The sequence below is a fragment of the Cupriavidus sp. 21MJTG02-4 genome (genome assembly GCF_057798975.1).
This window is the reverse complement of sequence record NZ_JBYOJP010000027.1, coordinates 1-57671: the sequence shown is the minus strand read 5'-3', so window position 1 is coordinate 57671 and position 57671 is coordinate 1. Positions and strand designations below refer to the sequence as shown.

At 66.3% G+C, this 57671-nt stretch carries 48 protein-coding genes; 29 read left to right on the top strand and 19 right to left on the bottom strand.

Annotated features, from left to right (window positions below; translation table 11 throughout):
* Window positions 1–375: 375 nt before the first annotated feature.
* Window positions 376–957 carry a superoxide dismutase [Fe] gene (gene sodB, locus AC3FKH_RS32355; RefSeq protein ID WP_483710568.1) on the bottom strand — a complete coding sequence of 194 codons (582 nt, stop codon included), beginning with the start codon at window positions 955–957 and terminating at the stop codon, window positions 376–378.
* A 143-nt stretch (window positions 958–1100) separates the two neighbouring features.
* A complete protein-coding gene (xseA, locus tag AC3FKH_RS32350; protein ID WP_488679686.1) occupies window positions 1101–2486 on the bottom strand; it encodes an exodeoxyribonuclease VII large subunit in 1386 nt (461 codons plus the stop codon).
* A gap of 1055 nt (window positions 2487–3541) precedes the next feature.
* Between xseA and AC3FKH_RS32345 the strand changes: the two genes are divergently transcribed.
* The 7 genes from AC3FKH_RS32345 (at window position 3542) to AC3FKH_RS32315 (ending at window position 8768) form a co-directional block, all read left to right on the top strand.
* Window positions 3542–4162, top strand: a complete 621-nt coding sequence (locus AC3FKH_RS32345; RefSeq protein WP_488679685.1) for a MotA/TolQ/ExbB proton channel family protein — start codon at window positions 3542–3544, stop codon at window positions 4160–4162.
* Window positions 4163–4178: 16 nt separating this feature from the next.
* Entirely contained in the window at window positions 4179–4610 is a 432-nt protein-coding gene (locus AC3FKH_RS32340; protein WP_488679684.1) for an ExbD/TolR family protein, read from the top strand.
* Window positions 4611–4735: 125 nt separating this feature from the next.
* Window positions 4736–5833 (top strand): tetraacyldisaccharide 4'-kinase, encoded by a 1098-nt coding sequence (gene lpxK, locus AC3FKH_RS32335; protein ID WP_488679683.1) that lies wholly within the window; start codon window positions 4736–4738, stop codon window positions 5831–5833.
* Window positions 5814–6017: a Trm112 family protein gene (locus AC3FKH_RS32330; protein ID WP_483710563.1), complete on the top strand. Its 204-nt coding sequence runs from the start codon at window positions 5814–5816 to the stop codon at window positions 6015–6017. The genes lpxK and AC3FKH_RS32330 overlap by 20 nt, the downstream gene beginning before the upstream one ends.
* 10 nt (window positions 6018–6027) lie before the next feature.
* A complete protein-coding gene (gene kdsB / locus AC3FKH_RS32325) occupies window positions 6028–6837 on the top strand; it encodes a 3-deoxy-manno-octulosonate cytidylyltransferase (RefSeq protein ID WP_488679682.1) in 810 nt (269 codons plus the stop codon).
* A gap of 335 nt (window positions 6838–7172) precedes the next feature.
* Entirely contained in the window at window positions 7173–7838 is a 666-nt protein-coding gene (adk, locus tag AC3FKH_RS32320; protein ID WP_488679681.1) for an adenylate kinase, read from the top strand.
* Between the two features lie 171 nt (window positions 7839–8009).
* On the top strand, window positions 8010–8768 hold the full coding sequence (locus AC3FKH_RS32315) for a 3-hydroxyacyl-CoA dehydrogenase (RefSeq protein WP_483710560.1): 759 nt from the start codon (window positions 8010–8012) through the stop codon (window positions 8766–8768).
* Between the two features lie 27 nt (window positions 8769–8795).
* Here AC3FKH_RS32315 and AC3FKH_RS32310 read toward each other — a convergent pair whose 3' ends face one another.
* Window positions 8796–9566: a helix-turn-helix transcriptional regulator gene (locus AC3FKH_RS32310; RefSeq protein WP_488679689.1), complete on the bottom strand. Its 771-nt coding sequence runs from the start codon at window positions 9564–9566 to the stop codon at window positions 8796–8798.
* 204 nt (window positions 9567–9770) lie between these two features.
* Between AC3FKH_RS32310 and AC3FKH_RS32305 the strand changes: the two genes are divergently transcribed.
* Window positions 9771–10556, top strand: coding sequence for a class I SAM-dependent methyltransferase (locus AC3FKH_RS32305; protein ID WP_488679680.1), 786 nt, complete (start codon window positions 9771–9773; stop codon window positions 10554–10556).
* Window positions 10557–10571: 15 nt separating this feature from the next.
* Here the strand turns inward: AC3FKH_RS32305 and AC3FKH_RS32300 are convergent, their stop codons facing one another.
* Window positions 10572–11486, bottom strand: a complete 915-nt coding sequence (locus AC3FKH_RS32300) for a LysR family transcriptional regulator (protein WP_488679679.1) — start codon at window positions 11484–11486, stop codon at window positions 10572–10574.
* A gap of 99 nt (window positions 11487–11585) precedes the next feature.
* Between AC3FKH_RS32300 and AC3FKH_RS32295 the strand changes: the two genes are divergently transcribed.
* Window positions 11586–12602: a bile acid:sodium symporter family protein gene (locus AC3FKH_RS32295; RefSeq protein WP_488679678.1), complete on the top strand. Its 1017-nt coding sequence runs from the start codon at window positions 11586–11588 to the stop codon at window positions 12600–12602.
* Between the two features lie 605 nt (window positions 12603–13207).
* On the opposite strand, the gene AC3FKH_RS32290 is transcribed toward AC3FKH_RS32295, so the two are convergent.
* Window positions 13208–14707 carry an N-acetylmuramoyl-L-alanine amidase gene (locus AC3FKH_RS32290; protein WP_488679677.1) on the bottom strand — a complete coding sequence of 500 codons (1500 nt, stop codon included), beginning with the start codon at window positions 14705–14707 and terminating at the stop codon, window positions 13208–13210.
* On the bottom strand, window positions 14701–15222 hold the full coding sequence (tsaE, locus tag AC3FKH_RS32285; RefSeq protein WP_488679676.1) for a tRNA (adenosine(37)-N6)-threonylcarbamoyltransferase complex ATPase subunit type 1 TsaE: 522 nt from the start codon (window positions 15220–15222) through the stop codon (window positions 14701–14703). Before tsaE ends, AC3FKH_RS32290 begins: the two co-directional genes overlap by 7 nt.
* Window positions 15223–15238: 16 nt before the next feature.
* Between tsaE and queG the strand changes: the two genes are divergently transcribed.
* Window positions 15239–16420 carry a tRNA epoxyqueuosine(34) reductase QueG gene (gene queG / locus AC3FKH_RS32280; RefSeq protein ID WP_488679675.1) on the top strand — a complete coding sequence of 394 codons (1182 nt, stop codon included), beginning with the start codon at window positions 15239–15241 and terminating at the stop codon, window positions 16418–16420.
* Here the strand turns inward: queG and AC3FKH_RS32275 are convergent.
* Window positions 16413–17306 carry an AEC family transporter gene (locus AC3FKH_RS32275; protein WP_488679674.1) on the bottom strand — a complete coding sequence of 298 codons (894 nt, stop codon included), beginning with the start codon at window positions 17304–17306 and terminating at the stop codon, window positions 16413–16415. The two genes, queG and AC3FKH_RS32275, sit on opposite strands and share 8 nt — an antisense overlap.
* 145 nt (window positions 17307–17451) lie before the next feature.
* On the opposite strand from AC3FKH_RS32275, the gene AC3FKH_RS32270 reads away from it, so the two are divergent.
* From AC3FKH_RS32270 to plsY, 6 genes are all read left to right on the top strand, one after another.
* On the top strand, window positions 17452–18105 hold the full coding sequence (locus tag AC3FKH_RS32270) for a chalcone isomerase family protein (protein WP_488679673.1): 654 nt from the start codon (window positions 17452–17454) through the stop codon (window positions 18103–18105).
* Window positions 18106–18217: 112 nt separating this feature from the next.
* A complete protein-coding gene (locus AC3FKH_RS32265) occupies window positions 18218–19186 on the top strand; it encodes a tripartite tricarboxylate transporter substrate binding protein BugE (protein WP_488679672.1) in 969 nt (322 codons plus the stop codon).
* A 317-nt stretch (window positions 19187–19503) separates the two neighbouring features.
* Complete coding sequence (locus AC3FKH_RS32260) at window positions 19504–19983, top strand: methylated-DNA--[protein]-cysteine S-methyltransferase (protein WP_488679671.1); 480 nt, start codon at window positions 19504–19506, stop codon at window positions 19981–19983.
* 83 nt (window positions 19984–20066) lie between these two features.
* Entirely contained in the window at window positions 20067–20963 is an 897-nt protein-coding gene (gene xerD, locus AC3FKH_RS32255) for a site-specific tyrosine recombinase XerD (protein WP_488679688.1), read from the top strand.
* 33 nt (window positions 20964–20996) lie between these two features.
* Window positions 20997–21488 (top strand): aminoacyl-tRNA deacylase, encoded by a 492-nt coding sequence (locus tag AC3FKH_RS32250; protein ID WP_488679670.1) that lies wholly within the window; start codon window positions 20997–20999, stop codon window positions 21486–21488.
* A gap of 111 nt (window positions 21489–21599) precedes the next feature.
* Complete coding sequence (gene plsY / locus AC3FKH_RS32245; RefSeq protein ID WP_488679669.1) at window positions 21600–22208, top strand: glycerol-3-phosphate 1-O-acyltransferase PlsY; 609 nt, start codon at window positions 21600–21602, stop codon at window positions 22206–22208.
* A gap of 21 nt (window positions 22209–22229) precedes the next feature.
* Here plsY and AC3FKH_RS32240 read toward each other — a convergent pair whose 3' ends face one another.
* The 9 genes from AC3FKH_RS32240 to AC3FKH_RS32200 all read right to left on the bottom strand — a co-directional run bounded on the left by AC3FKH_RS32240 (window position 22230) and on the right by AC3FKH_RS32200 (window position 33432).
* Window positions 22230–23192 (bottom strand): CobW family GTP-binding protein, encoded by a 963-nt coding sequence (locus AC3FKH_RS32240; RefSeq protein ID WP_488679668.1) that lies wholly within the window; start codon window positions 23190–23192, stop codon window positions 22230–22232.
* On the bottom strand, window positions 23192–24841 hold the full coding sequence (locus AC3FKH_RS32235; RefSeq protein WP_488679667.1) for an amidohydrolase: 1650 nt from the start codon (window positions 24839–24841) through the stop codon (window positions 23192–23194). The genes AC3FKH_RS32240 and AC3FKH_RS32235 overlap by 1 nt, the downstream gene beginning before the upstream one ends.
* Window positions 24842–24889: 48 nt before the next feature.
* Complete coding sequence (locus tag AC3FKH_RS32230; protein ID WP_488679666.1) at window positions 24890–25951, bottom strand: ABC transporter ATP-binding protein; 1062 nt, start codon at window positions 25949–25951, stop codon at window positions 24890–24892.
* Window positions 25952–25954: 3 nt separating this feature from the next.
* Window positions 25955–26983, bottom strand: a complete 1029-nt coding sequence (locus AC3FKH_RS32225; protein WP_488679665.1) for an ABC transporter ATP-binding protein — start codon at window positions 26981–26983, stop codon at window positions 25955–25957.
* Window positions 26984–26993: 10 nt separating this feature from the next.
* A complete protein-coding gene (locus AC3FKH_RS32220) occupies window positions 26994–27821 on the bottom strand; it encodes an ABC transporter permease (protein WP_483710542.1) in 828 nt (275 codons plus the stop codon).
* 1 nt (window position 27822) lies between these two features.
* Window positions 27823–28800 (bottom strand): ABC transporter permease, encoded by a 978-nt coding sequence (locus tag AC3FKH_RS32215; RefSeq protein ID WP_488679664.1) that lies wholly within the window; start codon window positions 28798–28800, stop codon window positions 27823–27825.
* Window positions 28801–28889: 89 nt separating this feature from the next.
* Window positions 28890–30494, bottom strand: a complete 1605-nt coding sequence (locus tag AC3FKH_RS32210) for an ABC transporter substrate-binding protein (RefSeq protein ID WP_488679663.1) — start codon at window positions 30492–30494, stop codon at window positions 28890–28892.
* Window positions 30495–31378: 884 nt separating this feature from the next.
* Window positions 31379–32644 (bottom strand): ATP-binding protein, encoded by a 1266-nt coding sequence (locus tag AC3FKH_RS32205; protein ID WP_488679662.1) that lies wholly within the window; start codon window positions 32642–32644, stop codon window positions 31379–31381.
* A 56-nt stretch (window positions 32645–32700) separates the two neighbouring features.
* On the bottom strand, window positions 32701–33432 hold the full coding sequence (locus AC3FKH_RS32200) for a response regulator (RefSeq protein ID WP_224077820.1): 732 nt from the start codon (window positions 33430–33432) through the stop codon (window positions 32701–32703).
* 325 nt (window positions 33433–33757) lie between these two features.
* Here AC3FKH_RS32200 and AC3FKH_RS32195 point away from each other — a divergent pair, with 325 nt between their 5' ends.
* From AC3FKH_RS32195 to AC3FKH_RS32175, 5 genes are all read left to right on the top strand, one after another.
* Window positions 33758–35224, top strand: a complete 1467-nt coding sequence (locus AC3FKH_RS32195; protein WP_488679661.1) for an MdtA/MuxA family multidrug efflux RND transporter periplasmic adaptor subunit — start codon at window positions 33758–33760, stop codon at window positions 35222–35224.
* Window positions 35225–35233: 9 nt separating this feature from the next.
* Window positions 35234–38374 carry an MdtB/MuxB family multidrug efflux RND transporter permease subunit gene (locus AC3FKH_RS32190; protein WP_488679660.1) on the top strand — a complete coding sequence of 1047 codons (3141 nt, stop codon included), beginning with the start codon at window positions 35234–35236 and terminating at the stop codon, window positions 38372–38374.
* Window positions 38371–41682 (top strand): efflux RND transporter permease subunit, encoded by a 3312-nt coding sequence (locus tag AC3FKH_RS32185; protein ID WP_488679659.1) that lies wholly within the window; start codon window positions 38371–38373, stop codon window positions 41680–41682. The genes AC3FKH_RS32190 and AC3FKH_RS32185 overlap by 4 nt, the downstream gene beginning before the upstream one ends.
* Before the next feature lie 8 nt (window positions 41683–41690).
* Window positions 41691–43151 (top strand): efflux transporter outer membrane subunit, encoded by a 1461-nt coding sequence (locus tag AC3FKH_RS32180; RefSeq protein WP_488679658.1) that lies wholly within the window; start codon window positions 41691–41693, stop codon window positions 43149–43151.
* A gap of 345 nt (window positions 43152–43496) precedes the next feature.
* Window positions 43497–45791, top strand: coding sequence for a hypothetical protein (locus AC3FKH_RS32175; protein WP_488679657.1), 2295 nt, complete (start codon window positions 43497–43499; stop codon window positions 45789–45791).
* Between the two features lie 827 nt (window positions 45792–46618).
* On the opposite strand, the gene AC3FKH_RS32170 is transcribed toward AC3FKH_RS32175, so the two are convergent.
* A complete protein-coding gene (locus AC3FKH_RS32170; protein ID WP_488679656.1) occupies window positions 46619–47521 on the bottom strand; it encodes a LysR family transcriptional regulator in 903 nt (300 codons plus the stop codon).
* A gap of 106 nt (window positions 47522–47627) precedes the next feature.
* Between AC3FKH_RS32170 and AC3FKH_RS32165 the strand changes: the two genes are divergently transcribed.
* The 7 genes from AC3FKH_RS32165 (at window position 47628) to AC3FKH_RS32135 (ending at window position 54255) form a co-directional block, all read left to right on the top strand.
* Window positions 47628–48080, top strand: a complete 453-nt coding sequence (locus AC3FKH_RS32165) for a PACE efflux transporter (RefSeq protein ID WP_483731339.1) — start codon at window positions 47628–47630, stop codon at window positions 48078–48080.
* Window positions 48081–48251: 171 nt separating this feature from the next.
* A complete protein-coding gene (locus AC3FKH_RS32160) occupies window positions 48252–49514 on the top strand; it encodes a flavin-dependent oxidoreductase (RefSeq protein WP_488679655.1) in 1263 nt (420 codons plus the stop codon).
* Between the two features lie 57 nt (window positions 49515–49571).
* Window positions 49572–50732: an ABC transporter substrate-binding protein gene (locus AC3FKH_RS32155; protein ID WP_488679654.1), complete on the top strand. Its 1161-nt coding sequence runs from the start codon at window positions 49572–49574 to the stop codon at window positions 50730–50732.
* Between the two features lie 29 nt (window positions 50733–50761).
* Window positions 50762–51352 carry a MarR family winged helix-turn-helix transcriptional regulator gene (locus tag AC3FKH_RS32150; RefSeq protein ID WP_488679687.1) on the top strand — a complete coding sequence of 197 codons (591 nt, stop codon included), beginning with the start codon at window positions 50762–50764 and terminating at the stop codon, window positions 51350–51352.
* 71 nt (window positions 51353–51423) lie between these two features.
* Window positions 51424–52941 carry a D-alanyl-D-alanine carboxypeptidase/D-alanyl-D-alanine endopeptidase gene (gene dacB / locus AC3FKH_RS32145; protein WP_488679653.1) on the top strand — a complete coding sequence of 506 codons (1518 nt, stop codon included), beginning with the start codon at window positions 51424–51426 and terminating at the stop codon, window positions 52939–52941.
* Window positions 52942–53107: 166 nt separating this feature from the next.
* Window positions 53108–53935: an AzlC family ABC transporter permease gene (locus AC3FKH_RS32140; RefSeq protein WP_488679652.1), complete on the top strand. Its 828-nt coding sequence runs from the start codon at window positions 53108–53110 to the stop codon at window positions 53933–53935.
* Complete coding sequence (locus tag AC3FKH_RS32135; RefSeq protein WP_488679651.1) at window positions 53932–54255, top strand: AzlD domain-containing protein; 324 nt, start codon at window positions 53932–53934, stop codon at window positions 54253–54255. Before AC3FKH_RS32140 ends, AC3FKH_RS32135 begins: the two co-directional genes overlap by 4 nt.
* On the opposite strand, the gene AC3FKH_RS32130 is transcribed toward AC3FKH_RS32135, so the two are convergent.
* Both AC3FKH_RS32130 and AC3FKH_RS32125 read right to left on the bottom strand, forming a co-directional pair.
* Complete coding sequence (locus AC3FKH_RS32130) at window positions 54238–55401, bottom strand: helix-turn-helix transcriptional regulator (protein ID WP_488679650.1); 1164 nt, start codon at window positions 55399–55401, stop codon at window positions 54238–54240. The genes AC3FKH_RS32135 and AC3FKH_RS32130 overlap by 18 nt on opposite strands.
* Before the next feature lie 49 nt (window positions 55402–55450).
* Complete coding sequence (locus tag AC3FKH_RS32125) at window positions 55451–56557, bottom strand: helix-turn-helix transcriptional regulator (protein WP_488679649.1); 1107 nt, start codon at window positions 56555–56557, stop codon at window positions 55451–55453.
* Window positions 56558–56898: 341 nt separating this feature from the next.
* On the opposite strand from AC3FKH_RS32125, the gene pgk reads away from it, so the two are divergent.
* A partial coding sequence (gene pgk, locus AC3FKH_RS32120; protein ID WP_488679648.1) for a phosphoglycerate kinase occupies window positions 56899–57671 on the top strand: 773 nt, incomplete at its 3' end.

The window sequence follows — 57671 nt, the reverse complement described above, 5'->3', positions numbered from 1 at the left end:
ACAGGTCGGACCGCGGCAGCGTAAGCCCAACGACTTACAGGTGCCCTTAAGCACGACAAAGAGATAGGGGACGCTCCCGGCGGATATCCATGAAGGCCCGCAGGTTCGCCTGCAACGCAAGGCCGGATATAAGTCTGCAACCAGTCCTGCTCTAGCCAACAATGATCAGCCTTACCTTGCAAACCGGGGCGCGTTCATATAAGTAAGTCGCCGGCTACGCCGGCGAAACAGCCGCGCTTGCCAAGAACGACGCCCCCCAATTCACCTAAGGACAAAAAAAACAAGCCCTCGCTGTCGAGGGCTTGTTTTCAATGCCGAGGCCCGCACTGAACGGTCGGAGCCTCATGTGCTCATCGCGTCAGCACGCAGCCGATCTCAGCCGGCGAAGTTCTTGCTGGCGAAGTCCCAGTTCACGACGTTCCAGAATGCCTCGACGTACTTCGGACGGGCATTGCGATAGTCGATGTAGTAGGCGTGTTCCCACACGTCGCACGTCAGCAGCGGCTTGGCGTCGGTGGTCAGCGGGGTGGCGGCGTTCGAGGTCGACACCAGGTCCAGCGAACCATCGGCCTTCTTGACCAGCCAGGCCCAGCCCGAGCCGAACGTGCCGACGGCGGTCTTGGTGAACTCTTCCTTGAACTTGTCGAACGAGCCCCACTTGGCATTGATGGCGTCAGCCAGCGCACCAGTCGGCTGGCCACCGCCGTTGGGCTTCATCGATTCCCAGTAGAAGGTGTGGTTCCACACCTGCGCGGCGTTGTTGAAGATGCCGCCGGACGACTTCTTGGTGATCTCTTCCAGGGTCGCGTTCTCGAACTCGGTGCCCTTGATGAGGTTGTTCAGGTTGGTGACGTAGGTCTGGTGATGCTTGTCATGGTGGAACTCCAGCGTCTCCTTGGAGATGTGCGGAGCCAGGGCATCATGCGCGTACGGCAGCGGGGGGAGCTTGTGTTCCATTGTTCTGTCTCTGTGGGTTGGGGTTGTGGTCGGGTGTTGCGGCCGGGAATTGCCGATTGTAGGAGACTTGCAAGACCCACGCAAACCGCGGCGCAAAGCCCCCTGAGGTCATGTTAGTTTGTCCGCGCCGGGTCGGTCAGGGTTCAGATTCCGCCCAGCTTGGCTTGTACGGCGGCAATCGCGACGTCGGCCACACCATCGGCCAGGTGGGCCTCCACCACGCTGCCGGGACGCAGTTCCGCCGGCGACCGCAGGGCGTGTCCGCGCTGGTCGAGCAGCACGGCGTAGCCGCGCTCCAGCGTGCGTTGCGGGGCCAGCAATTCCAGCGCGCCAGCGACACGTGCCAGGCGCTGCGCCTGCCGCTCCTGCTGGCGGGCCGCCGCAGCCCGCATGCGCTGCGCCAGCCGCGCGACGTCGACGCTGGCCGCCGCCGTGTCGGGCCGGCAAGCCGTCCAGCGCATGGCGAGCAGCTGCTGGCGGTGGCGCTGCGCCACCACGGTCTCCCGCAATGCCGCACGCAAGTGTCGCGCCAGATTGTCGACACGCGCGCGCCGCTCCTGCAGTTGCGCCTGCGGGCTGCGCAGCCGGCGCGCGAGCCAGTCCAGATGCTGCGCGCGCCGGTCCAGTTCGCGTCGCATCGACTGCACCAGGCCATCGCCGGCGCGGCGCGTCAGCGCCAGCAGATGCCCGCGGTCCGGACTGACCAGTTCGGCCGCGCCGGTGGGCGTGGGCGCGCGCACGTCGGCGACGAAATCGGCAATGGTGAAATCGGTTTCATGGCCCACGCCGGAGATCACCGGCACCGCGCAGTGTGCAATGGCATGCGCAACCACTTCTTCGTTGAAGGACCACAGGTCTTCGATGCTGCCGCCGCCGCGGCACAGGATGATCACATCGCATTCGCGCCGCGCGCTGGCCACGTCAAGCATGTCGGCAATCTTCTGCGCGGCGCCGGCGCCCTGCACCGGCACCGGATAGACCATCACCGGCACATGCGGCGCGCGCCGGCGCAGCGTGGTCAGCACATCGCGCAAGGCGGCCGCCTGCAACGAAGTCACGATGCCGATCGCACGCGGATGCGTCGGCACGGGCCGCTTGCGCTCGGGCGCGAACAACCCGGCCTGGGCGAGCTTCTCCTTCAGGCGCAGGAACGCCTCGTAAAGATTGCCAAGGCCCGCGCGGCGCATGGCCTCGACCCCGAGCTGCAGGTCGCCGCGCGCTTCATACAGCGTGACCACGGCGCGCACTTCCACCGCCTCGCCTTCACGGGGCGTGAAATCGACATGCTGGTTGCGCCCGCGAAACATCACGCAGCGAATCTGCGCACGCGCGTCCTTGAGCGAAAAATACCAGTGGCCGCTGGAGGCCCGGGTGAAGTTGGAGATTTCGCCGCGCACCCACGTAAGCGGAAATCCGCGCTCGAGCATGGTCGCGATCGCGTGGTTCAACTCGCCGACGGGAATCGCTTCGCGCGGATTGCGGGCGGGCATAGAGGACGATTCGCGCGAGAAGTTCTGCGGCTCTGGCATGGGGCGTCGCCGTGCGTGCGGCGTGGGTTGGACATGTCCACAGCATAACGGCTATGTCAAGAGGGCAGTTATGTTGTCGCAGACCACTGCCGAAGTCCGCATGAATAGGTACAACTCTTTGATTCTTATGAATTTTCAGACCGCAACAAAAATTAGGCAATGTAACCAATTTCCTTACGCGTCAACCACTTACAGGGGTGCGTCCGGGGCTTGTTCACAAAGTTATCCACAGGATCTCTGGATAAAAGAGAGTTATCCGGCGCAAGTGACGAAAAGGTGTAGCGTTCGCCGCCTGTTCCGGTCCAATGCCTCCCACCCCGTCGACAGGATGGATCGCGGGGGCCACTCGCCGGTTTTGAGCGTGTGGGCGCGTGTCACTGCCTATTTTTTTGGCAACGACAGCGAAGGCCCGACAAATCAATGAGTTAAGGCCGATCTCCAGAGGTTGTCCACAACCCGTCCACAATGCTCTCCTTGCGGCGTGTGGAAAAAGACCGACATGGATCGCGGCAACGGCAGCGGAGGTCGCGAGCCTGTTGCGCGCCACATTGCCTATTTTTTAGGCGACAGGATGGCTCTTCATTAAAATCAATGACTTAGGCGTCTTCTCAGAACAATTTCCACAGGCCGTCCACAATCCTGTCCTGCAACCGTGTGGAAAGCAGCGGGTAAACCCCTCCCAAGGCTCAGAAAGCGCTATCCACAGCCAAATAAAGGCCGTGAGACCCCATCTGCACAAAAAACAGGCAGCACCTCCTTTGCCCTTAAGGATCAACGGCTTAGCGTGCTTGTCCGGCGGGTTTCCACAATCCATCCACAATCCTGTCCCGCCTGGCTGTGGAAAGTGTGCGCCACCGCACCGATGCGCGGCCGAGACACCCTTTGACAGCGTCTTGCCGCGCGCCATGGCGCGGGTTAGAGTGCTGCCTGATTTTCGGAGCAGTGCCGCTGCGTGCAGAGCCTCGGTGTGCGCGTATCCAAGGCCTGCCATATAAAGCCGGTCGTTGTCTTGTCGTGTCTGGTTGTCGTTCCTGGTTGTCGATTCGGGGGTCCCATTGTTTTCGATCATTCAAGCGGCCGGCTGGCCGATCTGGCCGCTGCTGTTCGCTTCGGTAATTGCGCTGGCACTGGTCGTCGAGCGTTTCCTGACCCTCAAGCGCAGCAAGGTACTTCCGGCCCGCCTCTACGACGAGGCGCTGTCGGCCGCGCAGCAACGCCGCGCCACGCCGGAGGTGGTCAACACGCTCGAGCAAAGTTCGCCGCTGGGTCGCGTGCTCGCGGCGGGCCTGCGCCACGTGGTGCTGCAGCCGCATACCTCGCGCGACGCCGCCAAGGAAGTCGTGGAAGAAGCCGGGCGCGTGGTCGCCCATGAGCTGGAGCGCTACCTGAACGCACTCGGCACCATCGCTTCGGTTGCGCCGCTGATGGGGCTACTGGGCACGGTGATCGGCATGATCGAGATCTTCGGCAGCCAGGGCGGCACGGGCGCCAATCCCGAGCAGCTGGCGCACGGTATCTCGGTGGCGCTGTACAACACCGCCTTCGGCCTGATCATCGCGATTCCCGCCCTGATTTTCTGGCGCTATTTCCGCCGCCGCGTGGACGACTACGTGGCCGAACTGGAATTCCGCGCCACGGCGTTCCTGGACGCCATCCTGCCGCAACGGCGCGGCTGAGCGCCGGGACCACGCCATGCAATTCCGTTCCCGCCAGCGGCGTGAAGAGCCGGAAATCAACCTGATTCCGCTCATCGACGTGCTGCTCGTGATCCTGATCTTCCTGATGATCACGACCACCTACTCGCGCTACACCGAGCTGCAGATCCAGCTTCCGACCGCCGATGCCGAGCGCGCGCAGCAGCGCCCGCAGGAAATCGTCGTGTCGGTGTCTTCGCGCGGCGTCTACTCCGTTAACAAGCAGGTGCTGGAGCAGAAGGACGTGACCAGCCTGGCGGACCAGCTGCGCGCCGCGGCCGGCCCCAGCACGGGTGGCCAGCCGCCGGTGGTCATCGTCAACGCCGATGCCCAGGCCACGCACCAGGCCGTCATCAACGTGATGGAAGCCGCGCGCCTGGCCGGGCTGTCACGCCTGACCTTCGCCACGCAGAGCGCCCAGCCGCGCTGACCGCTACCAGCATCGGGCCCCGCCGGACAAGGGGCCCGGGGTTGCCGCATGCGCACGGCAATGCCCATAATGTGCGCGTCCGGCTGGCCACGGCGCCAGCCAACCAACCCTCCCCTTGCCCTCCCATGTCCGTTCCGCGCCATGACTTTGCCGATTTCGTGACCGCCCAGTGGCAGCGCCGCGGCTGGTTCGCGTGGGTGATGCTGCCGTTCTCGCTGCTGTTCGGCCTGATCGCGCGCGTGCGCCGCCATGGCTACCTGCATGGCTGGTTCAAGTCCACGCGGCTGCCGATGCCCGTGATCGTGGTCGGCAACGTGACCGTGGGCGGCACCGGCAAGACGCCGGCCGTGATCGCGCTGGCGCAGGCACTGACCGAGGCCGGCCTGCGCCCCGGCGTGGTATCGCGCGGCTATGGCGTCACGCTCAAGCATCCGCGCCGGGTCAAGCCGACGTCGAAGGCATCGGACGTCGGCGACGAACCGCTGCTGATCGCGCGCGCGGCCGACGTGCCGGTCTGGGTGTTCCCCGACCGCGCGCTGTGCGCGCAGACCATGCTGGTGTCGCATCCCGGCGTCAACGTGCTGCTGCTCGATGACGGCCTGCAGCACTACCGCCTGCAGCGCGACTTCGAGATCGTGATGTTCGACGCCCGCATGGGCGGCAACGGCCTGCTGCTGCCGGCCGGGCCGCTGCGCGAGCCGCTTTCGCGTCCGCGCGACGCCACGCTGATCAACGACCCGACCTTCCGCGCCACGCCGGACCGGCCCGATGTCTATGGCATGCGGCTGGAACTCGACGATGCGTGGCAGCTCAACGACCCCGCCATGGCGCGCCCCGTCAGTGCCTTTGCCGGGCGCCGCGTGCTGGCCGCGGCCGGCATCGGCAACCCGGAGCGCTTTTTCGCCAGCCTGCGCGGCGCCGGCCTGAGCCCGAAGACGCTGCCGCTGCCCGACCACTACGATTTCGCCGACGACCCGTTCGCCGGCAACCCCGACGCGCTCGACGCCGACGTCATCCTGATCACCGAGAAGGATGCCGTAAAATGCGAGCGATTCGACGATCCGCGCATCTGGGTCGTCCCCACCACGCCCGTGATCGACGCGGGCCTGGTCGACAAGATCCGCCGCGCCGTGCAGGCGCGCATCCCGGCCGCGCCGGCGTCCGCATCGGGCGGCGCCACCGGCCCCAACAAGGAACCCCGAGATGGACAACCGGCTGCTTGAAATCCTGGTCTGCCCGCTTTGCAAAGGCAAGCTGGAATACGACCGCGCCGCGCAGGAACTGATCTGCCACGCCGACAAGCTGGCTTACCCGATCCGCGACGGCATTCCCGTCATGCTGGCCGACGAGGCCCGCCAGTCGGTGCCGGGCCGCGTGATCGACCCCGATGCGCCCCGGGCTGGCTGAGACCCGCATCATGAGCATTCCCGCCTTCACCGTCGTCATTCCCGCGCGGCTAGCGTCGACGCGGTTGCCGGACAAGCCGCTGGCCGATATCGGCGGCAGGCCGATGGTCGTGCGCGTGGCCGAACGCGCGCATGCCTCGTCGGCGCGGCGCACGGTGGTGGCCACCGACGCGCCGGCCGTGGCGCAAGCCTGCGCCGCGCATGGCATCGAGGCCGTGCTGACGCGCGCCGACCACCCGTCGGGCACCGACCGCCTGGCCGAAGTCGCGGCCCGGCTTGGATTGCCCGACGACGCCATCGTCGTCAACGTGCAGGGTGACGAGCCGCTGATCGACCCGCAACTGATCGACGATGTCGCGCTGCACCTGGCGCACCATCCCGACTGCGCCATCGCGACCGCCGCCCATCCGCTGCATGAGGTGGCCGAGGTCTTCAACCCGAACGTGGTCAAGGTGGTCTGCGATGCCGCCGGCCGTGCGCTCTACTTCTCGCGTGCGCCGATTCCCTGGTCGCGCGACGACTGGGCCGGCGTCCCCGCGGTACCCGCCTCGATGGCGCAGGTGCCGCTGCCGCCCATGCCGGTCCTGCGCCATATCGGCCTGTATGCCTACCGGGTCGGCTTCCTGCGCCGCTTCCCGACGCTGGCCGCGGCGCCGCTGGAGCAGGCCGAGGCGCTGGAGCAACTGCGCGCCATGTGGCATGGAGAGCGCATCGCCGTGCTCGAAACGGCCGCCGCGCCGGCACCGGGCGTCGACACGCCGGCCGACCTCGAGCGCGTGCGCGCGCTGTGGGCCCAGGGCATGGCGCAGGAAGGTCCCTGAGCCACTTTGTTGCGCGGCGACGGCTTTTGCGTTGGGGTTCATACACCTGCAACAGGAATCGGCCCGATTTCGGGCCGGATTCTCTGCGCCTCATGGCATAATGCTTGCCGATACAGAGCCGTCGGAATGGCGCACCAGAATGCGCTGGCCGGCCAAGGCTCGGTGGGGAGATACAGATAGAGCCCGTCCGGTGACCCGCGCCGCGTTCCGCAGCGCCGCACCGGCCGACCACGTGACCTGATCCAAGCGCGCGCAGTAAGTCCTGCGTCAAGTTACGGCGTTACCCTCGTTCTCGTCTCCCGCCACACCAGATTCAAAACTCTGAGGACCCGTAAATGCGTTTGATCCTGTTGGGCGCGCCTGGCGCCGGCAAAGGCACGCAAGCCAAGTTCATCTGCGAGAAGTTCGGCATTCCGCAAATCTCCACGGGCGACATGCTGCGCGCCGCGGTGAAGGCAGGCACGCCGCTGGGCGTGGAAGCCAAGAAGGTCATGGATGCGGGCGGACTGGTGTCGGATGACATCATCATCGGCCTGGTCAAGGACCGCCTGCAGGAAGCCGACTGCAAGAACGGCTACCTGTTCGACGGCTTCCCGCGCACCATTCCGCAGGCCGAGGCCATGAAGGAAGCCGGCGTCGCGATCGACTACGTGCTGGAAATCGACGTGCCGTTCGATGCCATCATCGAGCGCATGGGCGGCCGGCGCGTGCACGTGGCATCGGGCCGCACCTACCACGTCAAGTTCAACCCGCCCAAGGCGGAAGGCGTCGACGACGAGACCGGCGAGCCGCTGATCCAGCGCGACGACGACAAGGAAGACACCGTGCGCAAGCGCCTGGACGTCTATTCGCAGCAAACCCGTCCGCTGGTCGACTACTACTCGGAGTGGGCCGCCAAGGGCGACAGCACCGCCAAGGTGGCGCCGCCCAAGTACCGCAAGATCGAGGGCATGGGCGACGTCGACAGCATCACCGCGCGCGCGTTCGAGGCACTGAAGTAAGCCCCGGCACTTGAGCCATCACAAAAAAGCGACCTTCGGGTCGCTTTTTTGTTTCTGACGAGGCATGGCCTCCCCTCTTGCCAGTTGCGCATGGCTCCGTACAATAGCCCGGGAGTTGACGTTTACGTAAACGGCAGTTGCCACCGCGACTGATCACAGAGGAGACAGCAGATGGACATCCAGGGCAATGTATTCATCGTTACGGGCGGCGCGTCGGGCCTGGGCGCCGGCACCGCGCGCATGGTGGCCGAGGCCGGCGGCAAGGTCGTCATTGCCGACCTGAACGAGGCCGCGGGCAATGCGCTCGCGCAGGAGCTGGGCGGCACCTTCGTCAAGTGCGACGTGGCTTCCGAAGCCGATGGCCAGGCCGTCGTGGCCGCTGCACAGGCGCTGGGCCGCGTGGCGGGGCTGGTGAACTGCGCCGGCATCGCCGTCGCCAGCAAGACCGTGGGCAAGAACGGCCCGCATCCGCTCGATGCCTTCGACAAGACCATCCGCGTCAACCTGATCGGCACCTTCAACATGATCCGGCTGGCGGCGGCAGCCATGGTGCAGAACGCGCCCGATGCCGAAGGCGAGCGCGGCGTGATCATCAACACCGCCTCGGTGGCGGCGTTCGACGGCCAGATCGGGCAAGCCGCCTATGCGGCGTCGAAGGGCGGCGTGGTCGGCATGACGCTGGCCATCGCGCGCGACCTGTCGCGCGACGGCGTGCGCTGCGTGACGATCGCCCCGGGCCTGTTCGAGACGCCGATGCTGCTGGGCATGCCGCAGGATGTCCAGGACGCGCTCGGCAAGATGGTGCCGTTCCCGTCGCGCCTCGGCCGCCCGGCCGAGTATGCCAAGCTCGCGCAGGCCATCATCGGCAACACCATGCTCAACGGCGAAGTGATCCGCCTTGACGGCGCGATCCGGATGCAGCCCAAGTAAGCGTCCGCTCTCCCCACTGCTGCGGTCTCAGGCCGGCAGCAGCATCACCAGCATCAATCCCGGCGCCGCCGCCGGCCACAGCGTGAGCTGCTCGAACTGCAGCGCGCCGAGCGCCGGATGGTGGAAGCCGCGGCGCCCGCCTTCCCGGTCTTCCACATCCTGCGACTGCCAGGCGGCGCGAAAGGCCGGGCTTTCCATCATCAGGCCCTCGATCAGCGCACGCATCGGTGCATCGTCCGCGTGGCGGATGCTGTGCGCGCGGAATTCCGCCACCAGGCGGCCGGCACGGTGCGGCCAGTCTTCGACCAGCGCCTGCAGCGGCGCGGACAGGAACATCGCGCGCAGCAGGTTGCGCTCGGGGTGGTCGGCATCGAGCCAGCCGACGAACAGCCGCGCCGCGGCCTCGTTCCACGTCAGCGCGTTCCACTGGCGATCGAGCAGGTAGGCCGGGCCGTTGATGGCATGCACGCTGGCCATGACTGCCGGGGGAACCGCCTCGGTGCCGGCCTGCTGCGCATCGCGCCGCCCGGCCAATTCGAACAGGTAGGCGCGCTCCGCCCGCGACAGGCGCAGCGCGGTGGCCAGGCTGGCCAGCGCCCGCGCCGACAACGCGACCGGGCGCCCCTGCTCCAGCCAGGTCACCCACGTGGCGCTCAGGCCGGCCAGCTGGGCCACTTCCTCGCGGCGCAGGCCCGGCGTACGGCGGCGTCGGCCAGGCGGCAGGCCCACGTCGTCGGGCGCCAGCCGTTCACGGTGGGCGCGCAGGAATGCGCCGAGTACCGCCTCGCGCGTGACCATCGCGGCCGTGCCCGGCTCTGAAGGATGATCCGGCGGTGAAAAGGTGTCTGAAGGAGATTCGACCATAGGCTGGTGCGTCTTATACCAGGATAAAACGGTGACTTGTACCGGGAAAACGATCGCCCTACAGTAGTCCGGAACCCGCACCGCGGGCAAGTCCCCGATCACCAGAAGACCGGCATGCAGCCGGTTCAGGAGCCAGTCATGCAACAACAGGAACTCGTCGCGGCCCAGTTCGGCGCCACCGCCAGCGCTTACCTCACCAGTGCCGTCCACGCGCAGGGGGCGGACCTGGAACAACTCAGGCAGGAGCTGGCGGACCTGATCCCGGCCGACAAGCGGGCATCCAGCACGGTGCTGGACCTCGGCTGCGGCGCCGGGCATGCGAGCTTCGCCGCCGCGGCCGTGGCCGGCAGGGTCACGGCGTATGACCTGTCGCAGGAAATGCTCGACGTCGTGGCAGGCGCCGCGCGCGAACGCGGCCTCGCCAACGTCGTGACCCGCCAGGGCGCCGCGGAAACGCTTCCGTTCGAAGACGGCACGTTCTGCGCCGTGGTGTCGCGCATGAGCGCCCACCACTGGCGCAATGTGCCGGCGGCGCTGCGCGAGATGCGCCGCGTGCTCAAGCCGGGTGGCAAGGTCGTGCTGATCGATATCGCGGGCGCCGAGGATCCCTTGCGCGACACGTGGCTGCAATCGGTCGAATTGCTGCGCGATCCGTCCCACGTGCGCGACTACACCGGCCCGGCCTGGCGGGCGATGTTCGCGTCGGCGGGCTTCGCGGCCGATGAAATCGGCGTCTCGCCGGTCTGGCGCATCGGCATCGAGTTCCAGAGCTGGGTCACGCGCATGCGCACCGCGCCGGTGGCGGTCGAAGCCATCCGCCACCTGTGGCAGGTGGCGCCCGCCGAAGTCCGCGAGCACTATCGCGTACAGGCGGACGGCAGCTTCGACCTGGAAGCGGTCATGGTCACCGCCCGGGCACGCTGAAGACACCGAGGCCGCTCAGGCGGCCTCCGGCTCCGGCCCGGCTGCCGCGATGCCGAGATTGCGGACCAGCGACCATACCGCCGCCGCGGCCGGCGACAGCGAGCGATCCGCGCGCCGCACCATGACAATGCGGCGTTCTTCGCGCGGCACCAGCGGCCGCCATACCAGTGGCGACGCCGCCGGCAGCGGCAGCGAGTAGGTCGGCAGCACCGAGGCGCCGATGCCGGCCTCCACCATGCCGAACACGCTCGCCGAGTGCCCCATTTCCTGAATCACCCGCGGCACGATGCCGTGGCGCCCGAACACGCGATCGATCAGCGGCCGGCTGCCCGAGGCGAGGTCCAGCAGCACCAGCCGCATGCCGTCCAGCGCCGCCCACGGCACCGTCTTTTCCTGCGCGAGCGGATGGTCGCGCCGGCACACGAAGCAGAACGGATCGGTCACCAGCGGCTCGATGGTCAGTCCCTCGTGCACGAGCGGGTCGATCAGCACGCCGAAATCCACGCCGCCGACACGCACCTGCTCCAGGCCATCGGCCTGCACGTTGTCGCGCACGGTCAGGCGGATTTCCGGGTATTGCGCCGCGCATGCGGAGACAACCATCGGCATCAGCCGCGCCGAGATCGTAGGGGCGCCAGCGATCACCACACGACCACGATAGTGCTCGCCAAGCTGGCGGGTGTCTTCGAGCGTGTCGTCCAACTGGCCCAGCAGCCGCTCCAGGGCCGGCGCGAGAGCATGGCCCGCCGGGGTGAGTACGACTTCCCGGGTAGTGCGATCCAGCAGTTTCACGCCAAGTGCCGTTTCAAGCTCCGCAACGCCGCGGCTGATCGCGGATTGCGTCAGGCCGATGGCATCGGCCGCCCGGCTAAATCCGCCCTTCTCCGCCACGGCGAGGAACACCCGCAGCTGCCGGATTGTGTAATTCATGCAACGATGAGATAAATGAATGCAATAAATGAATTTGCATTCTAGACCCGGGTGTCGTCCAATACTAGGCTAAACCCTTAGACGCCTTAGAAGTCCAGCATGCTTTCCAAGCTCAAGAAACTCTACGACCTGATCGACGGCTTCGTCCTGATCATGCTGACCGCCATCGGCATTGCCCTGCTCGCGCCAGAGTTCGGCAGCAGCCGCGGTCCGCTGCACCTTGGCACCGTCACCAGCCTGGGCGTCGCACTCGTCTTCTTCCTGCATGGCGCGGCGTTGTCGCGTGACAAGCTCGTGGCAGGGGCCCGGCACTGGCGCCTGCACGTGTTCGTGCAGACCTTCACCTACGTCGTGTTCCCGGTGGTCGGCCTGCTGCTGATGCTGTCGCTGCGCAATTCGCTGCCGCCGGACCTGCTGCTCGGCGTGTTCTATCTTTGCGCGCTGCCGTCCACGGTATCGTCGTCGGTGGCCATGACCTCGATGGCGCGCGGCAATGTGCCGGGGGCCATCTTCAACGCCACCATCTCGGGCCTGATCGGCATGGCGGTGACGCCGCTGCTGATGGGCTTGGTGATCAGCGCCAGCGGCGCGTCGATGCCGCTGGGCAAGGCGCTCACGGGCGTGGCGCTGCAGCTGCTGCTGCCGTTCGCGCTGGGCCAGTTGATGCGCCCGCTGATCGGCAGCTGGCTGGCGAAGAAAAAGCACATCACCAGCAAGGTCGACCGTGGCGTGATCGTGCTGATCGTCTACTCGTCGTTCTGCGACGCAACCGCTCAAGGCCTGTGGCACCACTACCACTGGCAGACCATCGCCGCCGTGATGGGGCTGGCCGCCGTGCTGCTGTTCGTCGTGCTGGGCACGACCACGTTCGTTGCGCGCCGCCTGCACTTCAGCGTCGAGGACGAGATCACCGCGGTGTTCTGCGGCTCCAAGAAGAGCCTGGCCAACGGCATTCCGATGGCCAATATCCTGTTCGCCGGGCACCCGGCGCTGGGGCTGCTGGTGCTGCCGCTGATGGTCTATCACCAGTTGCAGCTCATTGTTTGCTCGGTCATTGCGGCGCGCTATGCGAATCGCGATGCGCTGATTGAGGACGCGAGCACGGCACGGGCATGAGCTTGGCGGTCCGCCCGGTAAGAGGATCATTCTTCAGCGAATTGCAGGGCATCGTGCTTGGCAGGCGCGGCTGTTTCGCCGGCGTAGCCGGCGACTTTGTCCAAGCGACAAAAGAGTAAGCAGAAAAACGCGTTTACTTGCCCTAACGGGCGAATATTGATCGTAGCGTGCGGAGAATTTCGTACGGGTATGAGCTTCAGAGAATGCCCGGCTGCCTGCCGCGTGGTGCGCGTCCGCATGCAGGCTCTCCGGCAATGATTGAACCAGCCCCGAAACTGTCCGTGGCCCGACACTGCCACCGTTATCGCATCATCGCCTTCGGCTGCTGCGCGGCTCAGTAGCCGGCAGGCGGGACGTCATCAACGGCGCAGATGCTGGTGCTTCCGTTTCCTCCCTTCCCTTGGTTTTAATTGCGTGCGCGCAGCGCAGCCGTAGGCGTCCGACCGATGGTGTGGTTAGGAGGAGGAGCCACCAAGCAATCCGGGCTCGCCCATCTGACGTGTCTATCCTGATCATCTATGCGGCAGGCAGTGTGGCTATGCCCTGTACCGTCTTTACCCATCGGGGAAGAACCTTTTCTTTTCCGCCCCGTACCCCATGCTCCGCTACACCGAAGGATTCTTCGACAACGGCGGATTGCGCGCGAAGTAGCTGCGAATCCCGCGCAGGATCGCATTGGCCAGCTGTTCCTGGTGCGCGTCGTCATTGAGCTTGCGCTCTTCCTCAGGGTTGCTGATAAAGGCCGTCTCGACCAGGATCGACGGGATATCCGGCGCCTTCAGCACCGCAAACCCGGCCTGCTCCACGCTGCCCTTGTGCAGTCGGTTGATGCCGCCGATTTCCTGCAGCACGGCCTTGCCGACCTGCAGGCTGTCGTTGATCTGCGCCGTGGTCGACAAGTCCAGCAGCACGCGCGCGACCTGCGCATCCTTGTTCAGGTTGGCGCCGCCAATCAGATCCGACGCGTTCTCCTTGTTGGCCAGCCAGCGGGCGGCCGTGCTGGAAGCGCCGCGCTCCGATAGCGCGAACACCGAGGCGCCCTTCGCTTCCGGCGACAGGAAGGCATCGGCGTGGATCGACACGAACAGGTCCGCCTGCACGCGGCGGGCCTTCTGCACGCGCACATTCAGCGGCACGAAGAAATCGGCGTCGCGCGTCATCATCGCGCGCATATTCGGTTGCGCATCGATCTTGGCGCGCAGCCGGTGCGCGATCTGCAGCACCACGTCCTTCTCGCGCGAGCCCGAGGCACCGATGGCACCCGGATCTTCGCCGCCATGGCCTGGATCGATCGCCACCGTCAGCAGGCGGCGCATCTTGAACGGGCGCTCGGCGGTGGGATCGCCCTGCGCGACGGGCGGGACCACCGGCGCGTTCGGCCTGGGCACCACGGGCACCGAAGGCTTCGGCGGCCTGACCGCTGCAATCGGCGGCGGCGGCGCCGTGGTAGCAGGCACGTCGCCCTTTTCATCGAACTTGCGCACAAGCGCGCCGATGGCGTCTTCTTCCGCGCCTGCCGGCGCCCCGGCGATGCCGTCGGAACCCGGCGGCGGCGCGCTGTTGGCGAAGCGGCGCTGCTTTTCCTCGGTGTCGCGCACCAGCTTCCACAGCGGATCGGGCGGGTTCACCGGATACAGGTCGAACACCAGCCGGTTCTTGTAGCTGCCGATCGGCGCCAGCGTGAACACCTGCGGCGCGACGTTTTCCTTCAGGTCGAACACCATGCGCACCACGCGCGGCCGGTTCTGGCCGACGCGCACCGTCTGGATATAGGGATCGTTCGACGTGATCTTGGCCACCAGTTCGCGCAGCGTGGGCGAAAGGTCGAGGCCGTCGATGTCCACCACGAGCCGGTCCGGGTCGTGGAGCATCTGGTGCACGGCAGCCAGCGGCGTGTCGGATTCAATCGTGACGCGCGTGTAGTCCTCCGCCGGCCATACGCGCACGGCGACGATGCCGGCGCCAAAGGCCAGTTGCGGGCCGGCCAGCGTCAGCACGGCCGTGCCGGCACCCAGCTTCAGGCACTGCGCCATCCATTTGCGGCGGGCCTGCAGCAGTCCGTCGGGTCCATCGGGTCGGTCGGTGGCGAGTCGCTTGATCAGCATGCGTTCAGCAAGGTAATTCCAGTGGGAGTATAGGCGCGCAGCGTCGCAATCCGCCGCTGGCCGGCCATATCCGCCGTATCGTCCGCGCAGATGTCCGATTGGAGCAACACGTGCAGGTCCGGTTCCCCAAGCAGGCGTCCGGCCTTCTCAGGCCACTCCACGAGATTGAAGGCGGGCTCGGCAAAGCAGTCGCGGAAACCTGCGTCGATCCACTCCTCCGGGTCGGCGAAACGGTACAGGTCGAAGTGGTAGACCGTCAGCGGCGAGCCGTCGGCGCGCGCCACGTCGTAGGGCTCGCACAGCGTGTAGGTCGGGCTGCGGACCTTGCCGGCATGCCCGAGCGCACGCAGGATGGCGCGCGACAACGTGGTCTTGCCCGCGCCAAGATCGCCCGAGAGCTGCACATGCACGGTGGTGGGCGGCAAGGCGCTTACCACGCCGGCGAGCGCCGCACCGAAGCGCGCGGTGGCGGCTTCGTCGGGCAGCATCAGGGAACGTTCTTCTAGCAGGGGCATTGCGTACAATTCAGGGATGACCGACCGAGCATCCGAAGCGCCAGGCGCCCCCACTCCGCGGCCCGAGGCCGCTGCCGATGCAGCAGGCAAGGGCGGCCTGGAGGCGCTCGTGCTGTCGATCCGGGACTGGGGTGCCGAGCTGGGCTTTGCCTCGGTACGCATCGCGGATGTCGATCTCAGCCATGCCGAGCCAGGTCTGATGGCATGGCTGGCCAAGGGTTACCACGGCGACATGGATTATATGGCGAACCATGGCCCGCGGCGCGCCCGTCCCGCCGAACTGGTGCCCGGCACGGTACGCGCCATCGTGGCCCGCATGCCCTACCTGCCCGCCACCGCTGCACCGGACTGGCGCCGGCATGAACTGGCACGGCTCGACGACCCCGCCACCGCCGTGCTCTCGCTCTATGCGCGCGGCCGGGATTACCACAAGGTGCTGCGCAACCGGCTGCAGCAGCTTGCAAGCCGTATCGAGACCGCCATCGGCCCGTTCGGCTACCGCGTGTTCACCGATTCGGCGCCCGTGATGGAAGTGGCGCTGGCCAGCCAGGGTGGCCTGGGCTGGCGCGGCAAGCACACGCTGCTGCTCGACCGAGACGGCGGCTCGATGTTCTTCCTCGGCGAGATCCTGGTCGACGTCCCGCTGCCGGCGGACCCGCCCGAAGCCTCGCACTGCGGCAACTGCCATCGCTGCATCGACATCTGCCCCACGCGCGCGATCCTCGGGCCCTACAAGCTCGACGCGCGCCGTTGTATTTCTTACCTGACCATCGAGCACAAGGGGCCGATCCCCGAGCAGTTTCGCGCGCCCATGGGCAACCGCGTCTACGGCTGCGACGACTGCCAGCTGGCCTGCCCGTGGAACAAGTTCGCGCATCGGGCCACGCTGCCCGACTTCGAGGTACGCAACGGCTTCGATGCCGCGGACATGGTCGACCTGTTCCTGTGGACCGAGGCCGAGTTCAACCAGCGCCTGGAAGGCAGCCCGATCCGCCGCATCGGCCATGAACGCTGGCTGCGCAACCTGGCAGTGGGACTCGGCAACGGCCTGCGTGCCGCCGCCTCCGGCCAACGCCCGCAAGACCACGCGCTGGCCGCGCGGATCCGCGGCGCCCTGGAAAGCCGCCGCGAGGTCGCCACGCCGCTCGTGCGCGAGCACATCGAGTGGGCGCTCGCCCAGGACCAGGCGGTCAGCTGACCAGCGCGAGCCAGATCGGCGTGGTGAGGATCGCGGCCACCGTCATCACGGAGATGGTCGCTGCCACCATCGGCCCGTTGCCGCCCATGCGCGCCGCCAGGATATAGGCGCTCGACGCCGTCGGCAGCGAGGCATACAGCACCACGATCTGGTATTGCAACTCGGTCAGCGGCAGTAGCCGGCCAGCCAGCCAGGCCACACAGGGCATCGCCAGCAGCTTCACGCCGGACCACCACGCGACCGGGCCGACCGTACCGGTCGCGCCGCTCATCTGCAGCCCCGCGCCCACCGTCATCAGGCCGAGCGCCGTCGATGCCGAGCCGAGCCGGTTCAACGTCATGGCCAGGACCTCGGGCGCATGCAGGCCCAGCAGGTTGGTCAACAGCCCGCCGGCCGTGGCCAGGATCAGCGGATTGCGCACCAGCTCGCGCCACAGCCGCGTCTCGCCATGCCGCGCCAGCGCCCATACCGCCGCCACGTTGCACAGCGGCACCGTGCAGCCCACGATCACCGCCATCATGGCCAGGCCCTCGCTGCCGCCGATGCGCGAGGCCAGTGCCAGGCCGATATAGGAATTGAAGCGAAACGCCGTCTGCAGGCCCGAGGCAAAATCCACGGCATCGGGTCGCAGCACCCATTTGACGGCGTATCCGGCGACCATGCCGAACGCCATGACGCCCAGCGCGAGGCCGAGCATGGCCGAAGTCGAGGAAAAATCGAACACCGCGCTGTTGGTCGACTGCAGCAGCAGCGCCGGAAACAGCACGAAGTAGACCAGGCGTTCCACGCCGCTCCAGAAGGCACGGTCGAACGGTGAATAGCGAACCAGCAGCCAGCCGATCAGGATCAGGCTGAAGTCCGGGACCAGCAGGAGAGCGGAAGACATCTCGTGAGCGTTTTCGTTGTTATCGAGGCGCGACGGCCGATGCAGCGGGGGGAAATCGCGGAATGTGCAGACTAGGGCAGATCCGGATTGGTATTTTTCCAGAAATGGGCCAGCATGGCATACCAAGTTGTACGCCTGACCCCTTATGCTGCACCGTCGTCATCCGCCATCGCCGGGCCAATGGATTGCCCCGCGCCTGTTTGCACCCTCCCGCCCCACCGCGCGCCGCGTGCTGGCCTCGCTCGCCGCAAGCCTGGTGCTCGCCGTACTGCCAGCGGCCGCCGCGGCGACGGAATTCGAGGGTCTGCGCTTTGACGATGCCGCGCGCGTGGCCGGCAAGGAGCTGCAGCTCAACGGCACCGCGCTGCGCTCGGGCCTGCTGCTCAAGGGCTACGTGGCGGCGCTGTACCTGCCCGAGAAGGCGCGCAACGCCACCGTGGTGCTCGGCACGTCCGGCACGAAACGGCTGCAGCTCCGCATGCTCCGCGAAGTCGATCCCAACGTATTCGCCAGGGCGATGCAGAAAGGCATGCGCGAGAACCACAGCGAGCTGCAGATGCAGATGCTGTCGGCCCGGCTGGTCCAGCTCGAACACACCATCGACCAGGTCGGAACCGCCCGCAGGGGCGACGTGATCAACCTCGATTTTTCGCCGGACGCCGGTACCGTGGTCGCCATCAACGGCACCCCTCGCGGCCGCCCGATTCCCGGCGAGGACTTCTACCAGGCCGTGCTGCGCGTCTTCCTTGGCGAACACCCCGTCGACCGGGACGTCAAGCGCGGCCTGCTGGGCGGCTGAGGCCGCCGGTCATGATGTTGCCGCCAGCCGTGCCGCCACCTGCGGCGCGGCGGCGGCGTTTTCTTCCGGGCATCACCCCCGCCCGGACTTTCCTGACGGGAGACCTGATCTCATGCAAGCTGGCAAAATCGCTTTGACCCTGGCCCTGGCCACAGCGGCATCGGTCGCGCAAGCACAGAGCTTTCCGACCAAGCCGATCCGCCTGATCATTCCGTTCGCGCCGGGCGGCACCACCGACATCGTCGGGCGCGGCGCCGCCGACCAGATGAGCCGCATCCTGGGCCAGCCGGTCGTGGTGGAGAACCGCGCCGGCGGCGGCGGCTCGATCGGCGCCGACGCCATCGCCAAGGCGGCGCCCGACGGCTACACCATCGGCATCTCCACGGTGTCGACCATGGCCGTGAATCCGGCCTGCAATCCCAAACTCTCGTACGACCCGATCAAGGACTTCAAGCCCATCACGAACCTGGCCAACGTGGCCAACGTGATTGCGGTGAACCCCAGCTTCCCGGCCAAGAATTACAAGGAATTCCTGGCCGTGCTGAAAGCCAACCCGGGCAAGTACTCGTTCGCGACGTCCGGCACCTGTGCGTTCGGCCATATGCTGGGGGAGCAGTTCAAGGTCTCGACCAAGACCTTCATGGTGCATATCCCTTACCGCGGCGCGGGCCCGGCGCTGAACGACGTGCTGGCCGGCCAGGTGCCGATCATGGTGGACAACCTGCCGTCGTCGATGCCTTACATCAAGGCCGGCAAGCTGCGCCCGATCGTGGTGGCATGGAACAAGCGGGTGGATTCGCTGCCCGACGTGCCGACCTTCGGGGAGATGGGGCTGAAGGAGCCTAACGATCCGGCCTGGTACGGGCTGGTGGCTCCGGCCGGGACGCCCGACGATGTCATCAAGAAGCTGAACGAGGCCGCCGTCAAGGCATTGCAGGACAAGGGCTTCCAGGAGCGTTTGCGTGCCGCCGGTGCGGAGCCTTCTGGCAATTCGCCTGCGCAGCATGCGGCGGAGATCAAGAAGGAATTCGACAAGATGAAGAATCTTGTTAAGGTGCAGAATATCAAGCTGGAGCAGTAAGACGCGCTCTCGCACACTGGGCCGCCTGCGGGCGGCTCTTTTTATTTGGCCTTCCGGCGGATATCGTGCTTGGCTGGTGCCTCCGTTTCGCCGGCGTAGCCGGCGAGTCACTTTTTGTCCAAGCGACAAAAAGTAACCAAAAAACGCGTTTACCTGCGGGCATAAGCCCAAGCGCGTAGAACCCACCTCCTTCGAAATCGCTGATCTGGGAGTGGTGCCCCTTGTCGGGCGACTGAGTCATTCCGGTCTCTCCCTCTCCCTGGTGCCGCCCATTTCGGCAAAAAGATTAAAATCCAGGCTTCGCTTCCGCTACTGCCATGCACGCTCCTTTCGACGCCATCCTCCCCGCGCCTTTTGGCAAGGTCGGCGTACGTGCCGACGATGCGCAGATCCGCGAGATCTTCTATTTGCCTGCGAACGTGGAAAGCATGGCGCCGCGCAGCGCGATCATCCTGCGGCTGGCTGCGCAACTGGACGCCTATTACGACGATGCGGATGCGCCCTTTGACGTGCCGCTGGCCATTGCCGGCACGCCATTCCAGCAGCAGGTGTGGCAGGCGATTTGCGCGGTGCCGCGCGGCGGGCTGACTACCTATGGCGATATCGCACGCAAGCTCGCCAGCGTGCCACGCGCGGTCGGCCAGGCCTGCGGGCAGAATCCGCTGCCGATCGTGATCCCATGCCATCGCGTCGTGTCCGCAAGCGGCATCGGCGGCTTTTCCCACCACGCCGAGGACGGCTTCCACCTGGAAGTGAAACGCTGGCTGCTGCGCCATGAAGGCGCCATGCTGCTGTGAAGCGTCCCGCCGGCACCAGCCGGACGACACGCAAGCCGCGCGCCATCCACGCCGATGCGGAAACCGCCGCGCTCGATGCCGCCATCGCCCCCGAACTCGACCTGGTCAGCCGCTTCTGCGACGCCCTGTGGCTGGAGGACGGCCTGTCGCGCAATACCATGGACGCCTACCGGCGCGACCTTTCCCTGCTGGCCCGCTGGCTGCATCAAACCGGCAACGGCGGCCTGCTTGGCGTCGGCGACACCGAGCTGAATGCCTACTTCCTCGCGCGCCACCCCGAGACCCGCGCCTCGTCCTCGAACCGCCGCCTGGCCGTGTTCCGCCGTTTCTACCAGTGGGCGCTGCGCGAGCAGATGATCCAGGCCGATCCGTGCATCCTGCTGCGCCCGGCCAAGCAGCCGCCGCGCGTGCCCAAGACGCTGTCCGAAGCGCAGGTGGAAGCCCTGCTCGAAGCGCCCGATACCGGCACGCCGCTCGGCCTGCGCGACCGCACCATGCTGGAACTGATGTACGCGAGCGGGCTGCGCGTGTCCGAACTGACCCAGATGAAGACGGTGGAGATCGGCCTGAACGAAGGCGTGGCGCGCGTGGTCGGCGGCAAGGGCGACAAGGAACGCCTGGTGCCGTTCGGCATGCAGGCCGGCGACTGGCTGCGCCGCTACCTGGCCAGCGCGCGTCCCGCGCTGCTGGCCGGCCGCGCCTGCGACGCGCTGTTCGTCACGCAGCGCGGCGAAGGCATGACGCGCCAGGCCTTCTGGCACCTGATCAAGCGCCATGCGTTCGAAGCCGGCATCAACGTGCCGTTGTCGCCGCACACGCTGCGGCATGCGTTCGCCACGCACCTGCTCAACCATGGCGCCGACCTGCGCGTGGTACAGCTGCTGCTGGGCCACGCCGATATTTCCACGACACAGATCTACACCCACGTGGCGCGCGAACGACTGCGCGAGCTGCACCAGCAGCACCATCCACGCGGCTAACGTTCTGTTGCCCCGTCCTGCCTGCAACCCGACATGAGCAAATCGAAACATATCTCGGAAACCCCGGCTACCCAGTTCCTGCGCCGGCAGGGCGCCGCCTTTGGCGAGCATCCGTATGAATACGTGGACCACGGCGGCACCGGCGAATCGGCGCGCCAGCTTGGCGTGCCCGAACATGACGTGGTCAAGACCCTGATCATGGAAGACGAGCGCGCGCAGCCGCTGGTGGTGCTGATGCACGGCGACTGCTCCGTGTCGACCAAGAACCTGGCGCGCCAGATCGGCTGCAAGAGCGTGCAGCCGTGCAAGCCCGAAGTCGCCCAGCGGCACAGCGGGTACATGGTCGGCGGCACCTCGCCGTTCGGCACGAAAAAGCGCATGCCGGTGTACGTGGAGGCCACCGTGCTGGCGCTCGACAAGATCTATATCAACGGCGGCCGCCGCGGCTACCTGGTCAGCCTGGACCCCAAGCTGCTGACCGCGCTGGTCGATGCCAAACCCGTGGAATGCGCGCTGCCTGACTGACCCGCCGGTGTCCGTGGCGGATATTGGGGAAGTCACGCTCGTGGCGAACCCGCCGCCGCGCTACAATCCCGCCAATTCCAGACAAGGCAGCCACTGCCCGCGCATCCCCTCATGGCCAACCTGCTATTCGCCCTTGCCGCCTACCTGATCGGGTCGGTCTCCTTTGCGGTCGTCGTCAGCAAGGTCATGGGCCTGCCCGATCCGCACAGCTACGGGTCCGGCAACCCGGGCGCGACCAACGTGCTTCGCACCGGCAACAAGAAGGCGGCCATCTTCACGCTGATCGGCGACGCGCTCAAGGGCTGGCTCGCGGTCTGGCTGGCGACCCGTTTCGGGCCCGCCTACGGCGTCGATGACAACGGCCTCGCCATGGTGGCGCTGGCCGTGTTCCTCGGCCACCTGTTCCCGGTATTCCACCGCTTTGCCGGCGGCAAGGGCGTCGCCACGGCGGCGGGCATCCTGCTGGCCATCAACCCGATCCTGGGCCTGGCCACGCTGGCCACCTGGCTCATCATCGCGTTCTTCTTCCGCTATTCGTCGCTGGCCGCGCTGGTCGCGGCGATCTTCGCGCCGTTCTTCTACGTGCTGATGGAAGGCATCGACGCCATGGCCGGCGCGATCCTGGTAATCGGCATCCTGCTGATCGCGCGCCACCGCCAGAACATCACCAAGCTGCTCACCGGCAAGGAAAGCCGCATCGGCGAGAAGAAGAAGGTCTGACCGCTGCGCGGCTCTACTCCGCTACTCCGCCAGCGCCGGACCGAAATGCCGCCACGGATCGAATGGCGCCGCGGCTGACTGACGGGCTGCAATAAAGATGATGCGCGAGCGTGCCGGTGACTGGGGCAGCGCCGGCGCCTCAAGCGTCCAGCGCTTGCCGCAGATCTGCAGTAGCCTCGGCGCATCCTCACCCTCCAGGAACACCATGCCCTTGCCGCGCAACACGTGTGCGGGCAAGGCGTCGAGCGCGCGCTCGAGATCGGCACGCCGGAAGCGGATCGACGAGGCAAAGCTGCTGCCGGCGAACACGTCGGCATGGTCGGCCCCGATGGTCGCGGCTTCATTGCCGATACCGCCCGCCATCGCGCTTGCGCCCAGGTCCGGCCCCAGGATCAGGCTCGGGTCGACCTCTCCGTGCCGGCATGCGTGCACACGCGTGTCCGGCGCCTCCACAGCCAGCCAGTTGCGCACGGCGTCCAGCGATGGCGCATCGACCAGATCCGCCTTGTTCAGCAGCACCAGGTCGGCCGCACGCAGCTGCGCGCGCACCGTGTCGCCGACATAGCGATCTGCCGCGAGACGCCGCACAGCTTCGGCGTCCGCCACTGTCACTACGCCTTCGCACCGAAAGCCGGCATTGGCACGGCCGATCTGTGCGATGCGGGCCGGATCCCCCACCCCGCTCGCTTCGACCAGTACCCGCCCCGGCGGATCGGGCATCTGCAGCACCTTCAGGAACGCCTGCATCAGGTCGCCGCCGACCGCGCAGCATACGCAGCCGTTGGTCAGGCTGATAATGCCCTCGGGCATGCCCGGCGCATCACTGGCGATCAGTTCGGCGTCGATGTTGATGGCGCCGAAATCATTCACCATCACCAGCACGCGCTCGCGCTGCTGCGTGCGCAGCAGGTGGTTGAGCAGGCTGGTCTTGCCAGCGCCGAGAAAGCCGCCGAGCACCGTCAGCGCAATGTCCGGCCGCTGCATCAGGCATTCCCCGGCGCCGGAAAGACCTTGCCGCCCAGCACGGTGCCCCAGACGGGCACGTCGCGCAGGTTCATTGGCGGCACCGCGAGTGGATCCTCTTCCAGCACCGCGAAATCGGCATGCTTGCCCACCTCGATGCTGCCCACCAGATGGTCCATACGCAACGTGTATGCCGCGCCCAGCGTCATGGCATGCAAGGCATCCTGCACCGAAATTCGCTCGCCCTCGCCCAGAATGCGGCCGCTCGCGGTCTGGCGGTTGACCGCGCACCAGGCGGTGAACAGCGGCCCGATCGGCGTGATCGGCGCGTCCGAGTGCAGGGAGAACGGCACGCCGCTGCGCAGCGCGGTTTGGGCGGCGTTCATGCGATTGGCGCGGTCCGGCCCGACCGTCATGGTGTAGTGCGCATCGCCCCAGTAGAACAAGTGGTTGGCGAACAGGTTGGCGCACAGGCCCAGCGCCGCCATGCGCCGGAACTGTGCGGGGGACGCAAGCTGGCAGTGCTGCAGCGTATGGCGGTGGTCCCAGCGCGGATGCTTGCGCAGCACGCCTTCGACCGCATCCATGGCCAGCTCGGTGGCTTCGTCGCCGTTGGTGTGGATATGCACGGTCAGGCCAGCGCGGTGATAAATGGCCAGCACCTCTTCGACCTGCTGCGGGGGCATCACCCACAAGCCGTTGGCGGCGCCGTTGTAGTAGCCAGGCCAGCTCATGCGCGCGGTAAAGCCCTGGATCGATCCATCGATCACGAGCTTGACCAAACCGAAGTGCAGCTTGTCGGTATTGCCCTCCATCGCCTGCGCCACGCGCTGCGCGCCACCGCCTTCCTGATCGCGTAGCGGTGCATACGCTGGCACCATGCGCACGGGGAAGTCCGGGTCCGCGGTGACCCGGCCCAGGTTGGACACGGCCTCCGCATCGAGGCTGTTGACCAGATCCGTCGCGGTGGTCACGCCGGCCTGCTGCGCCACGCGGCCAAAGTTGCGGATGCCCTCCTCGGTCTGCCCGGCGTCGAAGAACACATTGCCGAGCAGCCTGAACACCAGGAACATCGCGGCGAATTCCTGCAGCTCGCCGGTCGGCAAGCCGTCGCTGTCCTTCGCGATGCCGTCCACCGGCGTTGCGGCGTCGATGCCGGCCGCCTGCAGCATCGCGGTGTTGACGTTCATCAGGTGCATGCTGGCATGCATGACGACGATGCGGCGCGTGGCCGAGACCTGGTCCAGGTGCCGCGCGGTCATGCGCGCGCGGCCGAAGTGGATCGGATCGAAGCCCCATGCCAGCAGCGGCTGTGCGGGGTCCTGCAACTGCGCCTGGGCTTCCCGCAGGCGCTCCACCACGGCATCAAAGCTCTTCAGGCCAGGCCACACGCGCCCGTCCGGCCCGCGCCGGTCGTAGTAGCCGACATAGACGAATTGCCACATGCCACCTTCGAGCAGATGCGAATGCCCTTCGATCATCCCCGGCATCAATACCTTGTCGGCAAAGCGCGTGTCGAGCGTCGCCGTGCCCCAGCCGGCCAGGTCCTCGGCACAGCCTACGCCCAGGATGCGGCCGTCGCGCACGGCGACATGCGTGGCGACGGGTTGCATCGGATTCATGGTGAGGATCTTGCGCGCCGCGTAGACGGTGATGGGCGACTGGCTCATATGAGGTCTCCGTTTATTCGTGTTGAACGTGGTTGATGTGTTTGCGACTCACGCAGCGGCCAGCGCCGGCTTGCTTGCCGGCGCGCAGCCGGCCATTGGCGAACGCGGCATGCCCTGCACCAGCTCGACGCGGTGGCAGGCCACGGCATGGTCCGAGCCAAACTGGCGCAGTACCGGCGCCTCCGTCCGGCAGCGCGCCTCGGCGACCGGACAACGCGTGTGGAAATGGCAGCCGGCAGGCGGATTCAGCGGGCTGGGCGGATCGCCCTCGAGCCGGATGCGCGCACGGCTGGCCCGTTGCGCCGGGTCCTTCACCGGCTCCGCGGACATCAGCGCATGTGTGTACGGATGCAGCGGCGCACCGAACAGCCGGGCGCGGCTGCCGCGTTCTACGATGCGGCCGAGGTACATCACTGCAACCTCGTCGCACAGGTGCTGCACCACCGCCAGGTCATGCGAGATGAACACATAGGTCAGGTCGCGCTCGCGCTGGATGCGCGCGAGCAGGTTGATCACCTGCGCCTGGATCGCCACGTCGAGCGCCGACACCGGCTCGTCGCACACCACCAGCGACGGATTGACCGCCAGCGCCCGCGCAATGCCGATGCGCTGCCGCTGCCCGCCCGAGAACTGGTGCGGGAACAGTTGCTTCTGGTCCGGACGCAGGCCGACCAGCCCCATCAGCTCGTCGACGCGTGCATCGATTTCGCGCGCGTCCATGCTGGTAAGCTGGCGCATCGGCTTGGCGATGATGGCCTCGACGCGCTGGCGCGGATCGAGCGATGAGTAAGGATCCTGGAAGATCATCTGGACTCGCCGGCGCATTTCAACCTGTGCGGGTCCGCGCTCGCGCAGCAGGTCGATGCCGTCGAGCGTGGCGTGTCCACCCGTGCTCTGGATCAGCTGCATCAACGCCAGCGCAGTGGTGGACTTGCCGCAGCCGGATTCCCCCACGATGCCAAACGCGCTGCCGCGCCGCACCTGGAAGCTGATGCCGTCGACGGCATGGACCTTGGGCACCTTGGCGAACGGATGCGGCCGGCGCAGGTTGTAGTGCACGCGCAAGTCGCGCACGTCGAGCAGGACACCCTGGTTCGAAGGCAATGGCATGGTTCAACCCTCCGCGGCCACGGTGGCCGGTACAGCGCCGGCGGCTTCGCGCAGCCAGCAGGCGGCCAGGTGGCCGCCGTTATCGAACATCGGCGGCCGATCGCCGCAGCGGCTGGCCGCGCGCGTGCAGCGCGGCGCGAAAGCGCAGCCGGCGCCGAGCTGGTCCAGCGCCGGCACCACGCCCGGAATCTCCGGCAGCGGCGCGGGCCTGCAATCGCGCAGCGCACTGGCGGCATCCACATGCAGCACGCAGTCGAGCAGCCCACGCGTGTACGGATGCGAGGGCCGCGCCAGCACGGTATCGACGCGCCCTTCTTCGATCTTGCGGCCCGCGTACATCACCATCACGCGGTCAGCCAGTTCGGCAATCGCGCCCATGTTGTGGGTGATCAGGATGATGGCGGTGCCGAGCTGGCGCCGCACGTCGCGCAGCAGGTCGAAGATCTGCGCCTGCACGGTCACGTCCAGCGCGGTGGTGGGCTCGTCGGCGATCAGCACCTTGGGCTGGCCCGCCAGCGCCATGGCGATCATCGCGCGCTGGCGCATGCCGCCCGACAGCTCGTGCGCATACTGGTCGACGCGCCGGGCCGGCTCGGGAATCTTCACGGCGTCCAGCAGCGCCACCGCTTCGGCGCGCGCGGCGCGCGTGCCCATGCCGCGATGGCGCACGATGGTCTCCACGATCTGCTGGCCCACGGTAAAGACCGGATTGAGCGCGGTCATCGGCTCCTGGAAGATCATGCCGATGTCCCGGCCGCGTACGTCGCGCATGCGCGCGGGCGGCAGCGCGAGCAGGTCCTGGCCGCCAAGGCGGATGGTGCCTGCGGTGATGCGGCCCGGCGCTGGCACCAGTTGCAGCAGCGACAGGCTCGTCATGCTTTTGCCACAGCCCGATTCGCCAACGATGCCGAGCACCTCGCCGGCATCCAGGTGGAATCCCACATCGTCCAGCACCCGCACGGGTCCCTTGGCGGTGCGGAACTCCACGCACAGCCCATCCACTTCCAGCAACGGCTTGCGGTCTCTTTCCATGCGGGCTCCTTCAGCGCTGGCGCAGTTTCGGGTTGAGGGCATCGTTGAGGCCATCGCCCACGAGACAGATGGCCAGCACCGTGAAGAAGATCGCCATGCCCGGGAACATCACCGACCACCACGCTTCGAAGATCTGGTCGCGCGAGTTGCCGATCATGTAGCCCCAGCTGGTGATATCGGGATCGGACAGGCCGATGAACGCCAGCCCGGACTCGAACAGGATGGCCACGCCGACGTTGAGCGCCAGCGCCACGATCAGCGGCGGCGAGGCATTCGGCAGGATCACGCGGAAGATGATGTTGGCGTTGCTGGTGCCGATGGCGCGCTCGGCACGGACGAACTCGCGCTCGCGCAGCTTGAGGAATTCGGCGCGCGTCAGACGCGCCAGCGGCGGCCAGCTGACCAGCCCGATCACCACGATCACCGTGCCGATCTTCGCGCCGAACACCGCGACCAGCACCATCGCCAGCACGATGGGCGGCAGCACCTGGAAGAACTCGGTCACGCGCATCAGCACGGTGTCGATCCAGCCACGGTGATAGCCAGCCAGCGCGCCGACCAGCACGCCGATCACCAGCGTGGTCGCGGTGGCAGCCAGGCCGATGGCCAGCGTCACGCCGGCGCCGTGGATCAGGCCGGCGAGCACGTCGCGGCCGAGGTAGTCGGCGCCCAGCGGCGCATCGGCCGATGGCGGCGACAGCGGCGCGGCCACCACGTCCTGCGGATTGACGGCGTACAGGGCTGGCCCGATCAGGCCAGCCAGCGCAATGGCCAGCAGCACCAGCGCGCCGAGCACGGCGCCACGGTTATGCAGGAACAGTTTCCATCCGGTGTTCATTTCAGTCTCCGGTGCGAATGCGGGGATCGAGCAGGCTGTACAGGTAGTCGGTCAGGATGTTGGCCACCACCACCATCGCGCTGGACATCAGCAGGATGCCGAGCATCAGCGGATAGTCGCGGTTGAGCACGGCGTCCGAGGCCAGGCGGCCAAGCCCGGGCCAGTTGAACACGGTCTCGACCAGCACCGCGCCCGCCAGCGCGTGCGAGAACTGCAGGCCGGCCAGCGTGACGATCGGCAGCAGCGTGTTCTTGAGTGCATGGCGGTAGACCACCACGCGTTCGCTCATGCCCTTGGCGCGCGCGGTGCGGATATAGTCCGCGCCGAGCACGTCGAGCATCGTGGCGCGCGCCTGGCGGCTGTATTGCGCCAGGTAGATCATCGCCAGCGAAACGACCGGCAGCACCAGGTGGTGCAGCACGTCCGCGGCCAGGGCCCAACCCTCGGCGCGCTGGCCCATGGTGTACATGCCCGACGCCGGAAACACCGGCAGCCAGTAGGCGAAGGCGATCAGCAGCATCATGCCGCTCCAGAACACCGGCGCGGCAAAGCCTGCCAGCGACAGGAACGTCACCAGGCCGCTGACGGCGCCGCGCGGACGATGCGCCGACAGCGCACCGAGCAAGGTGCCGATCACCACGGCGAGCAGCAGCGCGGGCAGCACCAGCATCAGGGTATTCGGCACGCGATTGAAGATCAGCGTGGTCACCGGCTGGTGGAAGAACAGCGAGTCGCCCAGGTGTCCGGACAGCACGTTGCCGACATAGGCCACCAGGCGCTGGCCGAGCCCGGCATCCAGGCCCATCTGCGTGCGCAGGGCCGCGAGCTGTTCGGCGGTCGCGCCGCCGGACTGCGCCGCGATCACGTCCGCCACATCGCCGGGCGCGGCCGACAGCAACAGGAAATTGAGCACCACCACGGCCAGCACCATCAGGGCGCCGGCGCCGAGGCGGCGCGAGAGGTAGATCAGGGTATGCATGCGGAGCGGCCCGTTGGTTGATGATCGACGTGAGCGGCCCGCCGCGCCCATGGCACGGCAGGTCCCTTATCCCTTCGGTATGGCCGGGCCTATTTGGCCCAGTACACTTCGTCGAACGGCGCGAACGCGCCCCAGATGCTGTCCGGCAGCCCGCGCAGCTTCTTGTTGGCGACCGAACTCACCGGCGCGGTGTTGAGCCACGCGACCGGTACCTCGCTGTTGAGGATCTTCTGGAAACGGTCGTAGAGTACGGCGCGTTTGGTCGCGTCGGTCTCGGAGGCTGCCTCGGCAAGGAGCTTGTCGACCTCCGCATTGGCATAGCCCTGCGTGTTGGACCAGATCACGCCCTTCTTGATATTGCCCGACTGGTAGGTGCGCGCGACGCCGATCACCGGATCGCCCCAGTTGAAGACCGAGTCGGTGGTCATGTCGAAGTCCCAGCTGGCGATGCGCTGCGACCAGGTGGGGAAATCCGGCGAGGGGCGCAGTTGCGCCTGGATGCCGACCTTGGCCAGTTGCGGGCGCAGGTACTCCGCCACCAGTTGCGACGTATCCGGAGCGCCCGGCAGGAAGTCCAGGCGCAGCGCGAAGCGCGTGCCGTCCGCCTTCCTGGGATAGCCCGCCTCATCCAGCAGCTTGTTGGCGCGTGCCAGGTCCACCTTGTACGGGTCCAGCGTCTTGCTGTAGAACGGGCTGGCCGGATGGACCGGGCCCCAGGCCGGCTGCGAGCGGCCGCGCTGCAGCTTCTGCGAGATGAAATCGCGGTCGATGGCGTAGGAGATCGCCTGGCGCACCTTCACGTTGGCAAGCGGACCCTGGCGCGTGTTGAAGGCCAGCCAGTTCAGCGAGCCGACGCCCTCGTAGCCGCTGCGAGTGACGGTAAGCTTCGGATCGGCCGCAAGGCGGTCCACATCCGCGATACGGAACGGGGCGAAGGCAACGAAGTGAATGTCGCCGCGCTGCATGGCCAGCGCCGCCGCCGCGCGATCGGGCACGATGCTGTAGGTGATCTTGTCCAGGTACGGCTTGCCCTTGCGGAAGTAGCCGTCAAAGCGCGCCAGCGTGAGGTATTCGCCGGGCTTGTACTCGACGAAGCGGAACGGACCCGATCCGACCGGCGCGTTGTTCTTCGGGTTCTGGCGGATCGGGCCATCGCTGTAGACATGCCTGGGCAGGATCGGCATCAGTGCCGGTGTCGAGCACGCGAGCAGCAGCGCCGGATTGGGCTGCTTGAGCCGGAACACTGCAGTGTGGACGTCCGGTGTCTCCACCTTGTCCAGCGCTGCCAGCATGGCGGGGCCGAACGGGTGATTGGCCTTGACGGTCTCTGCCGAGAACGCGACGTCGGCCGAGGTGATCGGCTTGCCGTCGTGGAATTTTGCGTCCTTGTTGAGCTTGAAGGTGTAGGTCAGGCCGTCGGGCGACACGCTCCAGCTATCGGCGAGATACGGGTGGAACTGCCATTTTGCGTCGGCCTGCAGCAGGCTGGCGAACAACTGCGATGCGGGCACACCCGTTGCCACACCCGACTGGATGGCCGGGTTCAGCGAGTTGATCGCCGTGATCGAAAGCACATTGAGACTGCCGCCGCGCGTGACTTCCTGGCTGTGCGCGTGGACAACGGCGGACATCAGCAAGGCGGCGGTGCAAAGGCGCGCGCTCGCACGCACGATCTGTTTGAAGCTCGTCAACATCGGTTCTCCCTTCGTATCCGGCGTGCCGACGCAAGCACCGGCGATGCCAGACCTGGCACGACCTAGAGGGTCCGTCCGCCCGGCAATGCGGCGGCGGGGATATCACTGACTTGAGGCGGGATCGAAGCGTGCTGATTTGCACCGGCCCTCTGGTCTTATAGGCGAGGCGGCGCTGGACTCGATAGGTCCAGTTAAGGGGATTCATTGGGGCCAGTGCGCAGCGTGCCGCGAGACCCGTTGCAGGACCGAGGCTGAGAGCAGATCAGCAGGTTGTCAATCGAGGAAATCCTGAGCCATCTAGTCGTGCCCTACTTCTCCTGCCGCCATATTCCGCTCGGAGCAACGGCCACGAACTGAGCTGAGTCTTTCCTTCCGGTCTGCCGCAGTACGCTGCAGAAAATTCTGCGGCGCATCTTGGAGTCTTCCCGATTTATTCCTGACCGGTTTGGCCATTCTCGACCTGATGCGTGGGCAGGCACTTCCGTGTTCACGCGCGCCCAACGAGTTTCCTTGAGAACGAGACATGAACCAAGGAAGTCACGCCTGCCCCGTCCATGCCTGGGAACGCGCAGTTCCACGTCAATCCGGCGCCGGACGCGCGCTACCTACGCTGCGTTTTGTCGGAGGTGGCGTCTTCTCATACCTGCATCGAACTGATGGGCGCGGCATGGAAATTCAGGGCAGCCGAATCAGCGTTACCGCGTCGCCGGGAGGCCGGCTGACGGTCCATGGAACGTATGAGATCGGTGGCAAGACGGCGGGCGGCTAAACACCCTGGACGAGCCCCGCCCAGTGAAAGCCTGTGATGGACACTTCGGGCGTAACAGCCGGCGGCGAATCCGCGGTGAACTAGCGAAGCGGTCGTTGCTTGGTGCTCTCTTCCCCTACGCCACCGCCCCCCCAAACAACATCTCAACCCGAAACCCACCCTCGTCCGCATTCACAAGGTTAAGCTTCCCCCCCGCCTGCCGCACGAGCCGATCCACGATCGCCAGCCCCAGCCCCGAATGGGCATTCCCGCCGCGCGCCGGATCCAGCCGCACGAATGGCAGCGTAACGCGTTCCTTGTCCGCCTCAGGAATCCCCGCCCCCTGGTCTTCGACCACCAGCAGATACCCGTCCGGCGTGCGCGTCGTCGCGATGCATACCGGTGGCTTGCCGTAGACGTAAGCATTGTCGACAAGATTGCCGATGATGCGATCCAACTGCGTGGCAATCATTCGAAATCCATCGCCCGCACCCAGCGACAACACCACCTGCCGTTCCTGCTCCGCCAGCGAGGCAGCCAGTTCGTTCACACGACGGTCCACAGGCACCGGCCGCGCAGTCGGCTCACTCGTCTGCGCAAAACTCAGAAACTGTTCCACAATGGCCGCCATCGAATCGACATCGCGCGTCACCCCCGCCGCGGCCTTCGGGTCCGACAGCATCTCGGCGCGCAGCCGCAGCCGCGCCAGCGGTGTCTTCAAATCATGCGCAATGCCGGCCAGCATGGTGTTGCGCTCCTGGTCGATGCGCGTAAGGTCCGCCACCATACGGTTGAATCGCTCGATCAACTGGCGTAGCTCATGCGGCCCGCGCTCGCGCAGCGGCGCTACCGGCTGCTGCCGGGACAACTGCTCCGCAGCCGCCGCCATGTCGCGCACCGGCCGCTGAATCTGCCACGCGATCAGCAGCGCAAAGATGATGGCCACGCCCACGACAAGCATCACGCCCGGCACGAGCCGGTTGTCGGGCGGAGGGTTGTGGACCCACAGGATCGGCATGGCGATCCAGTTGTCGCGCGTCGGCAGCTTGATCCACAGCCGCGGCGTGGCTTCGTCCTCGACCCGGATCTCGGTGCCTTGCGGCAGGCGGGTGATGAACTGCTCCACCAGCCGCCGCGAGCGGCCCTTCGGCACGATGGTGTGTTCTTCGGCGCTGGCCTCGCTGGCCACCTCCACCAGGCTCGGCAGCGGCACGGGCGGGCGCGCATCGAGCGCGCGCTGGATGCTGGCAAACTGGAACAGCATCTGCTCGACCGAATAATCCACCTGTTGCTGGCGCCGGTCCATGCGCAGGATGGCCAGCCACGAGAAATGGCTAATGACCAGCACGGCGGCGATCAGCAGCGCGATGCGGCCGAACAGGGTATCAATACGCAACTTCATGTCGGGCTCGTCGTTGCCGCCATGCCGTCGGATCGACAGCCGCGGCGGCATGGGCGTCACTGCGGAATGTCTTCGGCTTCGTCGGGCACGAACGTGTAGCCGCGCCCGCGCACGGTCTGGATGTAGCGCGGCCGCTGCGCATCTTCGTCGAGCAGCCGGCGCAGGCGCCAGATCTGCACGTCGATGCCGCGATCGCTGATGCCACTGGCGGTGCCGTACATCAGCTCGACGATGCGCTCGCGCGAAAGCACTTCAAGCGGATGCATCAGCAGCAGCTTGAGCAGCGCGAACTCGGTGTCGCTGATCGACAGCACCTGTCCCGCGCGCTGCAGCGAGCGCTGGCGGAAATTCACGCGGAACGGCCCGAAGGCGACCGATTCGCGGTCTTCGGGCGCAGCCGCCGGACGCGCCAGCTTGCGGCGCAGCACGGCATTGATGCGCGCCAGCAGCTCGCGCGGCGAGAACGGCTTGCCAAGGTAGTCGTCGGCGCCGATCTCCAGGCCGACAATGCGGTCGATCTCGTCGCTGCGCGCGGTCAGCAGGATCACCGGGATATCGTCGTTCTTGGCCCGCAGGTTGCGCAGCGCGGTCAGGCCATCAACCTTCGGCATCATCAGGTCGAGCACGATCAGCGCCGGACGTTCGCGCTCCAGGCGGGCCTGCAGGCCGTCGCCGTCATGCAGCACCGAGACGGCAAAGCCTTGTTGGGTCAGGTACTCGCGCAGCAGGTCGCGCAGTTCAGGGTCGTCGTCGACGACAAGGATCTGGGTGGGCTGGTTCGTTCGCATAGGCACATGATAGTCAGGCTGGCCGCTGTCCTGCCGAATCAGGCCAGCGGCTTTGTTTCCGGAGATTACACGGGAGGCGCTGGTAATCCTCTGTAATAAACCGGGGCCGTGCTGAAACACGTGCATCCGGCGTCTCACATTATCCTTGCGGCATGGCATGCCTTTGCGCTGCCCGGCCTACCCGCAGGCCGCTGCCCCACTTGGGCAGAACCCCACGCCAGATGGGGCTAGTGCCGCACCTGATGCGGCATACTGCAAGCATCGCCGCGCCCGAGACCGCGCGAAGAACGCCGGCGCATACCGCGCCGCTCCCAGGATTCCGGACATGTCGAACCCCGAACAAGGCCAACACCCCACCCCGCCGTCCCGCCCACCGCAGGAACCCGGTCGCTCGCCGCGCCGCAAGCTGATCGCCGCAGCCCTCGTCGTGCTGCTCGCCGGAGGCGGCTGGTACTGGTACAGCCACCGCGGCGCAGGTCCGGAAACGCAGGCGGCCCGCGGCCCCGGCGGTGCCAGTGGTCCCGGCGCGCCGGGACGTGGCGGCCCCGGTGGTCCCGGCGGCGCCGGCGCGCCTCGCTCGCCGGTCGTGGTATCCACGGTCGCGCAGCGCGACATGGACGTAGTCCTGAACGGGCTGGGCAACGTCACGCCAGTGTCCAACGTCACCGTGCGCGCCCAGGTGTCGGGCCCGCTGCTCAAGGTGCTGTTCAAGGAAGGCCAGATGGTCAAGGCCGGCGACGTGCTGGCCGAGATCGACCCGCGCCCGTTCCAGGCCGCCTTGGACCAGGCCGTCGGCCAGCTGGCGCGCGACCAGGCGCTGCTGCAGAACGCGCGGCTGGACCAGAAGCGCTACAAGACCCTGCTGCAGCAGGACTCGATCTCGAGCCAGCAGGTCGATACGCAGGACGCGCTGGTGCGCCAGTACGAAGGCGTGGTCAAGACCGACCAGGGCAATGTGGACAATGCGAGGCTGCAGCTGGGCTATACGAAGATCGTCGCGCCGGTGTCGGGCCGCATCGGCCTGCGCCAGGTGGATCCGGGCAATATCGTCAATACGTCCGACACCAACGGCATCGCGCTGATCACGCAGATCCAGCCGATTGCCGTGCTCTATACCATCCCCGAAGACAACCTGCCCGCGGTGCTGAAAAAGCTCAACACGGGCGAGAAAATGCCGGTGCAGGCGTGGGACCGCCAGATGCGCAACCAGCTTGGCGACGGCGCGCTGCTGACTACCGACAACCAGATCGACACCACCACCGGTACGGTCAAGCTCAAGGCGATCTTCCCGAACGCCGACGGCATGCTGTTCCCGAACCAGTTCGTCAATGTGCGCACGCGCGTCGACACGCTGAAGGACGCCACCGTCATTCCGGTAGCCGCCGTGCAGCGCGGCCAGCAAGGCACCTTTGTCTACGTGGTCGACGACAGCAGCAAGGTCAAGGTGCAAGTGGTCACGCTCGGGCCCGGCGACGGCACCCGCACCGCCGTGCTCAAGGGCGTGGAGCCGGGCCAGCGCGTGGTGGTCGATGGCGCCGACCGGCTCAAGGAAGGCATGACCGTGGAAGCCGTGGACCCCGCCGCACGCGCGGCCCAGCTAGTGCCGGCCAGCCAGCCACGCGGCCGCGGACGCCGCCGCGACGGCAGCGGTTGGGGTGGCGCCAGCGGCGCCCATGCCGACGGCGGCGCGAGCGCGCCGCAGGGCGAACACCGCCGCCAGCGCGAAGGTGCCGGCACGGGCGGTGCCAGCGGCGCCGCGGCCGATGCCCCCGGCGCGCGCCGCCAGCAGTAAGGAATCCGCATGAACCCGTCACGCCTCTTCATCGAGCGCCCGGTAGCCACGGCGCTGCTGATGCTGGCCATCCTGCTCTCCGGGCTGGTGGCCTACCGGCTGCTGCCGCTGTCCGCGCTGCCCGAGGTGGACTACCCCACCATCCAGGTCACCACGCTTTATCCGGGCGCGAGCCCCGACGTGATGACCTCGTCGATCACCGCGCCGCTTGAACGCCAGTTCGGGCAGATGCCGGGGCTCAAGCAGATGTCGTCGTCCTCGTCGGGCGGCGCATCGGTGATCACGCTGCAGTTCGAGCTGACGCTGCCGCTCGACGTGGCCGAGCAGGAGGTGCAGGCGGCCATCAACGCCGGCAGCAACCTGCTGCCGTCCGACCTGCCGATGCCGCCGGTCTACAGCAAGGTCAACCCGGCCGACGCGCCGATCATGACCATTGCCATGACCTCCGACACGCTGCCGCTGCCCAAGCTGCAGGACATGGTCGACACGCGCGTGGCGGCCAAGATCTCGCAGATCCAGGGCGTGGGCCTGGTCACCATCAGCGGCGGCCAGCGCCCCGCGGTGCGCATCCAGGCGAACCCGACCGCGCTGGCGTCGCTGGGCATGTCGATCGACGACCTGCGCACCGCCATCGGCGCGGCCAACGTGAACGGCGCCAAGGGCAGCTTCGACGGCCCGGCGCGCGCGTCGACCATCGACGCCAACGACCAGCTGCGCTCGGCCGACGAGTACAAGCAGATCATCATCGCCTACCAGAACGGCGCGCCGATCCGCATCACCGACGTGGCAGAGATCGTCGACGGGCCCGAGAACAGCCGCCTGGCCGCCTGGGCCGGCGGCAACCCCTCCATCATCCTTAACATCCAGCGCCAGCCCGGCGCCAATGTGATCGAGGTGGTGGACCGCATCAAGACGCTGCTCCCACAGCTACGTACCGCGCTGCCCGCGTCGGTGCATGTGCAGCTGATGACGGACCGCACCACCACCATCCGCGCATCGGTGCATGACGTGCAGTTCGAGCTGTTCCTGGCCATCGCGCTGGTGGTGATGGTCATCTTCGTGTTCCTGCGCAATGTCTCGGCCACGATCATCCCCGGCGTGGCCGTGCCGCTGTCGCTGGTCGGCACGTTCGGCGTGATGTACATGGCCGGCTTCTCGATCAACAACCTGACGCTGATGGCGCTGACCATCGCCACGGGCTTCGTGGTCGATGACGCCATCGTCATGATCGAGAACATCATGCGCTACATCGAGGAAGGCGATTCCCCGATGGCAGCCGCGCTCAAGGGCTCGAAGCAGATTGGCTTCACCATCATCTCGCTGACGTTTTCGCTGGTGGCCGTGCTGATCCCGCTGCTGTTCATGGGCGATGTGGTCGGGCGCCTGTTCCGCGAATTCGCCATTACGCTGGCGGTATCGATCCTGATCTCCGCCGTGGTCTCGCTGACGCTCACGCCGATGATGTGCGCGCGGCTGCTGCGCCACGTGCCGGAGGCACAGCAGTCGCGCTTCCACAAGGCCACCGGGCGCTTCTTCGACAACGTGATCCACCGCTACGGCGTCGCGCTCGAATGGGTGCTCGACCGCCAGAAGGCGACGCTGGTAGTGGCCATCGCCACGCTGGTGCTGACGGTGCTGCTGTACCTGCTGGTGCCCAAGGGCTTCTTTCCGGTGCAGGACACCGGCCTGATCCAGGGCATTACCGAAGCCGCGCAAACCACGTCGTTCCAGGCCATGGGCCTCAAGCAGCAGGCCGCGGCCAAGGTGGTGGCCGAAGACCCGGCCGTGGCCAGCGTGTCTTCCTTCATCGGCGTCGACGGTTCCAACACCACGCTCAACGCCGGGCGCATGTTGGTCAACCTGAAGCCCAAAGGCGAGCGTGAATCGATCGACGTGGTCTCGCAGCGGCTGCAGCACGCGGTGGAGAAACTTGGCGGCATTTCGCTCTATACGCAGCCGGTGCAGGACCTGACGATCGAAGACCGCGTGTCGCGCACGCAATACCAGTTCACGGTGGAAGATCCCGATCCGCAGAACCTGTCGACGTGGGTGCCGCGCCTGGTCGAGCGTCTGCGCCAGGAGCCCGAACTGCGCGATGTGGTCAGCGACCAGCAGAACAACGGCCTGCGCGCCTATGTGGATATCGACCGCGACGCCGCGGCGCGTTTCGGCATCACCACGGCAGTGATCGACAGCGCGCTGTACAGCGCGTTCGGCCAGCGGCTGGTGTCGACCATCTTCACGCAGTCGAGCCAGTACCGCGTGGTGCTGGAGACCATGCCCGAATTCCGCAAGGACCCGCAGTCGCTCGCGGAACTGCGCCTGCCTTCCTCGTCCGGAGGACAGGTGCCGCTGGGCGCGTTCGCGCGCATCAGCGAACGCACGGGGCCGCTCGTGGTCAACCACCAGGGACAGTTCCCGGCGGCGACCATCTCGTTCAACCTGGCACCGGGCGAATCGCTGGGCGCCGCGGTCGACAAGATCAGCAAGGTGGAGCAGGAACTTGGCCTGCCGATCTCGATGCAGACCGAGTTCCAGGGCGCCGCGCTGGCGTTCCGCGCCTCGCTGTCGAACACGCTGTGGCTGATCCTGGCCGCGGTGGTGACGATGTATATCGTGCTGGGCGTGCTGTATGAAAGCACCATCCACCCGGTGACCATCCTGTCGACGCTGCCGTCGGCGGGCGTGGGCGCGCTGCTGGCGCTGCTGCTCGCGGGGCAGGACCTGGGCATCATCGCGATCATCGGCATCATCCTGCTGATCGGCATTGTCAAGAAGAACGCCATCATGATGATCGACTTCGCGCTCGAGGCCGAGCGTGAAGGCGGCATGGCCCCGCGCGAGGCCATCTTCCAGGCCTGCCTGCTGCGTTTCCGCCCGATCCTGATGACCACCATGGCCGCGCTGCTGGCGGCGCTGCCGATGATGCTCGGCACCGGCATCGGCTCGGAACTGCGCCGCCCGCTGGGCGTGACCATGGTCGGCGGCCTGCTGGTCAGCCAGGTGCTGACGCTGTTCACCACGCCGGTGATCTACCTGGCCTTCGACCGCATCGCTTATCGCCTCAAGGACTGGCGCAAGCGCCGCTTCGGCGACCCCGACGAAGGCGGCACGGATGAAGGCGATCCGTCGGCAGCGGGGCCGCGATGAACCTGTCCGCCACGTTCATCCACCGGCCGGTCGCGACGGCGCTGCTCACCATCGGCATCCTGCTGGCGGGAATAGCGGCGCTGCGCCTGCTGCCGGTATCGCCGCTGCCGCAGGTGGACTTCCCGACGATCTCGGTATCGGCCTCGCTGCCCGGTGCCAGCCCCGAGACCATGGCCGCCACGGTGGCCACGCCGCTGGAGCGCGCGCTGGGGACCATTGCAGGCGTGACAGAGATCACGTCCAGCAGCTCGCTTGGCTCGACCCGCGTGACGCTGCAGTTCGACCTGTCGCGTGACATCGACGGCGCCGCGCGCGACGTGCAGGCGGCCATCAACGCGTCGCGCGCGACGCTGCCGACCAGCCTGCCGAACAACCCGACCTACCGCAAGGTGAACCCGGCCGACGCGCCGATCATGATCATCGCGCTGACCTCGCCGACCATGACTCGCGGCCAGCTCTATGACGCGGCATCGACCATCCTTTCGCAGAAGCTGTCGCAGGTGGAAGGCGTGGGCCAGGTGACGATCGGCGGCTCGTCATTGCCAGCGGTGCGCGTGGAACTGAACCCGACCGCGCTGAACAAGTACGGCATCTCGCTCGAGGACGTGCGCAATACCATCAGCGCCACCAACGCCAACCGGCCGCTGGGCACGCTGGAGAACCGCACGAACAACTGGCAGGTGTACGCAAACGACCAGGCGATGAAGGCGAGCGACTACATGCCGCTCGTGATCCGCTACGCCACGCCGGGCACCTTCTCGTCGGCATCGGCCGGAGCGCTGATCGCCAGCACCGCCAACGCCGCAGCCGCGGGCGGCGTGAGCACCAAGGTGGTCAACGGCGTGACCGTGACCACCATCACGACCAGCAGCGGCACGACCACCGTCACCAGCGGCGCCACCGGCGGCAACAAGGCCACCAGCGGACCGAATTCATTCTCCGTGCCGGTGCGCCTGCAGGACGTGGCGAGCGTGGTCGATTCGGTGCAGGATATCCGCAACGCGGGCTCCGCCAACGGCAAGCCTTCGGTGCTGCTGGTGCTCAACCGCTCGCCGGGCGCGAACATCATCGAGACCGTCGACCGCGTGCGCGACATGCTGCCCAAGCTGCAGAAGATGATCCCCGGGGCCATCGCGATGGACGTGATGATGGACCGCACCCCCACCATCCGCGCGTCGCTGCGCGAGGTCGAGCACACGCTGATGATCTCGGTGGCGCTGGTGATCATGGTGGTGTTCCTGTTCCTGCGCAATGTGCGCGCGACGTTCATCCCCAGCGTGGCCGTACCGGTATCGCTGATCGGCACGTTCTCGGTGATGTACCTGGCCGGCTTCTCGCTGAACAACCTGTCGTTGATGGCGCTGACCATTGCCACCGGCTTCGTGGTGGACGACGCCATCGTGGTGCTCGAAAACATCTCGCGCCATATCGAGGAAGGCATGAAGCCGCTCGCGGCCGCGCTGCGCGGCGCGCGCGAGGTCGGCTTCACGGTGCTGTCGATGAGCCTGTCGCTGATCGCGGTGTTCATTCCGCTGCTGATGATGGGCGGCATTGTCGGGCGCCTGTTCCAGGAGTTCGCCATCACGCTGTCGGTGGCCATCCTGGTGTCGCTGGTGGTGTCGCTGACCACCACGCCGATGATGTGCGCGCGACTGCTGCGCCCTGCCGTGCCCGAGGAAGAACAAGGCCGCTTCTTCCGCGCCAGCGAACGCGTGTTCCGCTGGCTGCATGACGGCTATGCGCGCACGCTGGCCGTGGCGCTGCGCTACAGCGCGGTGGTGTGGCTGGTGCTGCTGGCCACGGTGGCGCTCAATGTCTGGCTGTACGTGATCGTGCCCAAGGGCTTTTTCCCGCAGCAGGACACGGGCCGCCTGATCGGCTTCATCCGCGCCGACCAGGCCACCTCGTTCCAGGCCATGCAGCCGAAGCTGGACAACTTCATCCGCATCGTCCAGTCCGACCCGGCCGTGGAAAACGTCACCGGCTTCACCGGCGGCTCGCAGCGCAACACCGGGCAGATGTTCGTCACGCTCAAGCCGCTGTCGCAGCGCAAGGAAAGCGCCGATGCCATCATTGCGCGGCTGCGCATCAAGCTGGCCAAGGAGCCCGGGGCAAGCCTGTTTCTCACGCCCGTGCAGGACATCCGCGTCGGCGGCCGGCAGAGCAGCTCGCAGTACCAGTTCACGCTGCAATCCGACGACCTGCAGGTGCTGCGCGACTGGGAGCCGAAGGTGCGCGCGGCGATCTCGAACATCAAGGGCATCGAGGACGTCGACACCGACACCAATGACAAGGGCCTGCAGACCTCGGTGATCATCGACCGCGACGCCGCATCGCGCCTCGGCGTCACGGCGCAGCAGGTCGATGCGGTGCTCAACGACGCGTTCGGCCAGCGGCTGGTGTCGACCATCTACAACCCGCTCAACCAGTATCGCGTGGTGATGGAACTGAGCCAGGAATACCTGCAGGGGCCGCACGCGCTGAACGACATCTATGTGGTCACCGGCAACGGCCGCCGCGTGCCGTTGTCGGCGTTCGCCACGGTCATGCCTACCAGCACGCCGCTGGGCGTGAACCACCAGGGGCAGTTCGCCGCGTCGACGATCTCGTTCAACCTGGCCGAAGGGTTCTCGCTGTCGCAGGCCACCGATGCGGTCAAGCGCGCCATGGCCCAGATCGGCGCGCCCGAGACGCTGCAGGCCAACTTCCAGGGCGGCGCCAAGGCGTTCCAGGACTCGCTCAAGAGCCAGCCGATCCTGATCCTGGCGGCCATCATCACGATCTACATCGTGCTGGGCATCCTGTATGAAAGCTATGTCCACCCGCTGACGATCCTGTCGACGCTGCCATCGGCGGGCGTGGGCGCGCTGCTGGCGCTGCTGGCGTTCAAGACGGAGTTCAGCATCATCGCGCTGATCGGCGTGATCCTGCTGATCGGCATCGTGAAGAAGAACGCGATCATGATGATCGACTTCGCCATCGATGCCGAGCGGCGCGACGGCCTTTCGCCGCGCGACGCCATCCACCGCGCCTGCCTGCTGCGCTTCCGCCCCATCCTGATGACCACCATGGCCGCGCTGCTGGGCGCGGTGCCGCTGGCCATCGGCCGCGGCGACGGCGCCGAGCTGCGCGCGCCGCTGGGCATCTCGATCGTGGGCGGACTGGTGGTGAGCCAGTTGCTGACCCTGTACACCACGCCGGTGGTCTACCTGACGCTGGACCGCTGGCGCCTGAAAGTGAAGGCCTGGCGCGAACGCCGGCGCGGCGGTCCGCGCGATGCCGCGCCCGCTACCGGCACTGAATCATGAAGATGATGATGAACTCCCTCTCCCGCCTCCTCACCCTTGGCGCGCCTGTGCCGCTGGCCTGCGCGCTGCTGCTCGCCGGCTGCGCCGTGGGTCCCGACTACAAGCGGCCCGATGCGCCGGTCTCGCCCGCGTTCAAGGAAGCGCCTGCCGACGCCGAAGCCTGGACCGGCGAGTGGAAGACCGCCGAACCGCAGGACGCCCATGCGCGGCCACAGTGGTGGCAGGTGTTCGGCGACAGCCAGCTCGATGCGCTGATGTCGCAGGTGCAGATCTCGAACCAGAACATCAAGGCTGCGGAAGCGCAGTACCGGCAGGCGCTGGCCTCGCTGCAGGCCGCGCGGGCGGGCTTCTTCCCGACCGTGGATGCACAGGCGGGCGTCTCGCGCGCGCGCGGTGCGAGTGGCAACACGCTCAATGGTCAGAGTGCGACGCTGGGCGCGACCTGGGAACTGGACGTCTGGGGCCGCGTGCGGCGGCAGGTGGAAAGCAGCGAAGCGAGCGCGCAGGCCAGCCAGGCGGACCTGGCCTCGACCCTGCTGTCGACGCAGGCGACGCTGGCGCAGAGCTATTTCCTGCTGCGCATTGCCGATGCGCAGAAGGCGCTGCTGGACCGCACCGTGGCCGACTATGTGAAGTCGCTGCAGCTGGTGCAGAACCAGTACAAGGCCGGCACCGCGCAGCGCTCCGACGTGCTGCAGTCGGAAACGCAGCTCAAGAGCGCGCAGGCGCAGCAGCTCGATATCCAGATCACGCGTGCGCAGCTTGAGCATGCGATTGCGGTGCTGGTCGGCAAGCCGCCTGCGGATCTGACACTCGGGCAGGCCGATCTCGCCAATGCGCCGCCGCGCGTGCCGGCGGCGCTACCTTCGCAACTGCTTGAGCGGCGGCCCGACATTGGCGCAGCGGAGCGTCGCATGGCATCCGCGAACGCGCAGATCGGCGTGGCGCAGGCTGCTTATTACCCGACGTTGTCGCTGTCGGCCAGCGGTGGGCTGACGGCCAGCACGCTGGCGCGGTGGATGTCCCTGCCGGACCGCGTCTGGTCACTCGGCGCGGGTCTGGCCGGCACGCTGTTCGATGGTGGCCTGCGTAGCGCGGCCAAGGCGCAAGCCGTGGCCGCCTATGATCAGACCGTTGCCAATTACCGGCAGACCGTGTTGGGCGCGTTCCAGGAAGTCGAGGACAACCTCGCCGCGCAGCGGCTGCTCGAACAGGAATCGGTGGTGCAGAACGATGCGGTGCGGGCGGCGCGCTATGCGCTGGCGCTGGTCAATAATCGCTATCGGGCTGGGACGGCAAGCTTGCTGGATGTGCTGGTCGCACAGACTACGGCTTATACCGCTGAACGGACGGCGCTGACGTTGATGGGCAGGCAGTACACGGCTAGCGTGGTGCTGATCAAGGCGTTGGGGGGTGGGTGGCATCAGGGCGAGCCGGAGGATGGTGCGGCCACGGTGGGGCAGCGGTAAAGGCGTCCGGTTTGTCGTAATGGTGCGCATGGCGCAATGCAATCCTCTTATGTGCTGACCGAGCGTTACAAGCACTGTCACTCGGCAACCGGCGCTAATCGCGCCGGTTTCGCCGTGATTCTTGTTTAGCCTAGAAATAGAAAATTCTCAGCAAGAATCGGATTAGCCCTATATCTCTCTGACGCCGACGGCTCCAGGCTGTGGTGACTGCGGCGTCGCACGCTCATGGTCCGTTCGTCGGGGATTTCCCGATACGCGCTTCGGAACCGAGGGCCAAGCCTTTGCGTAGCCAGCGTTGCCCAGCCAACTGCCAGTCAGCGATCAACACCCATTCACCCCTAAGCCATGATCATCAGTCCGCCTTTCCTGCCCGGCCTGACAGCCGAGGCCCTGAACGCCAACGATCCGTCCAGGATCGACCCGATGATGGACGCCGTGGACGGCTTCGAGTTGCCGCACCATGGCGTCTATCCCATTGCCTTTGACCGCCGCTGGCATTGCGGTGTGCACCTGACGCCGAGATTCCAGAATGAGCCTGTGCACGCCATCGCGGACGGTGAAGTGGTTGCGTATCGGGTCTCCCAGAAGGCCATTGCCGACGGAAGGAAAAACGAAAATGGGGCGGAAGCCTTGAACTCCAATACCGGCTTTGTGTTGCTCAAGCACACAACCGAGACTGGCGATGGCAGGACCATCACGTTCTATTCGCTTTACATGCACTTGCTGGATCTCGACGGCATTCGACGGCTGCAGCCGCAACCGAACAATCCGCCGGAGATTGGCACTTCTACGGCGTTACCGAAATGGTTGCTGAAGCCGACAAATGGCGTGCAAGTACCGGCAAAGCAGAAGATCTATCGCAAGGACATGCTCGGGTACCCGGGAGCATGCCATGGCTACTTGCATCTGCACTTCGAGATCTTCATGACCGAGAGCGACTTCACCGCGTGGTTCAGTCAGCCCGGGTATGTGGTCCAGCTCGACAACAAGGCACCCACCACCCCGGCGTCCAGGGACTACTGGGGGCATAGCTACTCTGTCATTCCTCAAGATCAATCCTTTGTGCGCGTACCGCCCGAGGCTATCGGAGCGGCAGCGAAGTACTTTCCGCCGCTACAGGACGGCACACTGCCTGCGGACAGCAACTTGTATGTCGAAGCGTTCTTCCACAAGGGGCAACGCTACACCCGTTCCTGGCTGGATCGGGCCGGCACGATCACATCGCTGACGCCAGTACCTGTGGCGGCTGACAAGGACTACGAGTACGAAATGTATGCGCGCGCCACGGCGCTGTATCCGCAATGCCCGAGCGATGGCTATGAAATGCTCCGGTTCGGCCGCATCCTGCGCGAGCACGCCACTCGATCGGCGGCGCCGCCAAAGACTTGGATTCCCGTGACGTTTGAGGCGGGCAAGCAAGGGTATGTCGACATCAGCCAAAGCACAATCCAGAAGCTCTCGGACGCGGATTTTCCATTCTTCATGGGATGGCAGAAGGTCGAGGAAGGAAATGCGCCACTCAATCAGGATGGCATGTGTGACTTCGATGCGTTGCGCAGGATTGTTGGCGTTGTTGAAGACCTTGAAACCCCTGCCGAACGACTGCGCCCCGAATGGGAACAGGAAGACAAGCTGGCGGCCTACATCCAGACGCATGCCGCAGTGCGTGCAAAGCTGAGAGGGTTCATTTGCCATGCGCCAAGCGAGTGGGATGCAAGCAGCAATGACGCACGATACAGGCGGCTAAATGATCCGGACGGGTTCTTTGGGAGCCGCAAGGCCACCGACCCGGATGGATATGCCAACTTTCTGAGGTTTCATACGCAGCTTCAGTTTATGGACCAGACGCCGCTGGGCGGGGAGAAGAAGTTCTGGTTTTTTCATCCGTTGGCGTTTGTTCGGCATTTCAGAAGATGCGGCTGGCTAAGCCCTCAGGACATCGCTCGCTGCGTACGAAGCACGGTTAGGCAGAATGGAATAGAAGTTGTTAGGCTTGTGATATCTGACATAGTTGTACGCCTGACAAATTCTGGAAATCGAAGGCCTGCGAATCTTCATCCATCCCTTTCATCAATGATGCTTCGATATGGCATCAGCGATGCCCTCAGGCAAGCTCACTTTTTTGGCCAAACATTGCAGGAAACCGGCCGTTTTGAATTTATGGCAGAGGGAGGTGAAGATAAATATTTCGGCAAATATGAACCCGGTACAGATCAGGGCAAGAAGCTCGGAAATACCGAGCTGGGTGATGGATTTCGCTTTAAGGGACGCGGCCTCATTCAACTGACCGGTCGGTTCAACTATATGGCCTACGGAAACTATCGAAAAAAGATCTACCTGTCCGTTGGCGAGGCAGAACAGCTTATGTCCAGTGCTTTCGACACGACTGATGCCGCCGGCTATTATTGGGTGTCCAAGCAACGTTACAAGCGCGAGGACAAGAAACTCGTCGAACTTGGGAAACTGAGCGTCAACTGGTGGGCCGACAAAGGTTCGCATGAATCGGCGCAGAAGGATGTGACGCGTTGCGTCAACCCCGGTTTGATGCATTTCGAATTTCGCCAGCAATACTTTCAGCACGCGTACTTCGCTGTAAACGACGAGATCGTGCGCCCCGCCAATTTCAAACCTGCAGAATGAAACCCATAATTCGTCGTATCATTCTAGGTGCTGCACTATGCATGAGTGCAACCTTATGGGCGGCCCCAAAAAAGGGCGCAGAATTTGGCGAGCCGACGAGGAGTCGGATCGATAAGGAAGTAGAGAATCAATGCGGGGTAGCGTTTCACGCCCCCAATGGGCTTAACATCGCTCTCGTCGAGAAGACCCACGCGCAAACCACAGAAAGATGCGTACTGGCATTAACCAGATCCGGAAATTCGACCGTAGCCTCTCTGCGAGGGGTCAACGAAGGATATTTCGAAGAAGCCGATCTCATCTTGGTCGTAAAGTCGGAGCCAGCAAACGATCGCTTAGAAGAATTCCATTTCTCCCCGCCGCCCTATCCAGAACAACCTGTTAAATATATCAAACAGCCGCTTACGGATATCGCAAAGCGAATGGGGTATTCACAGGAATCAGTGATAAGTTTCAAAGTTACCAGAGGACATAACGGAGTGCCCTATACGGGTAGCGCAAGGGTAACTCAAAGGAATGCAGACGGCGTGCAACTAGAGCGTCGGCGCTTAGACGTTCTTTGGGGAAATAGCAACGTTTCGATAGGAGCAACAGTCTGGTGCACCAAGAATGTGGCTCACGACTGTGAATTTCAACGACTGGTCAAGAAGCTTTTTGGCACATTTCTGGAGACGGACAGTCGATAAGTCTTCTCCTGACAAGGATGGACGGCGCTTAACCAACCGGCTGCCTAATTCCCACCATTGGTATTACAGGACCGCCGGCGCCGCGCTTGGCGTGAATCCTGTCAACAAGCAGCCCAGGGATTGAAGCGCCCCCGAAAAATAGCCCTACCTGCCCCCACCCGGTCGCGGCAATACCTGCCCACATATCCTCTCCCTCAACCACCTCCCCGCCTTCCCCGCAGGCCGCTGTTTAAGCCACACCAGTTCCAGCGCCACCGGCCAGTCCTGTTCCTGGAACGCCAACGGCGGCGATACGAGCTGCGCCGCCGCAGGTGAATTGGCCACAACGTGCCACGGCACGAACGCCCATCCAAGCCCCCGTTTGACCAATTCGACAATCACCCACTGGCTCTCGACCCACCAGACGTCCGATGCTACGCGCAGTCGCATCTTTTCCTCGCTGTCAGTGCGCGTCGCGACCATGAGCTGACGGTAGCGCTTCAATTCTTCCCAGTCGACACGCTGGCCGCCCGCCAGCGGATGGTCCGGCGCGCACAGGATCTTCATCGGCACCCAGCCCAATGCGTGGAAACCCAGCGCGGGCGGCAAAATCTCCTGCCGCCACATGATGCCGAGGTCCGCGCTGCCTTCAATCACCAGCCGGCTGACGTCCTCCATCAAGGGAAACAGCAACTCCAGCTCGACTGCGGGAAAGCGACCGGAAAATTCCTCAAGCAGCATGCCGAGCGTCTCTTCGGGGTACAACTCGTCCACCGCCAGGACCAGCCGCGTCTCCACGCCCTCGCCCAGGCTCATGGCCACGCCACGGAAATGCTCGCAGCGCTCCAGGATCACGCGCGCCTCGACCAGCAGCCGTTCGCCGGCCGGGGTCAGCACCGGATAGCGGCCGGAACGGTCGAACAGCGCATTGCCAATATCGATCTCGAGATTCGCCACCGCCGCGCTGATCACCGACTGAGCCTTGCCCAGCCGACGCGCGGCGGCGGAAAAGGAACCCGTATCGGCGGCTGCGGCGAAGGCCTGAAGCTGGTCAAGGGAAAGGGACATGGCAAGGTCGACGGCTGATATATCGGTTTTAGCGATACTACCTAACTTGGCATTCCCGGCACAGCAGATAGACTCCACCCCATCGCTTCATTTGCAGGAGAGCCTCATGCGCAACACCCGTGACCGGATCCGCCACGCCGTCGGCTTTGAAGTCATCGGCCTGCTGGCATTTGCGCCGCTTGCCAGCGTGGTGTTCGGCTACGAGCTGCACCAGATGGGCCTGATCGGCGCCGTCGCATCGCTGATCGCAGCGGGCTGGAACTACGTCTACAACGTGCTGTTCGACAAGGCCATGCTGCGGTTCACCGGCCAGCTGCGCAAATCGGTCTTCGTGCGCGTGCTGCACGCCGTGCTGTTCGAGCTTGGCCTGCTGGTGGTGTTCCTGCCGTCGGTGGCCTGGTACCTCGATATCAGCCTGGTCGACGCGCTGATCATGGACATTGCCGTGGCTGGCTTCTATATGGTCTATGCGCTGATCTACAACTGGCTGTACGACATCGTCTTCCCGGTGCCGTCGCTCAAGGCGGACAAGCGCGAAAGCGGCGCCGCGCTGGGCTGACATCCGGCTGACATCCGGCTGACATCGCGCCCGCGCCACGCGGGTATTCCCCGACGCCGAGGCGTCTTGCCCGGCCGGATCGAATAGTTATACTCAATAACTAATTTCGAGTCGGCCGGACAAGGCGCCTTTTTGCATGGTCCCGCTGTCGCGCCATGACGGGGACACCACATGAAAATCGCAATCGCCGGCGGCGGCATCGGCGGACTGACGCTGGCGCTGCTGTGCCACCAGCAAGGCATCGAGACTGAAGTCTGGGAGGCCAGCGAAACCCTGCGCCCGCTGGGCGTGGGCATCAACCTGCTGCCGCATGCGGTGCGCATCCTGTGCGCGCTGGGCCTGCGCGACGCGCTGGCCGGGATGGCCGTCGAGACCTCGTCGCTGTCCTATTTCAACAAGTTCGGCCAGCGCATCTGGCATGAGCCGCGTGGCCTTGCCGCCGGCTATGACTGGCCACAGTTCTCGATCCATCGCGGCGAGTTCCAGATGCTGCTGCACCGCACCGCCGTCGAACGCCTCGGCGCGGACCGCGTGCATACCGGCCACGCGTTCGAGTCGGTGCTGAGCACCGGCGCGCACGCCGGCGAGCCGGTGCGCTTCAGCCTGCGGCGCCGGCATGACCAGGCGGAGGTGCAAGCCAGCGCCGACATCCTCGTCGGCGCGGACGGCATCCATTCGGCGGTGCGCCGGCAGTTCTACCCGAGCGGCGACGCGCCGCGCTTTTCGCGCCGCATGCTGTGGCGCGCCGTCACCGAAGCGCCGCCGTATCTCGACGGCCGCTCGATGTTCATGGCGGGACACCAGGACCAGAAGTTCGTCGCGTATCCCATTTCCGAGCCGCTGCGCCGGCAGGGACGCTCGCTGATCAACTGGATCGCCGAGTTGCGCGTTCCAGGCGATGTCTCCGACACGCCGCCGCGCAGCGACTGGAACCGCCAGGTCGACAAGACGGTGTTCCGCGACGCGTTCGCCGGCTGGCAGTGGGACTGGATCGACATTCCCGCGCTGATCGACGGCGCCACCGCCATCTACGAATTCCCGATGGTCGACAAGGACCCGCTGCCGCGCTGGACCTTCGACCGCGTCACGCTGCTCGGCGATGCCGCGCACCCGATGTATCCGATCGGCTCGAACGGCAGCGCCCAGGCGATCCTCGATGCGCAGTACCTGCTCCAGTGCCTGCTCGGCACGCGCGACATGGCCTATGCGCTGCGCGAGTACGAGGCCGAGCGCCTGCCGCGCACCGCCGGCATCGTGCTGCGCAATCGCATGAACGGTCCGGAGCAGGTCATGCAACTGGCCGAAGAACGCGCGCCGCAGGGCTTTGCCGAGATCGACCAGGTGATTCCGCGCGCCGAGCTGGAGGCGATCGCGCTGCGCTACAAGCAATTGGCGGGTTTCGATCCGCAGTCGCTGCAAGCGGCCCGGCGCTGAAGACCGGACAACGGACAAGCGACTCACAACCCATAACAACGAGAGGAGACACCCACCATGACGCCCCTGCGCCCGCGCATCCTTCCCCTGCTGGTCCACTTCGCTGCCGCCGCGGCACTGTCCGGCGCGGCCGGCGTGGCGATTGCCGACGTGACCGTCGGCGTGAGCCTGTCGACGACCGGGCCATCGGCGTCGCTGGGCATTCCGCAGAAGAACAGCATGGCCTACCTGCCGGAACGCATCGGCGGCGAAGCCATCCGCTACGTGGTGCTCGACGATGCGTCGGACCCCACGCAGGGCACCAAGGTGGCGCGGCGCTTCGTCACGGAGGACAAGGTCGACATCATCCTCGGCTCGTCGGCGGTGGCGCCATCGATCGCCATTGCGGAAGTGGCCGATGAAAGCCAGACCGTGCAACTCGCGTTCTCGCCAATCGAACTGAAGCCCGGGCGCGGCGCCTGGACCTTCCGGCTGGCCCAGCCAGTGCGCCTGATGGCGGAAGCGCTGGCCGCCACGGCAAAGGCCAATGGCGTGAAGACCATGGCCTTCATCGGCTTTGCCGACGCCTATGGCGAGACCTGGCTCAAGGACTTCACGACAGCCGCGAACGCGGCCGGCATCCGGCTGGTTGCCACCGAGCGCTACGGCCGGGCCGATACCAGCGTGACGGCCCAGGCCATCAAGCTGATCGCGGCCAGGCCGGACGCCATCATGATTGCCGGCGCCGGCACCGGTGCGGCGCTGCCGCACACCACGCTGCGCGAGCGCGGCTATAACGGCCCGGTCTATCACACCCATGGCGCGGCCACCAGGGACCTGATCCGCATCGGCGGCCGCGCGGTCAATGGCGCCATCCTGCCGGCCGGGCCGGTGATCGTGCCGGAGCAGCTGCAAGCCGGCAATCCGGTACGGCAGCCAGGGCTGGACTATGTCGGCCGCTACGAAAAGCAGTACGGCGCCGATAGCCGCACGCAGTTCGGCGCGCATGCCTATGACGCCGGGCTGGTACTGCAGCGCATCGTTCCGGTGGCGCTCAAATCCGGCAAGCCAGGCACGCCGGAATTCCGCCAGGCGCTGCGCAAGGCGCTGGAGACCGAGCGCGACATCGTGGTGTCGCACGGGGTACTTAACTACAGTGCGCAAGACCACTATGGCTTCGACCAGCGTGGGCGCGTTATGCTGATAATCGAGAACGGCAACTGGAAACTGCTCAAATGAGCCCTGAACCGTCAGACGCCCCTGTCGACATGGCGCCGCATCCGGTCGCCACGGCCGCCGCCGAGCGCGGCACGCCAACGCGCACGCGCGCCGCGGCCCCGCGGCGCAAACCCCGCGAGCCGCTGGCGCCCGATCCCGCGGCGCCCGGGACGGCGGCCGACAGCGGCTTCGACCCGCATGTGCCGGATATCGACTACGGCGTGCTCGACACCCTGGTCGGCTACGCGATCCGCCGCGCGCAGATCCGCATCTACGAGGACTTTGTCGCTTCGCTGGCGCAATGGCAGATCACGCCACCGCGTTTTTCCGCACTGGTGATCATCTCCCGCAACCCGAAACTGAAGCTCACCGAACTGGCGCGCATCCTGGGCATCGCGCGCTCCGGGGCGGTGTTGCTGGTCGATGCGCTGGAAGAGATGAACCTGGTCGCCCGCCGCCCTGCGCCCGAGGACCGCCGCGCCTACAGCCTGGTGCTGACACCGACCGGCAAGCGCACACTCGCGGCCGCGAAGCAGGCGGTCGTCGCCCATGACGCGCACGTGGCCTCGGCACTGACCGAGCAGGAGCAGGCCACGCTCAAGTCGCTGCTCGGACGCCTGGCGCCGCCGCGCACGCAGTAATCGTCGGCGGGTACGGATGGCTGCGATGGCTGCAGGACGTGTCATCCGGCAGCCCCCGGCCATGCGTTAACATGGCCGCCATGCCAAGAAGAATCACCGTGTTTTGCGCGGCCGCCGCCCTGCTGCTGGCCGCCGCCCAGCCTTCCGTCCTCGCCCGTCCCGCCAAGGCCGCCAGGACTTCCGCCAGCACGCGGGCCGATGCCGCGCTGGTGCGCGCCGGCCTGCCGGCCCAGGTCGCCGCGGCGCTGCAGCGCGCGCACGTGCCGGCCAGCGCGGCCAGCTTCTACGTGGTCAAGGTCGGAGCCCCATCGGCGCGCGCGAGCTGGAATGCGCAGCAGCCGATGAACCCGGCGTCGACCATGAAGCTGGTCACCACCTTCGCCGGCCTGCAGCTGCTGGGCCCCGACTACCGCTGGCAGACCTCGCTCTACGCCGACAGCCAGCCGGACGGCTATGGCACCGTCAATGGCAACGTCTACCTGCGCGGACGCGGCGACCCGAAACTGGTGCCCGAGGAAATGGCCAAGCTCGTGGCCAGCGCGCGCGCGGGCGGCGCCACCACGATCAATGGCGACGTGGTCCTCGACCGCAGCTACTTCGCCGACGGCCTGAACGGCAACGGCACCATCGACGGCGAAGTGCAGCGCGCCTACAACGTCGGCCCTGACGCGTTGCTGTACGCGTTCAAGACACTGTCGTTCACGCTGACGCCCGATGACGCGAACCGGTCCGTTGCGGTGACCGTCACGCCGGCGCTCGCGCAGTTGCGTCTCGACAATCGCCTGACGCTGACCAACGGCCGCTGCGGCGACTGGCAATCGAGCGCCACCCCGACTGTGGCGCCGCAAGGGGACGGCACGGTGGTGGCGTCGTTCTCGGGCGCCTACGCGAGCGATTGCGGCGAGCACGTGCTCAATATCGCTGCGCTGTCGCACAGCGAATTCACCTGGGGCGGCTTCGTCGCCGAATGGCAGGCCGCGGGCGGGCGCTTCGCGCACCTGCCGGCGCTGCGCGGCGGCACGGTCCCGCGCGGCGCGGTGCTGCTGGCCCGGCACTACGGCCAGCCGCTGGGCGCGATCGTACGGGACATCAACAAGTACTCGAACAACGTGATGGCGCGCCAGCTGTTCCTGACCATCGGCGCCGAAATGGACCGCGGCGGCCCCGCGAGCACGGCGCGCTCCACGCGCGTGGTGCAGCGCTGGCTGGCCCGCCAGGGCCTGGACATGCCAGGGCTGGTGCTCGACAACGGCTCGGGCCTGTCGCGCGAGGAACGCATCAGCGCCTATGACATGGCGCGGCTGCTGCAGCAGGCGGTGGCCAGCAATGTCGGCCCGACGCTGCTCGATTCGCTGCCGATCCTCGGCGTCGACGGCACGCTGCGCAACCGGCTCACGCGCGCCAACGCGGCCGGCAATGCCTATCTGAAGACCGGCACGCTGCAGGACGTGCGCGCACTGGCCGGCTATGTGGATGCGCTCAACGGCGACCGCTATGTGGTGGTGAGCTTTATCAACCACCCCAATGCGTCGCAGGCGCAGGAAGCGCATGATGCGCTGATGCAGTGGGTGTATCGCGGCGCACCTTGACATGCGCTTGCCAGCCGGCCACGCGGGCCAGCGTGGGGGCCAGCCAACGCTGGCCCCGATTTTGTTAAGTATCCACTTACCAGGGCGGCGTCCGCCCCTATAATGGCGCAATGCCGGCAGCCCCCGCTGCGCCGGCGCCCTCCGCGCAGTTCCCCCGACATTGCCCATGAATTCCCCACAACCCTCGGCCTGGTTGCGCCTCTGGCATCGCATTGCACCCGCCGAGCGCGCCTCGTTTATCGAAGGCGTGCGCTTCTTTGCACCGTCGCTGCCCGCCGTGTTCTCGTGGGGCCTGGTCACGGGCGTGGCGATGAGCAAGTCCGTGATGACGGTGCCCGAGGCCATCGGCATGTCGCTGCTGGTCTATGCGGGCTCGGCGCAACTCGCGGTGCTGCCGCTGTTCGCGGCCGGGCTGCCGTTGTGGACGGTGTGGCTGACCGCGGCCATCGTCAACCTGCGCTTCGTGATCTTCAGCGCGGGCCTGCAGCCGCATTTCAGCTATATGCCGCTGTGGCGCCGCACGCTGCTGGGCTCGTTCAACGGCGACCTGCATTTTGTCTATTTCATGCAGCGCTACAGCACGCCGGGCTACGAGCCCGGCAAGGAAGGCTATTTCTGGGGCATGGCGCTGGCCAACTTCGCGATGTGGCAAACCTCGTCGATCATCGGCATCGTGCTGGCGAGCCTGTTCCCGGACAGCTGGGGCCTGGGGCTGGCCGGCACCATGGCGCTGATCCCGGTGATGTTCGCCACCATCAATTCGCGCTCGACGCTGCTGGCCGTGGTGGTGTCGGCCATCCTCGCGCTGCTGTGCTTCGACCTGCCCTACCGGTTGAGCCTGGTGGTGGCGGTGATCGGCGCCATTGCCGCCGGCATGGCCAGCGACGAGCTGGCCGCGCGCGCCACACTGCGCGGCATCCGCAGCCGCAAGACTTCCGCGCAGGCCACGGGCCAGTCCGCAGTCACGCGGGCGGAACAGGGAGACCAGGCATGAGCCATACGGAAATCTGGATTGCGCTCGCCGGCATGGCGGTGGTCACCATCGTCACCCGCGCGCTGTTCCTCATGGCGGGCGAACACGTGACCGTGCCGGACCGGCTCCAGCGCGCGCTGCGTTACGCGCCGGCAGCCGCGCTCGCGGCCATCATCCTGCCCGACCTGATGACCTGGCACGGCCATTTCACGCTGGCGCCGTCCAACTACAAGCTCGTGGCCGGCATCAGCGCGGGCGTGTTCTACCTGTTCACGCGCCGCATGGTAGGCATGATCGCAATGGGCATGGCGGTCTACACCGCGCTACGCCTGCTCGCCTGAGGGCGCCTGCCCGGCGCCCAGCACCACGCCAAGCCGCGTCAGCAGGTGCGCCAGTTGCGCCTGCGTGCCGGTGCCGGTCTTGGTGAAGATCGCCTTGAGCTGCGTGCGGCTGGTCTCGCGCCGGATGCCGAGCTGCTCGCAGGCCTCCGGCAGGCCGATGCCCGTGGTCAGCAGCATGGCCAGCCGGATCTCGGCGGGCGTGAGTCCGTACAGTTCGCGCAGCACGCCGGCAATGCCCATGGCCTGCGCGCCGGCCTCATGCACCGCAACCAGCACGGCCGGGTGCTGCCAGTCGACGGCAAGATGGTGGGCCACCGGCAGTGGCAGCACCACGACCTGGGCCTCGCGGCCGTCCGGGCCGGTCGCGCGCAGCGCCTGCGCCGGCTGCACGATGGCCGGATCGACGGCAGCGCGCAGCACCTCGGGGAACGGTCGCGACAGCCGCCATTCTTCGGCCTTGACCGATCCCGCGGCGGCGCCGGCCCCAAGCGCCACAATGGGCAGCAGCCGGCGGCTCCACGCCTCGCCGGCCTGGTTCGCCAGCAGGACCTGGCCGTCTTCGGTAAAGACAATCACGGCAAAGGGCAGCCGCTCCAGCAACTCCGCCGAGACATGCGCGAGCGTCGACACCTGGCGCGTGCGGTCGCGCAGCGCGATGGCGTGGCGCACATGCGGAATGGCCCAGTCGAGCGCTCGTGCATCTTCGGTCGAATAGCGCGCACCGCCCTGTGGCCGCTGCAGGGACAGGAAAACCTCGTAGTGCGGCTGCCGCTCGATCAGGCAGGCCATCAGCGACGACAGGCCGTACTGCCGGAAGAATTCGCCATAGAACGGCAGGCTGCGCATGGCCTGCTCGCCCAGCTCGCGCGAGTCGATGTACCAGTCGCCCACGGTCAGCTGCGAGACGAACGGGATCGCCGGATCCAGCGCCTCGTAGTAGTCGCGGTAGGCGGCGACTTCTTCGGGCACCGGGTTGACCACCTGGTTGACCAGCACGCGGTCGCGCACCGTATCGCGCACCACCAGCGCCGCGTGGATGCTGCCGCTGGACTGGCACAGCGCGGCCAGGCTGCGCTGCCAGGCATCGGCATCAAAGATGCCCTGGTAGAGCGCGCGAATGGTGTCGTGCATCTCGTCTTCGTTCATTGCCTTTCCTGCTTGTTCTTGTCAGGGCAATTGCCGGGCCGCGGCGGGTTCAGTCCCCTTCCAGAGCCGCCGCCAGCCGGGACAGCAGGTGCGAAAGCTGCGCCTGGCTGGTCGTGCCGGTCTTGTGGAATACGGCCTTGAGCTGGGTGCGGGCGGTCTCGTGACGGATGCGCAGCTGCTCGCTGGTTTCGGGCAGGCCCTGCCCGGTGACCAGGGCGGTGGCAAGGCGGGTCTCGGCCGGCGTGAGGCCGTACAGTTCGCGCAGCACCGTGCCCAGCTTCGGCGGCGTGGGGCCGTCTTCATGCACGACCACGAGCGCGGCCGGCTCCTGCCATTCGGAGGCGAAGGCGTGTGCCGGCGGCAGCGGCAGCACGATCACCTGCGCGCCGTTGCCGTGGCCGTCGGTGGCGCGCGCGGCCTGCGCCGCGGCGGCGCGCTGCGGATCGCAGGCGGCCTGCAGCATCTCGTCGAACGGGCGCGACAGCGTCCATTCCGATACCTTGCCGGCCGGGTCCAGGCGCCTCGCCCACTGCTCGCCGGCGCGATTGCCCATCAGCACCTGCCGCCGCGGCGACATGACCAGCAGCGCGAAGCTCAGGCGCTCCACCAGCTGCGACGACAGGCTGGCCAGCGTCGACAGGCTGTGCGTGCGGTCCCGCAGGGCCATGGCGCTGCGCATGTGCGGGATCGCCCACGCCAGGCCGCGCGCATCGTCGGTCGAGAACACCGGCTGCGACATGGCGCGCTGCATCGAGAAATAGACCTCGTAGTGCGGCTGGCGCGCGACCAGGCAGGCCACGTAGGAACGCAGGTCGAAGCGGTTGAAGAAATCGCGGTAGAACGGATGGCGCGACATGGCGCCCTCGCCCAGGTCGCGCGCGTCGATATACCAGTCGCCCGGCTTCATGCGCGGCGCGAAATGCTTGGCCGGATCGATGGACTGGAAGTTGCTCTCGTATTCCCCGAACAGCTCCACCACCGGATTGACGATCTCGTTGACGGTGACCTGGTCGCGCACGGTATCCCACACCATCATCGATGCGTGCGCGGTACCTGCCATCTCGGTCAGGGTGCGCAGGCTCCCTTGCCACGCACCAGGGTCAAGAATGCCCTCGTACAAGCCACGGATCGCTCCATGCATGTCCGCTTCGTTCATCTGCTTCCCCTGCATTCACGACGAATTGTCCGCCCGGCAGGCTTGTGGCTTGCCCGGTGGCTTATTGTTGTTATGGCCGCTGTAGACCGGCTCTGTGCTCCTACGTGTCTGACAATGCAGACTTTGCATACATTACCGCACTCGGGGCACGAGCACGATATACCCGGCACCCTGCTTTGGTGGGGAGCAATGTCGGCCAGCACACCTTCCAGACCAGGCATATGCATGAACAAGCACATCAAAGGTGCAGGTTGGTCCGGAATCGTCTAGGCAATGACCACGATCAGGTAAAATGCTTGTTTCCCCGAAATTTCAGCGAAATCTCGCGCCATCACACCGTCATGACCTCCGTCCTGCGTCTATCCGACCTCATCTCCCAAGGCAAACTCTCCGGCAAGCGTGTCTTCATCCGCGCCGACATGAATGTGCCGCAGGACGACGCTGGCAATATCACCGAGGACACCCGCATCCGCGCGTCGGTGCCCGCCATCGAGGCCTGCCTGGCTGCCGGTGCCGCGGTGATGGTCACCTCGCATCTGGGCCGACCGACCGAGGGCGAGTTCAAGCCGGCCGATTCGCTGGCGCCGATCGCCAAGCGCCTGTCGGAACTGCTCGGCAAGCCGGTGCCACTGGTGCAGAACTGGGTCGATGGCGTGCAAGTCGCGCCGGGCCAGGTGGTGCTGCTGGAGAACTGCCGCGTAAACAAGGGCGAGAAAAAGAACAGCGACGAACTGGCGCAGAAGATGGCCAAGCTGTGCGACGTCTATGTCAATGACGCGTTCGGCACCGCCCACCGCGCCGAGGCCACCACGCATGGCATCGCCAAGTACGCCCCGATCGCCTGCGCAGGCCCGCTGCTGGCTGCCGAGATCGACGCGCTGGGCAAGGCCCTGGGCCAGCCGGCGCGCCCGCTGGTGGCGATCGTGGCCGGCTCGAAGGTGTCGACCAAGCTGACCATCCTGAAGTCGCTGGCCAGCAAGGTGGACAACCTGATCGTCGGCGGCGGCATCGCCAACACCTTCCTGCTGGCCGCCGGCCTGAAGATCGGCAAGTCGCTGGCCGAGGCCGACCTGGTCGCCGACGCCAAGGCCATCATCGACATCATGGCCGCGCG

Bases quoted from the DNA above. Each gene is read 5' to 3' on its own strand.
- AC3FKH_RS32205 (WP_488679662.1), bottom strand. From the start codon at position 32,644: ATGAAGTTGCGTATTGATACCCTGTTCGGCCGCATCGCGCTGCTGATC.
- AC3FKH_RS32260 (WP_488679671.1), top strand. From the start codon at position 19,504: ATGCACGCTCCTTTCGACGCCATCCTCCCCGCGCCTTTTGGCAAGGTC.
- AC3FKH_RS32175 (WP_488679657.1), top strand. From the start codon at position 43,497: ATGATCATCAGTCCGCCTTTCCTGCCCGGCCTGACAGCCGAGGCCCTG.
- AC3FKH_RS32150 (WP_488679687.1), top strand. From the start codon at position 50,762: ATGGCGCCGCATCCGGTCGCCACGGCCGCCGCCGAGCGCGGCACGCCA.
- AC3FKH_RS32330 (WP_483710563.1), top strand. From the start codon at position 5,814: ATGGACAACCGGCTGCTTGAAATCCTGGTCTGCCCGCTTTGCAAAGGC.
- AC3FKH_RS32135 (WP_488679651.1), top strand. From the start codon at position 53,932: ATGAGCCATACGGAAATCTGGATTGCGCTCGCCGGCATGGCGGTGGTC.
- AC3FKH_RS32250 (WP_488679670.1), top strand. From the start codon at position 20,997: ATGAGCAAATCGAAACATATCTCGGAAACCCCGGCTACCCAGTTCCTG.
- AC3FKH_RS32215 (WP_488679664.1), bottom strand. From the start codon at position 28,800: ATGCATACCCTGATCTACCTCTCGCGCCGCCTCGGCGCCGGCGCCCTG.
- AC3FKH_RS32230 (WP_488679666.1), bottom strand. From the start codon at position 25,951: ATGCCATTGCCTTCGAACCAGGGTGTCCTGCTCGACGTGCGCGACTTG.
- xseA (WP_488679686.1), bottom strand. From the start codon at position 2,486: ATGCCAGAGCCGCAGAACTTCTCGCGCGAATCGTCCTCTATGCCCGCC.
- AC3FKH_RS32295 (WP_488679678.1), top strand. From the start codon at position 11,586: ATGCTTTCCAAGCTCAAGAAACTCTACGACCTGATCGACGGCTTCGTC.
- AC3FKH_RS32315 (WP_483710560.1), top strand. From the start codon at position 8,010: ATGGACATCCAGGGCAATGTATTCATCGTTACGGGCGGCGCGTCGGGC.
- AC3FKH_RS32180 (WP_488679658.1), top strand. From the start codon at position 41,691: ATGAACTCCCTCTCCCGCCTCCTCACCCTTGGCGCGCCTGTGCCGCTG.
- queG (WP_488679675.1), top strand. From the start codon at position 15,239: ATGACCGACCGAGCATCCGAAGCGCCAGGCGCCCCCACTCCGCGGCCC.
- AC3FKH_RS32235 (WP_488679667.1), bottom strand. From the start codon at position 24,841: ATGAGCCAGTCGCCCATCACCGTCTACGCGGCGCGCAAGATCCTCACC.
- AC3FKH_RS32270 (WP_488679673.1), top strand. From the start codon at position 17,452: ATGCTGCACCGTCGTCATCCGCCATCGCCGGGCCAATGGATTGCCCCG.
- AC3FKH_RS32275 (WP_488679674.1), bottom strand. From the start codon at position 17,306: ATGTCTTCCGCTCTCCTGCTGGTCCCGGACTTCAGCCTGATCCTGATC.
- AC3FKH_RS32160 (WP_488679655.1), top strand. From the start codon at position 48,252: ATGAAAATCGCAATCGCCGGCGGCGGCATCGGCGGACTGACGCTGGCG.
- AC3FKH_RS32225 (WP_488679665.1), bottom strand. From the start codon at position 26,983: ATGGAAAGAGACCGCAAGCCGTTGCTGGAAGTGGATGGGCTGTGCGTG.
- tsaE (WP_488679676.1), bottom strand. From the start codon at position 15,222: ATGCCCCTGCTAGAAGAACGTTCCCTGATGCTGCCCGACGAAGCCGCC.
- AC3FKH_RS32130 (WP_488679650.1), bottom strand. From the start codon at position 55,401: ATGAACGAAGACGAGATGCACGACACCATTCGCGCGCTCTACCAGGGC.
- AC3FKH_RS32265 (WP_488679672.1), top strand. From the start codon at position 18,218: ATGCAAGCTGGCAAAATCGCTTTGACCCTGGCCCTGGCCACAGCGGCA.
- kdsB (WP_488679682.1), top strand. From the start codon at position 6,028: ATGAGCATTCCCGCCTTCACCGTCGTCATTCCCGCGCGGCTAGCGTCG.
- AC3FKH_RS32290 (WP_488679677.1), bottom strand. From the start codon at position 14,707: ATGCTGATCAAGCGACTCGCCACCGACCGACCCGATGGACCCGACGGA.
- AC3FKH_RS32170 (WP_488679656.1), bottom strand. From the start codon at position 47,521: ATGTCCCTTTCCCTTGACCAGCTTCAGGCCTTCGCCGCAGCCGCCGAT.
- AC3FKH_RS32185 (WP_488679659.1), top strand. From the start codon at position 38,371: ATGAACCTGTCCGCCACGTTCATCCACCGGCCGGTCGCGACGGCGCTG.
- AC3FKH_RS32200 (WP_224077820.1), bottom strand. From the start codon at position 33,432: ATGCGAACGAACCAGCCCACCCAGATCCTTGTCGTCGACGACGACCCT.
- AC3FKH_RS32220 (WP_483710542.1), bottom strand. From the start codon at position 27,821: ATGAACACCGGATGGAAACTGTTCCTGCATAACCGTGGCGCCGTGCTC.
- AC3FKH_RS32125 (WP_488679649.1), bottom strand. From the start codon at position 56,557: ATGAACGAAGCGGACATGCATGGAGCGATCCGTGGCTTGTACGAGGGC.
- plsY (WP_488679669.1), top strand. From the start codon at position 21,600: ATGGCCAACCTGCTATTCGCCCTTGCCGCCTACCTGATCGGGTCGGTC.
- AC3FKH_RS32165 (WP_483731339.1), top strand. From the start codon at position 47,628: ATGCGCAACACCCGTGACCGGATCCGCCACGCCGTCGGCTTTGAAGTC.
- AC3FKH_RS32195 (WP_488679661.1), top strand. From the start codon at position 33,758: ATGTCGAACCCCGAACAAGGCCAACACCCCACCCCGCCGTCCCGCCCA.
- AC3FKH_RS32240 (WP_488679668.1), bottom strand. From the start codon at position 23,192: ATGCAGCGGCCGGACATTGCGCTGACGGTGCTCGGCGGCTTTCTCGGC.
- AC3FKH_RS32155 (WP_488679654.1), top strand. From the start codon at position 49,572: ATGACGCCCCTGCGCCCGCGCATCCTTCCCCTGCTGGTCCACTTCGCT.
- AC3FKH_RS32190 (WP_488679660.1), top strand. From the start codon at position 35,234: ATGAACCCGTCACGCCTCTTCATCGAGCGCCCGGTAGCCACGGCGCTG.
- sodB (WP_483710568.1), bottom strand. From the start codon at position 957: ATGGAACACAAGCTCCCCCCGCTGCCGTACGCGCATGATGCCCTGGCT.
- AC3FKH_RS32340 (WP_488679684.1), top strand. From the start codon at position 4,179: ATGCAATTCCGTTCCCGCCAGCGGCGTGAAGAGCCGGAAATCAACCTG.
- AC3FKH_RS32140 (WP_488679652.1), top strand. From the start codon at position 53,108: ATGAATTCCCCACAACCCTCGGCCTGGTTGCGCCTCTGGCATCGCATT.
- AC3FKH_RS32305 (WP_488679680.1), top strand. From the start codon at position 9,771: ATGCAACAACAGGAACTCGTCGCGGCCCAGTTCGGCGCCACCGCCAGC.
- lpxK (WP_488679683.1), top strand. From the start codon at position 4,736: ATGTCCGTTCCGCGCCATGACTTTGCCGATTTCGTGACCGCCCAGTGG.
- AC3FKH_RS32210 (WP_488679663.1), bottom strand. From the start codon at position 30,494: ATGTTGACGAGCTTCAAACAGATCGTGCGTGCGAGCGCGCGCCTTTGC.
- AC3FKH_RS32300 (WP_488679679.1), bottom strand. From the start codon at position 11,486: ATGAATTACACAATCCGGCAGCTGCGGGTGTTCCTCGCCGTGGCGGAG.
- dacB (WP_488679653.1), top strand. From the start codon at position 51,424: ATGGCCGCCATGCCAAGAAGAATCACCGTGTTTTGCGCGGCCGCCGCC.
- AC3FKH_RS32310 (WP_488679689.1), bottom strand. From the start codon at position 9,566: ATGGTCACGCGCGAGGCGGTACTCGGCGCATTCCTGCGCGCCCACCGT.
- adk (WP_488679681.1), top strand. From the start codon at position 7,173: ATGCGTTTGATCCTGTTGGGCGCGCCTGGCGCCGGCAAAGGCACGCAA.